The 56,270-nt window shown below is 72.2% G+C and carries 52 protein-coding genes, 1 pseudogene and 1 riboswitch (1 of these 54 only partly in view); of the genes and pseudogenes, 29 read left to right on the top strand and 24 right to left on the bottom strand.

All coding sequences use genetic code 11. The features are described 5' to 3' along the window. The 7 genes from IE247_RS21215 to IE247_RS21185 form a co-directional block, all read left to right on the top strand. A protein-coding gene (locus IE247_RS21215; protein ID WP_190124791.1) for a hypothetical protein crosses the window boundary here: on the top strand, positions 1–129 show its 3' portion. 99 nt of this gene lie to the left of the window's left edge; the window shows 129 of its 228 coding nt (coding positions 100–228); the start codon falls outside the window, past its left edge; its stop codon occupies positions 127–129. A 155-nt stretch (positions 130–284) separates the two neighbouring features. Next, positions 285–420, top strand: a riboswitch (cobalamin riboswitch). A gap of 131 nt (positions 421–551) precedes the next feature. Beyond that, entirely contained in the window at positions 552–1,520 is a 969-nt protein-coding gene (locus IE247_RS21210; protein ID WP_190124790.1) for a cobalamin biosynthesis protein, read from the top strand. Next, positions 1,517–3,097: a cobyric acid synthase gene (locus IE247_RS21205; RefSeq protein ID WP_190124789.1), complete on the top strand. Its 1,581-nt coding sequence runs from the start codon at positions 1,517–1,519 to the stop codon at positions 3,095–3,097. Before IE247_RS21210 ends, IE247_RS21205 begins: the two co-directional genes overlap by 4 nt. Next, positions 3,094–3,237, top strand: a complete 144-nt coding sequence (locus tag IE247_RS21200) for a hypothetical protein (RefSeq protein ID WP_190124788.1) — start codon at positions 3,094–3,096, stop codon at positions 3,235–3,237. The genes IE247_RS21205 and IE247_RS21200 overlap by 4 nt, the downstream gene beginning before the upstream one ends. Continuing rightward, the gene (locus IE247_RS21195) at positions 3,234–5,333 is read left to right on the top strand and encodes a putative cobaltochelatase (protein ID WP_190124787.1); all 2,100 of its coding nucleotides are present in this window, start codon (positions 3,234–3,236) and stop codon (positions 5,331–5,333) included. Before IE247_RS21200 ends, IE247_RS21195 begins: the two co-directional genes overlap by 4 nt. Then, a complete protein-coding gene (cobO, locus tag IE247_RS21190; RefSeq protein ID WP_190124786.1) occupies positions 5,334–5,933 on the top strand; it encodes a cob(I)yrinic acid a,c-diamide adenosyltransferase in 600 nt (199 codons plus the stop codon). It abuts the gene before it with no gap. Continuing rightward, complete coding sequence (locus tag IE247_RS21185) at positions 5,927–7,300, top strand: cobyrinic acid a,c-diamide synthase CobB (protein WP_190124785.1); 1,374 nt, start codon at positions 5,927–5,929, stop codon at positions 7,298–7,300. The genes cobO and IE247_RS21185 overlap by 7 nt, the downstream gene beginning before the upstream one ends. 116 nt (positions 7,301–7,416) lie before the next feature. Here the strand turns inward: IE247_RS21185 and IE247_RS21180 are convergent, their stop codons facing one another. Continuing rightward, positions 7,417–8,139 carry a ZIP family metal transporter gene (locus IE247_RS21180; protein ID WP_190124784.1) on the bottom strand — a complete coding sequence of 241 codons (723 nt, stop codon included), beginning with the start codon at positions 8,137–8,139 and terminating at the stop codon, positions 7,417–7,419. Between the two features lie 283 nt (positions 8,140–8,422). Here IE247_RS21180 and IE247_RS21175 point away from each other — a divergent pair. Together IE247_RS21175 and cobC are read left to right on the top strand one after the other, a co-directional pair. Further along, a pseudogene (locus tag IE247_RS21175) lies at positions 8,423–8,828 on the top strand (cobalamin biosynthesis protein); the annotation flags it as partial. Between the two features lie 935 nt (positions 8,829–9,763). Further along, positions 9,764–10,828 (top strand): Rv2231c family histidinol phosphate aminotransferase CobC, encoded by a 1,065-nt coding sequence (cobC, locus tag IE247_RS21170; RefSeq protein WP_190124783.1) that lies wholly within the window; start codon positions 9,764–9,766, stop codon positions 10,826–10,828. A 126-nt stretch (positions 10,829–10,954) separates the two neighbouring features. Here cobC and IE247_RS21165 read toward each other — a convergent pair whose 3' ends face one another. Together IE247_RS21165 and IE247_RS21160 are read right to left on the bottom strand one after the other, a co-directional pair. Beyond that, positions 10,955–11,914 (bottom strand): SCO1860 family LAETG-anchored protein, encoded by a 960-nt coding sequence (locus IE247_RS21165; protein ID WP_190124782.1) that lies wholly within the window; start codon positions 11,912–11,914, stop codon positions 10,955–10,957. A gap of 387 nt (positions 11,915–12,301) precedes the next feature. After that, complete coding sequence (locus IE247_RS21160) at positions 12,302–13,393, bottom strand: amidohydrolase family protein (protein ID WP_190124781.1); 1,092 nt, start codon at positions 13,391–13,393, stop codon at positions 12,302–12,304. Between the two features lie 186 nt (positions 13,394–13,579). On the opposite strand from IE247_RS21160, the gene IE247_RS21155 reads away from it, so the two are divergent. The 5 genes from IE247_RS21155 to thpD all read left to right on the top strand — a co-directional run bounded on the left by IE247_RS21155 (position 13,580) and on the right by thpD (position 18,300). Beyond that, the gene (locus IE247_RS21155) at positions 13,580–14,680 is read left to right on the top strand and encodes a pyridoxal-phosphate-dependent aminotransferase family protein (RefSeq protein WP_190124780.1); all 1,101 of its coding nucleotides are present in this window, start codon (positions 13,580–13,582) and stop codon (positions 14,678–14,680) included. A gap of 329 nt (positions 14,681–15,009) precedes the next feature. Further along, entirely contained in the window at positions 15,010–15,609 is a 600-nt protein-coding gene (gene ectA, locus IE247_RS21150; protein ID WP_190124779.1) for a diaminobutyrate acetyltransferase, read from the top strand. A gap of 53 nt (positions 15,610–15,662) precedes the next feature. After that, positions 15,663–16,931, top strand: coding sequence for a diaminobutyrate--2-oxoglutarate transaminase (ectB, locus tag IE247_RS21145; RefSeq protein WP_190124778.1), 1,269 nt, complete (start codon positions 15,663–15,665; stop codon positions 16,929–16,931). 74 nt (positions 16,932–17,005) lie between these two features. Continuing rightward, entirely contained in the window at positions 17,006–17,404 is a 399-nt protein-coding gene (locus IE247_RS21140; RefSeq protein ID WP_190124777.1) for an ectoine synthase, read from the top strand. Between the two features lie 2 nt (positions 17,405–17,406). Next, on the top strand, positions 17,407–18,300 hold the full coding sequence (thpD, locus tag IE247_RS21135) for an ectoine hydroxylase (protein WP_190124776.1): 894 nt from the start codon (positions 17,407–17,409) through the stop codon (positions 18,298–18,300). Between the two features lie 65 nt (positions 18,301–18,365). Here thpD and IE247_RS21130 read toward each other — a convergent pair whose 3' ends face one another. Further along, positions 18,366–19,442, bottom strand: coding sequence for an alkene reductase (locus IE247_RS21130; protein ID WP_190124775.1), 1,077 nt, complete (start codon positions 19,440–19,442; stop codon positions 18,366–18,368). 196 nt (positions 19,443–19,638) lie between these two features. Here IE247_RS21130 and IE247_RS21125 point away from each other — a divergent pair, with 196 nt between their 5' ends. After that, complete coding sequence (locus IE247_RS21125; protein WP_190124774.1) at positions 19,639–20,205, top strand: MarR family winged helix-turn-helix transcriptional regulator; 567 nt, start codon at positions 19,639–19,641, stop codon at positions 20,203–20,205. A 26-nt stretch (positions 20,206–20,231) separates the two neighbouring features. Here the strand turns inward: IE247_RS21125 and IE247_RS21120 are convergent, their stop codons facing one another. After that, on the bottom strand, positions 20,232–21,281 hold the full coding sequence (locus tag IE247_RS21120; protein WP_190124773.1) for an aminotransferase class V-fold PLP-dependent enzyme: 1,050 nt from the start codon (positions 21,279–21,281) through the stop codon (positions 20,232–20,234). A 66-nt stretch (positions 21,282–21,347) separates the two neighbouring features. Then, positions 21,348–22,073, bottom strand: coding sequence for a DsbA family oxidoreductase (locus tag IE247_RS21115; RefSeq protein WP_190124772.1), 726 nt, complete (start codon positions 22,071–22,073; stop codon positions 21,348–21,350). 217 nt (positions 22,074–22,290) lie between these two features. Here IE247_RS21115 and IE247_RS21110 point away from each other — a divergent pair, with 217 nt between their 5' ends. The 4 genes from IE247_RS21110 (at position 22,291) to IE247_RS21095 (ending at position 27,060) form a co-directional block, all read left to right on the top strand. Then, positions 22,291–23,547, top strand: coding sequence for a sensor histidine kinase (locus IE247_RS21110; protein ID WP_190124771.1), 1,257 nt, complete (start codon positions 22,291–22,293; stop codon positions 23,545–23,547). Further along, positions 23,544–24,200 carry a response regulator transcription factor gene (locus IE247_RS21105; protein ID WP_190124770.1) on the top strand — a complete coding sequence of 219 codons (657 nt, stop codon included), beginning with the start codon at positions 23,544–23,546 and terminating at the stop codon, positions 24,198–24,200. The genes IE247_RS21110 and IE247_RS21105 overlap by 4 nt, the downstream gene beginning before the upstream one ends. A 109-nt stretch (positions 24,201–24,309) precedes the next feature. After that, entirely contained in the window at positions 24,310–25,749 is a 1,440-nt protein-coding gene (locus tag IE247_RS21100) for a peptidoglycan D,D-transpeptidase FtsI family protein (protein ID WP_190124769.1), read from the top strand. A gap of 111 nt (positions 25,750–25,860) precedes the next feature. Next, positions 25,861–27,060, top strand: a complete 1,200-nt coding sequence (locus IE247_RS21095) for a TerD family protein (protein ID WP_190124850.1) — start codon at positions 25,861–25,863, stop codon at positions 27,058–27,060. 75 nt (positions 27,061–27,135) lie between these two features. On the opposite strand, the gene IE247_RS21090 is transcribed toward IE247_RS21095, so the two are convergent. The 3 genes from IE247_RS21090 to IE247_RS21080 form a co-directional block, all read right to left on the bottom strand. After that, a complete protein-coding gene (locus tag IE247_RS21090; RefSeq protein ID WP_190124768.1) occupies positions 27,136–27,366 on the bottom strand; it encodes a hypothetical protein in 231 nt (76 codons plus the stop codon). A 468-nt stretch (positions 27,367–27,834) separates the two neighbouring features. Then, the gene (locus IE247_RS21085) at positions 27,835–29,280 is read right to left on the bottom strand and encodes an alkaline phosphatase PhoX (protein ID WP_190124767.1); all 1,446 of its coding nucleotides are present in this window, start codon (positions 29,278–29,280) and stop codon (positions 27,835–27,837) included. A 498-nt stretch (positions 29,281–29,778) separates the two neighbouring features. Then, the gene (locus IE247_RS21080) at positions 29,779–31,221 is read right to left on the bottom strand and encodes a hypothetical protein (protein WP_190124766.1); all 1,443 of its coding nucleotides are present in this window, start codon (positions 31,219–31,221) and stop codon (positions 29,779–29,781) included. A 402-nt stretch (positions 31,222–31,623) separates the two neighbouring features. Between IE247_RS21080 and IE247_RS21075 the strand changes: the two genes are divergently transcribed. Beyond that, positions 31,624–33,480: a DUF8508 domain-containing protein gene (locus IE247_RS21075; protein WP_190124765.1), complete on the top strand. Its 1,857-nt coding sequence runs from the start codon at positions 31,624–31,626 to the stop codon at positions 33,478–33,480. A 12-nt stretch (positions 33,481–33,492) separates the two neighbouring features. Here the strand turns inward: IE247_RS21075 and IE247_RS21070 are convergent, their stop codons facing one another. Then, the gene (locus IE247_RS21070) at positions 33,493–34,257 is read right to left on the bottom strand and encodes an antibiotic biosynthesis monooxygenase (RefSeq protein WP_190124764.1); all 765 of its coding nucleotides are present in this window, start codon (positions 34,255–34,257) and stop codon (positions 33,493–33,495) included. Between the two features lie 172 nt (positions 34,258–34,429). Between IE247_RS21070 and dapA the strand changes: the two genes are divergently transcribed. Beyond that, on the top strand, positions 34,430–35,320 hold the full coding sequence (dapA, locus tag IE247_RS21065; RefSeq protein WP_190124763.1) for a 4-hydroxy-tetrahydrodipicolinate synthase: 891 nt from the start codon (positions 34,430–34,432) through the stop codon (positions 35,318–35,320). Here dapA and dapD read toward each other — a convergent pair. The 12 genes from dapD to IE247_RS21005 form a co-directional block, all read right to left on the bottom strand. Then, a complete protein-coding gene (dapD, locus tag IE247_RS21060; protein WP_190124762.1) occupies positions 35,317–36,306 on the bottom strand; it encodes a 2,3,4,5-tetrahydropyridine-2,6-dicarboxylate N-succinyltransferase in 990 nt (329 codons plus the stop codon). The two genes, dapA and dapD, sit on opposite strands and share 4 nt — an antisense overlap. Positions 36,307–36,349: 43 nt before the next feature. Then, positions 36,350–36,913 carry a TetR/AcrR family transcriptional regulator gene (locus IE247_RS21055; protein ID WP_190124761.1) on the bottom strand — a complete coding sequence of 188 codons (564 nt, stop codon included), beginning with the start codon at positions 36,911–36,913 and terminating at the stop codon, positions 36,350–36,352. After that, positions 36,913–37,233: a DMT family transporter gene (locus IE247_RS21050; protein ID WP_190124760.1), complete on the bottom strand. Its 321-nt coding sequence runs from the start codon at positions 37,231–37,233 to the stop codon at positions 36,913–36,915. The genes IE247_RS21055 and IE247_RS21050 overlap by 1 nt, the downstream gene beginning before the upstream one ends. 39 nt (positions 37,234–37,272) lie before the next feature. Beyond that, on the bottom strand, positions 37,273–38,088 hold the full coding sequence (locus IE247_RS21045; RefSeq protein ID WP_190124759.1) for a DUF4184 family protein: 816 nt from the start codon (positions 38,086–38,088) through the stop codon (positions 37,273–37,275). A 141-nt stretch (positions 38,089–38,229) separates the two neighbouring features. Further along, on the bottom strand, positions 38,230–38,568 hold the full coding sequence (locus IE247_RS21040) for a metal-sulfur cluster assembly factor (RefSeq protein ID WP_190124758.1): 339 nt from the start codon (positions 38,566–38,568) through the stop codon (positions 38,230–38,232). Continuing rightward, positions 38,565–39,029 carry a Fe-S cluster assembly sulfur transfer protein SufU gene (gene sufU, locus IE247_RS21035; RefSeq protein ID WP_190124757.1) on the bottom strand — a complete coding sequence of 155 codons (465 nt, stop codon included), beginning with the start codon at positions 39,027–39,029 and terminating at the stop codon, positions 38,565–38,567. Before sufU ends, IE247_RS21040 begins: the two co-directional genes overlap by 4 nt. 12 nt (positions 39,030–39,041) lie before the next feature. Continuing rightward, on the bottom strand, positions 39,042–40,310 hold the full coding sequence (locus IE247_RS21030) for a cysteine desulfurase (protein WP_190124756.1): 1,269 nt from the start codon (positions 40,308–40,310) through the stop codon (positions 39,042–39,044). Next, positions 40,307–41,071 carry a Fe-S cluster assembly ATPase SufC gene (sufC, locus tag IE247_RS21025; RefSeq protein WP_190124755.1) on the bottom strand — a complete coding sequence of 255 codons (765 nt, stop codon included), beginning with the start codon at positions 41,069–41,071 and terminating at the stop codon, positions 40,307–40,309. The genes IE247_RS21030 and sufC overlap by 4 nt, the downstream gene beginning before the upstream one ends. A 7-nt stretch (positions 41,072–41,078) precedes the next feature. Beyond that, on the bottom strand, positions 41,079–41,396 hold the full coding sequence (locus IE247_RS21020) for a non-heme iron oxygenase ferredoxin subunit (RefSeq protein ID WP_190124754.1): 318 nt from the start codon (positions 41,394–41,396) through the stop codon (positions 41,079–41,081). Beyond that, the gene (sufD, locus tag IE247_RS21015) at positions 41,393–42,574 is read right to left on the bottom strand and encodes a Fe-S cluster assembly protein SufD (protein ID WP_190124753.1); all 1,182 of its coding nucleotides are present in this window, start codon (positions 42,572–42,574) and stop codon (positions 41,393–41,395) included. Before sufD ends, IE247_RS21020 begins: the two co-directional genes overlap by 4 nt. A 96-nt stretch (positions 42,575–42,670) precedes the next feature. Next, the gene (gene sufB, locus IE247_RS21010) at positions 42,671–44,092 is read right to left on the bottom strand and encodes a Fe-S cluster assembly protein SufB (RefSeq protein WP_190124752.1); all 1,422 of its coding nucleotides are present in this window, start codon (positions 44,090–44,092) and stop codon (positions 42,671–42,673) included. Then, positions 44,089–44,838, bottom strand: coding sequence for a helix-turn-helix transcriptional regulator (locus IE247_RS21005; protein WP_190124751.1), 750 nt, complete (start codon positions 44,836–44,838; stop codon positions 44,089–44,091). The genes sufB and IE247_RS21005 overlap by 4 nt, the downstream gene beginning before the upstream one ends. A 335-nt stretch (positions 44,839–45,173) precedes the next feature. On the opposite strand from IE247_RS21005, the gene IE247_RS21000 reads away from it, so the two are divergent. The 3 genes from IE247_RS21000 to IE247_RS20990 all read left to right on the top strand — a co-directional run bounded on the left by IE247_RS21000 (position 45,174) and on the right by IE247_RS20990 (position 47,924). Further along, positions 45,174–46,100 carry an ABC transporter ATP-binding protein gene (locus IE247_RS21000; RefSeq protein ID WP_190124750.1) on the top strand — a complete coding sequence of 309 codons (927 nt, stop codon included), beginning with the start codon at positions 45,174–45,176 and terminating at the stop codon, positions 46,098–46,100. Further along, positions 46,097–46,864: an ABC transporter permease gene (locus IE247_RS20995; protein ID WP_190124749.1), complete on the top strand. Its 768-nt coding sequence runs from the start codon at positions 46,097–46,099 to the stop codon at positions 46,862–46,864. Before IE247_RS21000 ends, IE247_RS20995 begins: the two co-directional genes overlap by 4 nt. Before the next feature lie 70 nt (positions 46,865–46,934). Beyond that, entirely contained in the window at positions 46,935–47,924 is a 990-nt protein-coding gene (locus tag IE247_RS20990; RefSeq protein ID WP_190124748.1) for a COX15/CtaA family protein, read from the top strand. 93 nt (positions 47,925–48,017) lie between these two features. Here IE247_RS20990 and IE247_RS20985 read toward each other — a convergent pair whose 3' ends face one another. Together IE247_RS20985 and IE247_RS20980 are read right to left on the bottom strand one after the other, a co-directional pair. After that, positions 48,018–48,338, bottom strand: a complete 321-nt coding sequence (locus tag IE247_RS20985; protein ID WP_190124747.1) for a hypothetical protein — start codon at positions 48,336–48,338, stop codon at positions 48,018–48,020. A 68-nt stretch (positions 48,339–48,406) separates the two neighbouring features. Continuing rightward, complete coding sequence (locus IE247_RS20980) at positions 48,407–49,348, bottom strand: heme o synthase (RefSeq protein WP_190124746.1); 942 nt, start codon at positions 49,346–49,348, stop codon at positions 48,407–48,409. 273 nt (positions 49,349–49,621) lie between these two features. Between IE247_RS20980 and tkt the strand changes: the two genes are divergently transcribed. The 5 genes from tkt to pgl all read left to right on the top strand — a co-directional run. Further along, positions 49,622–51,709, top strand: a complete 2,088-nt coding sequence (gene tkt / locus IE247_RS20975) for a transketolase (protein WP_190124745.1) — start codon at positions 49,622–49,624, stop codon at positions 51,707–51,709. Between the two features lie 37 nt (positions 51,710–51,746). Further along, on the top strand, positions 51,747–52,865 hold the full coding sequence (gene tal, locus IE247_RS20970; protein WP_190124744.1) for a transaldolase: 1,119 nt from the start codon (positions 51,747–51,749) through the stop codon (positions 52,863–52,865). Positions 52,866–52,879: 14 nt separating this feature from the next. Next, positions 52,880–54,403, top strand: a complete 1,524-nt coding sequence (zwf, locus tag IE247_RS20965; protein ID WP_190124849.1) for a glucose-6-phosphate dehydrogenase — start codon at positions 52,880–52,882, stop codon at positions 54,401–54,403. Next, a complete protein-coding gene (opcA, locus tag IE247_RS20960; protein ID WP_190124743.1) occupies positions 54,400–55,503 on the top strand; it encodes a glucose-6-phosphate dehydrogenase assembly protein OpcA in 1,104 nt (367 codons plus the stop codon). Before zwf ends, opcA begins: the two co-directional genes overlap by 4 nt. Beyond that, the coding region (pgl, locus tag IE247_RS20955) for a 6-phosphogluconolactonase (protein WP_190124848.1) at positions 55,500–56,270 on the top strand (771 nt) is incomplete at its 3' end. The genes opcA and pgl, both read left to right, overlap by 4 nt.

The following is a 56,270-nucleotide window of genomic DNA, read 5'->3' as shown; positions in this document are numbered from 1 at the left end:
AGCAAGCAGCCGTCGGCCGCCGGACAGACCGGCGGGGGCTCCGTGGCCCTGTTCCGCGGCGGCGCCTACCTCTGCTTCGCGCTCTGCGCGGCGGCCATCACCTACGGGATCTATCTGATCGTCACCTGACGGCCTCGGTTCCAACGAACCGGGCCGGAACACCCCCCAGGGTGTTCCGGCCCGGTTTCGTCTGTCTCGGAACACCCTACGGAGCCCGGTCCGCGCCCCTCTCCGATGTGGGGCTGAGCACACTGTCCCGCCGCAGGTCAACGGCAGGTTGACGGCTGTTCTCGCAGCGTGGTGGACTGCCGGGGCCATTACGGCGGCAGCAGAGGAAGCCGGTGCGAATCCGGCGCGGTCCCGCCACTGTCACCGGGAGCGATCCCGGAAGCCAGGAACTCTCGCCGCCGATCACGTCGAACCAGGGCGCGGACACCCTGAGTGAGGACATATCGCCATGCCCGGCCACGGTTCAGCCCCCGCCCCGAGTACGCCTCGCACTCCCCCGCCGCCCACCTCGGCCCCCCGGAACGAGACGCCGGCCTGAGCCCATGCGTGCCGACCGAATATTCGCGTACGGCGCCACCGCCGGCCTGATCGGCGACCTGCTGCTCGGCGACCCCCGCCGAGGCCATCCGGTCGCCGCGTTCGGGCGGGCCGCCGGCGCCGTCGAGCGGGTGCTGTGGCGTGACCACCGAGGGTGGGGCGCGCTGCACACCGCCGTGTGCGCCGGAGGCGCCACCGCCGCCGGGGCGCTGCTCAGCCGTGGTGTCCGCGGCCGTCCCGCCCTGTCCGTCGCGCTGACCGCCGCCGCCACCTGGACCGTCGTCGGCGGCACCTCGCTGGGCCGCGAGGCCCGGACCGTCGGCGCGGCCCTCACCGCGCGGGACGTGGCGCGGGCCCGGGAGCGGCTGCCGCATCTGTGCGGCCGTGACCCGCACTCCCTGGACGAACAACAGATCGCCCGCGCCGTCGTGGAGTCCGTCGCCGAGAACACCTCCGACGCGGTCGTCGGAGCCCTGGTCTGGGGAGCGCTCGCGGGCGTGCCCGGGCTGCTCGGTTTCCGGGCCGTCAACACCCTGGACGCGATGGTGGGCCACAAGTCCCCCCGCTACCGGGCCTTCGGCTGGGCCTCGGCCCGGCTGGACGATCTGGCCGGCTGGCCGGGGGCGCGGCTCACGGCCGCGCTCGCCGTGCTGGCGGGCCCCGACCGGCGCGGCGCGGCCCGCGCCTGGCGGGACGACGCGCACCGGCACCCGAGCCCCAACGCCGGCCCGGTGGAGGCCGCGTTCGCCGGAGCGCTCGGGGTGCGGCTCGGCGGCACCCTCGCCTACGGCGGCCGGGTCGAGCACCGGCCGGTGCTCAATGGCGACGGCCGTCCCGTGGATGTCACGGACATCGAGCGCGCGGTGCGGCTCTCGCGCCGGGTGACTCTGCTCGCCCTGGTGGCGAGCGCGGCCGGACGGCTGGCGTTCCGGCGGATCCCGGCGGCTCGCCGCCGGCAGGGAGGAGACCGATGACCGGACCGGGACGCAGGGGAGGCGGACTGCTCGTCGCGGGCACGACGTCCGACGCGGGCAAGAGCGTGGTCACGGCGGGAATCTGCCGCTGGCTGGTGCGCCAGGGGGTGAAGGTCGCCCCCTTCAAGGGACAGAACATGTCCCTCAACTCCTTCGTGACCCGCGACGGCGCGGAGATCGGCCGGGCCCAGGCGATGCAGGCGCAGGCCGCCCGGGTCGAGCCGAGCGCGCTCATGAACCCCGTACTCCTCAAGCCGGGCAGCGACCGCAGCAGCCAGGTCGTGCTGATGGGCAAGCCCGTCGGCGAGCTGAGCGCGCGCGGCTACCACGGCGGCAGGCAGGAGGCGCTGTTCGGGCCCGTGGTGGAGTGTCTGGAAGAGCTGCGGAGCAGCTATGACGCCGTGATCTGCGAGGGCGCGGGCAGCCCGGCGGAGATCAATCTGCGGCGTACGGACATCGTGAACATGGGCATCGCCCGGGCGGCCCGGCTGCCGGTGCTCGTGGTCGGGGACATCGACCGCGGCGGGGTCTTCGCCTCCTTCTTCGGGACGACGGCGCTGCTGAGCGCCGAGGACCAGCGGCTGGTGGCGGGATATCTGGTCAATAAGTTCCGCGGTGACGTCTCGCTGCTGGAACCGGGTCTCGACATGCTCGAAGGGCTCACCGGGCGGCGGACCTACGGGGTGCTGCCGTACACCCACGGCCTCGGCATCGACGAGGAGGACGGGCTGCGGGTCTCGCTGCGCGGGGCCGTGCGCGAGTCGGTGGTGGCCCCGCCGCTCGGCGAGGACGTGCTGCGGGTCGCGGTCTGCGCGGTGCCGCTGATGTCCAACTTCACCGATGTGGACGCGCTCGCCGCCGAGCCGGGCGTGATCGTCCGATTCGTGGACCGGCCCGAGGAGTTGGCCGACGCGGATCTCGTCGTCGTACCGGGAACCCGGGGCACGGTCCGCGCGTTGGAGTGGCTGAGGGAGCGAGGGCTGGCGGGGGAGCTGGCTCGCAGGGCCGCCGAGGGGCGGCCGGTGCTGGGGATCTGTGGCGGCTTTCAGCTGCTGGGCGAGCACATCGAGGACGAGGTCGAGTCACGGGCCGGTTCCGTGGCCGGTCTGGGACTGCTGCCCGTGCGGGTGCGGTTCGCGGCCGAGAAGACCCTTGCCAGGCCGACGGGCACGGCACTGGGCGAGCGGGTGGAGGGGTACGAGATCCACCACGGCGTCGCCGAAGTGCTGGGCGGTGAGGCCTTTCTGAGCGGATGCCGGGTCGGTGAGGTGTGGGGCACCCACTGGCACGGCTCACTGGAGAGCGACGGCTTCCGGCGGCAGTTCCTGAGACGGGTCGCGAGCGCCGCCGGCAGGCGCTTCGTGCCCGCTCCGGACACGTCCTTCGGAGCGCTGCGCGAAGAGCAGCTGGACCGGCTCGGCGATCTCATCGAAGAACACGCGGACACGGACGCGCTCCTGCGGCTGATCGAGCGGGGCGCGCCCTCGGACCTTCCCTTCATCGCGCCCGGAGCGCCCGCCGCACCCCCGGTGCGCGCGACGGCCGGAGCGCCCGGACGACCTGGAGCCCCCGCATGAGCAGTGTGCCGATGTTCCCGACCGCCGAGGCGGATCCGCCGGGGGCCGGTGGCGGCGTGCCGCCCCGGGGCTCCGGAGCCGCCCCGGCCGGTGTGACCGCGTTCCCGTATCCGTCCGTGTCGACCGAGGAGCCCGTATGAGCACGCCCTACCCGTTCACCGCTGTCGTCGGGCAGGACGATCTGAGGCTCGCGCTGCTGCTCAACGCCGTGTCGCCCCGGGTCGGCGGGGTGCTGGTGCGGGGTGAGAAGGGGACCGCCAAGTCGACCGCCGTGCGGGCCCTCTCCGCGCTGCTGCCCGCTGTCGAGGTCGTCGCGGGCTGCCGGTTCTCCTGCGACCCCGCCGCACCGGACCCGGAGTGCCCCGACGGGCCCCATGAGGCGGGCGGGGCGGCGGCGCGGCCCGCGCGCATGGTGGAGCTGCCCATCGGCGCTTCCGAGGACCGGCTGGTGGGAGCGCTGGACATCGAGCGGGCGCTCGCGGAGGGGGTCAAGGCCTTCGAGCCGGGGCTTCTCGCGGACGCGCACCGGGGAATCCTCTATGTGGACGAAGTGAATCTGCTCCACGACCATCTGGTGGACGTGCTGCTGGACGCCGCCGCGATGGGCGCGTCCTATGTGGAGCGCGAGGGTGTGTCGGTGCGGCACGCCGCGCGCTTCCTGCTGGTGGGGACGATGAACCCGGAGGAGGGCGAGCTGCGGCCGCAGCTGCTGGACCGGTTCGGGCTGACGGTGGAGGTCGTGGCCTCCCGGGAGCCCGAGCAGCGGGTCGAGGTCGTCCGCAGGCGGCTGGCGTACGACGACGACCCGGCCGGCTTTGTCGCCCGCTGGGACGGGGACGAGAGCGCGCTGCGGGAGCGGATCATGGCGGCGCGGACGCTGCTGCCCGAGGTGACGCTGGGGGACGCGGCGCTCCGTCAGATAGCGGCGACCTGCGCGGCCTTCGAGGTGGACGGGATGCGGGCCGACATCGTGATGGCCCGTACGGCCTCCGCGCTGGCCGCCTGGGCCGGGCGCGGGGACGTCCTCGCCGAGGATGTGCGGCAGGCCGCGCTGCTGGCGCTCCCCCACCGGCGGCGGCGCAACCCGTTCGACGCGCCCGGGCTGGACGAGGAGAAGCTGGACCGGACGCTGGAGGAGTTCGGCGCGGACGAGCCCGATCCGGAACCCGATCCCGATCCCGACCAGGACCCGGACCCGGACCCCGGCCAGGGGCCGGACGGCGGGCCGGACGGCGGCGGTCCCGGCGGCGGTCGGCCTCCGGAGCAGGGCCCCGAGAGCCCCGAGGCCCCCGCGCAGGAGGACCCCGGGATTCCGCCGCAGGGCGAGGCCCCCGAGCGGGAGGAGTCGCCGGAGGCGGGCGAGGGCGGTGTCCCGGTGGGCGGCGGTCGTGAGCAGCGGCCGGTGGGCGCCGGTGAGCCGTTCCGTACGAAGATGCTGAGCGTGCCGGGGATGGGCGAGGGCGCGGCGGGCCGCCGTTCGCGCTCCCGGGCCGAGCACGGGCGCACCACCGGTGCGCGGCGGCCCCGGGGGGCCCTCACCAAGCTGCATCTCTCGGCGACGGTGGCGGCGGCCGCCCCGCATCAGCGGGCGCGGGGGCGCGGGGGCCCCGGTCTGGTGGTGCGGCGGGACGATCTGCGGCAGGCCGCGCGGGAGGGGCGGGAGTCCAATCTCGTGCTCTTCGTGGTGGACGCCTCGGGGTCGATGGCGGCCCGGCAGCGGATGAGCGCGGTCAAGGGCGCGGTGCTCTCGCTGCTTCTGGACGCCTATCAGCGCAGGGACAAGGTGGGGCTGGTGACCTTCCGGGGCAAGGAGGCCGAGGTGGCCCTGCCGCCGACGTCCTCGGTGGACGCGGCGGCGGCCCGGCTCGATCTGCTGCCGACCGGCGGGCGCACCCCGCTGGCGGCGGGGCTGCTCAAGGCGCACGACGTGCTGCGGGTGGAGCGGATGCGCGATCCCTCGCGCCGGCCGCTGCTCGTCGTGGTGACCGACGGGCGGGCCACCGGCGGCCCCGATCCGGTGGGGCTGGCCTCGCGGGCGGCCCGGCTGCACGCCGCCGGGGGCACGGCCGCCATCGTGGTGGACTGCGAGTCCGGGCCGGTCCGGCTGGGGCTCGCCGGCACCCTCGCGGCCGATCTTCAAGGATCGGCCGTCACACTCGACGAGTTGCGGGCGGACGCGATCGCCGGACTGGTGAAGAGCGCCCGGTCCGCCGGGTCCGACAGAAAGGCCGCGTAAATGCCACAGGGACAGCCGTCCGTCGTTCCGGACGACGGACTCACCACGCGTCAGCGGCGGAACCGTCCGCTGGTCTTCGTGCACACGGGCACCGGCAAGGGGAAGTCGACGGCCGCGTTCGGGCTCGCTCTGCGGGCCTGGAACCAGGGGTGGCCGATCGGGGTGTTCCAGTTCGTCAAATCGGCGAAGTGGAAGGTCGGCGAGGAGAACGCGCTGAAGGTGCTGGGGGCGTCCGGCGAGGGCGGCGCGGTCGACTGGTACAAGATGGGCGAGGGCTGGTCGTGGGTGCAGCGCGACCGGCAGTTCAGCAACGAGGAGGCGGCCCGGGAGGGCTGGGAGCAGGTCAAGCGGGATCTGGCCGCCGAGAGCTACAAGCTCTACGTCCTCGACGAGTTCGCCTATCCCCTGCACTGGGGATGGGTGGACACGGCCGAGGTGATCTCGGTGCTGCGCGACCGGCCGGGGAACCAGCATGTGGTGATCACCGGCCGCAACGCCCCGGCCGAGCTGATCGACTTCGCCGATCTGGTGACCGAGATGACCAAGATCAAGCATCCGATGGACGCGGGGCAGAAGGGGCAGCGGGGCATCGAGTGGTAGCACGTCTTGTGATCGCCGCGCCCTCCTCGGGCAGCGGCAAGACCACCGTGGCGACCGGTCTGATGGCGGCGTTCGCCGCCTCCGGGCTGGCCGTGTCCCCGCACAAGGTGGGACCCGACTACATCGACCCCGGCTACCACTCGCTCGCCACCGGCCGGCCGGGCCGGAATCTGGACGCCTATCTGTGCGGCACGGAGCTGATGGCTCCGCTGTTCGCGCACGGTGCGGCCGGGTGCGACGTGGCCGTGGTCGAGGGGGTGATGGGGATGTACGACGGGGCGTCGGGAGCCGGTGAGCTGGCGTCCACGGCGCAGCTGGCGAAGCTGTTGCGGGCCCCGGTGGTGCTGGTGGTGGACGCCTCCTCGCAGTCGCGTTCGGTGGCGGCGCTGGTGCACGGCTTTGTCTCCTGGGACCCGGAGGTCCGGGTCGGCGGGGTGATCCTCAACAAGGTGGCGTCCGACCGGCACGAGGAGCTGCTGCGGCAGGCGCTGGAGGAGGTCGGGGTCCCGGTGCTGGGGGTGGTGCGGCGGCGGGCCGCCGTGGCGACCCCCTCGCGCCATCTCGGCCTGGTGCCGGTCGCCGAGCGGGCGGCGGAGGCGGTCGCCTCCGTGGCGGCGATGGGCGAGCTGGTGCGGCAGGGGTGCGATCTGGAGGGGCTGCTGGCGCTCGCCCGGTCCGCTCCCCCGCTGGACTCCCCCGCGTGGAGCGCCGGCGGGGAGTCCTGGGGCCCCGGAGCGGGGGCGCTGCCCGGTGGGGCGGAGCGCGGGCGTCCGGTGGTCGCCGTCGCGGGCGGCCCGGCGTTCACCTTCTCCTACGCCGAGCATGTCGAGCTGCTCACCGCGTACGGGGCCGATGTCGTCGCCTTCGATCCCCTGCGGGACGAGCGGCTTCCCGAGGGGACCTCGGGGGTCGTGATAGGCGGCGGGTTCCCCGAGGTGTACGCGCCGGAGCTGTCGGCCAATGAGTCTCTGCGCAAGGTGGTCGAGGCGTTCGCGCGGGACGGCGGGCCGGTGGCGGCCGAGTGCGCGGGGCTGCTGTATCTCGCACGTTCGCTGGACGGCCGGCCGATGTGCGGGGTGCTGGAGGCCGACGCGCGGATGGGCGAGCGGCTGACGCTGGGGTACCGGGAGGCGGTGGCGGTGGCCGACAGCTGTCTCGCGGCGACGGGGACCCGGCTGCGGGGCCACGAGTTCCACCGGACGGTGATCGAGCCCGGCGCGGGCCCGACCCCGGCCTGGGGGATGCACCGGCCGGAGCGCCGGGTGGAGGGGTTCGTCCAGCGGGGTGTGCACGCGAGTTATCTGCATACGCACTGGGCGGCCGACCCCGGGGTGGCCCGCCGGTTCGTGGCTCAGTGCGCGCGGTGAGAGCGGTGGGACCGATGGAACCCGTGGAACCCGTGGGAGGGGTCGGCCGGACGGGGGCCCATCGACCTCGCAGAATCGTTTCCGCATCGCCTCGCGCCCGTACGGCGGTGAGCCCCTCACTCGGCGACGCCGACGACCAGCCAGATGAAGCCCGCGCCCGCCGCCGTGCAGAGCAGGGTGGAGCGGGCCGGGTGGGTGTGGTGCGCCTCGGGCAGGATCTCGGCGGCGGCGAGATAGAGCAGCGCGCCGCCGAAGAATCCGAGGTAGCCGCCGAGCAGCCCCACTGGAATGGTGAACAGCAGGGTGGACGCGGCCCCGACGACGGGCGCGAAGGCGTCGGCGACCAGCATCGCGACGGCCTTGGCCCGGGTGTTCCCGTAGAGGCTGGTGAGTGTGTAGGTGTTGAACCCGTCCGCGAAGTCATGGGCGATGACGGCGAGCGCCACGGTCAGTCCCATGGCCTCGCCCACCTGGAAGGCCGCGCCGATCGCGATGCCGTCCAGCAGGCTGTGGCCGACCATGGCCGCCGCCGCCGTCAGCCCCACCTGCGGCGCCTTCCCCTCCCCCGCGCCATGGGCGGCCTGGCGGGCGGCCAGCAGCCGTTCCACCATGTGCGCGGTGAGGAAGCCGCCCACGAACAGCAGCAGGGCCAGCGGCACGCCGAACACCTCCTGCCCCGCCGCTTCCAGCGCCTCGGGCAGCAGATCGAGTCCGACCACGCCGAGCATCAGCCCGCCGGCCAGCCCCAGCACCAGATGCCGACGGTCGGTGACGCGCTGCGCCGTCCAGCCGCCGAACAGCGTCATCAGGAACGCGCCGAGCGCGACGAACACCGCCATGCGCCCTTGCTAGCGGATTGACCCGGTTCCGCGCACATTCCGCCGGAAGACCCGCCCGATTCACCCGTTTGACGCGAGAGGACCCCTGCTCATGGCCGAGCCCGGCGCCGCCGCCGGCCGTCCGGCCGGCCGCCTCCCCGCGCCGGTGCTCGCCTTTCTCCCGGCGGATCCCTCGCGGTACGCGGTGCTGCTGGGCCCCCCGGCGGGCGGGGGCGCGGCGGCCCCGGCCGAAGGGGTCGCGGTCCATGTCACCGATCTGGTCCTGCCGTTCGGTCCGGGTACGGCGGTGCTGCGGCCGCCCTCGCTGGTGGTGGGGGTGGGCGCTTCGCGCGGTGTTCCCGAGGACGAGGTCCTCGCCCTGGTGGCCGAGGCGCTGCGGGACGCGGGGCTGTCCGGGCTGAGCGTGCGGGAGTTGGCGACGGCCGGGGCGAAGGCGTCCGAGCCGGGCATCGTGGCCGCCGCGAAGACCCTCGGTGTGCCGCTGGTGGCCCACCCGGCGGGGGACCTCGCCCGGGTGCCGGTGCCGAATCCGTCCGGCGCGGCCCTGGCCGCCGTGGGGACCCCGTCGGTCGCGGAGGCCTCGGCGCTCGCGGGCGGCGGGGAACTCCTCGTACCGAAGCGCGTATCGAGCCCCCGGGGCCGGGCCGCGAGGGCGACCTGCGCGGTGGTGAGGCGGAGTTCGCCCGGCGGCCTCCTGGTGTTCACCCCCGGGTCCGGCGTGGCTGGTCCGCTGTCGGCATGGAGTTCCGACGCGGTGCGGTACGACGGCTCCCGGCCGCGCCCGGAGTGGCCCGGCGGGCCGCTCGGCCCGGGGGCGTGGGTGTTCGAGCCCGTCGGGGGCTCCCCCGAGGGCTTTCCCGACGGCTCCCCCGGGGGCTCCCCCGGGAGTCCGCCCGCCGTCGGGCACACGGTCCTTGTGACCGGCCCCGGCCCGTCGGCCCTCCACGGGCTCCCGGCGACGGCGGAGCACCGGCCGGCCGATGCTCCGGCGGCCCTGACCTGGAACGCCACTCGACCATATGAATCAAGCCATGTGGCGACACTGGCCGGAGTGGATCCCCCGACGGTGGACATGATGACCGACGTGACGGCCGGCAACACAGCCACCCGCGTCATCGCGGGCCGTGCGGTGACCCCGTACGGCTATCGGTGGCAGCCATGAATCCGCGCGGCACCCAGCCCGGCGCGGCCGCGAGTGCATGCGCCCGTACGACCGCTTCCGGTCGTACGCGGACGTCAAGGCGCCCGCGCGCCGCTCGGTCCGGCCCGCTTCCCCCGGTGCCGGGCCGCGCACCCGTACGGGAGCACAGCCAGTGCGTTCGTACATTTTCAGCCACGACGGGAAGAGCCCGTGGCCGGCACGGAGACCGCCCGTGCTCCGGACGGGGACCCGTCGTGCGGCGGGCCGCCGTCGCACACTCCGCCGTACCACCCCCACACCGAGGAGAACGCGTGACCACCCCGCCCCCACCGCCGACCGCCGGCGGACTCTTCCCGCCGCCACCGCTCCCGCCGCCGCGCGGCCCCGTGGCCGGGCCCGGCCGCAGGAGACATCGCGCGACCGCGCCGGGGAAGAGCTCTCTTCCGCTCGGCCGACGTCACACCGGACACCAGCACGGCAGCCATGCTCATGCACACTGACGGCCCACACGACCTGCGCCACCACGGCGACGCGGAGATACGCGACACCGGTGCCCTGCTGATCGACCTCGCGGTCAACGTCCGGGCGAACACTCCGCCGCAGTGGCTGCGGGAGTGCGTCGGCGGCTCGCTGGCCTCGCTCGCCGCCTATCCGGACGGCCGTGCCGCGCGGTCCGCCGTCGCCGCGCGGCACGGGCTGCCGCCGGAGCGGGTCCTGCTGACGGCGGGGTCCGCCGAGGCGTTCGTACTGCTGGCGCGTGCGCTGCCGGTCCGCCATCCCCTGGTGGTGCATCCGCAGTTCACCGAGCCGGAGGCGGCGCTGCGGGACGCGGGCCACGAGGTGGACCGGGTGCTGCTGCGCGAGGAGAACGGCTTCCGGCTGGATCCCGCCGCCGTGCCCGAGTCGGCGGATCTGGTGGTGATCGGGAATCCGACCAACCCCACCTCCGTACTGCACTCGGCGGAGGAGATCGCCTCGCTGGCCCGTCCCGGCCGGCTGCTGGTGGTCGACGAGGCGTTCATGGACGCGGTGCCCGAGGAGACCGAGGCGCTGGCGGGCCGTACGGATGTCCCGGGGCTGGTGGTGCTGCGCAGCCTCACCAAGACCTGGGGGCTCGCGGGCCTGCGGATCGGCTATGTCATGGCCGATCCGGAGACGATCGCGGCGCTGGAGCGGGCTCAGCCGCTCTGGCCGGTCTCCACTCCGGCGCTGGCGGCGGCTGAGGCCTGTATGGGTCCGGCCGCGTTGAAGGAGGCGGACCAGGCGGCCAGGCTGATCGCGGTGGAGCGCGCGCATCTGCTGGCCGGGCTGGCGGAGTTCGACGAGGTACGGGTCGTGGCCGAGGCCGAGGCTCCTTTTGTGCTGATCCAGGTGCGAAGGGGAGCGGAGGTCCGTGAGCAGTTGCGCTGTCTCGGTTTCGCGGTGCGGCGCGGTGACACCTTCCCCGGGCTCGGCCCGGGGTGGCTGCGGATCGCGGTGCGCGACCGGGTCACGACCAACCGCTTCCTCCAGGCCCTGGACCAGGCGCTGGCGGTGGTCGGCGGCTGACTGGGGCCTGTCTGACGGTGACTGATCAGGCCGTGTCGCGGCGGGCGGGGCCGGGGACTGGTTCCCGCCCGCCGCGTGCCCGGGGGTCCGGGCCGGGGATCCGGGCCGAGGTGGTTCAGACCCGGTTCAGACCCGGCCGCGGGCCTTGGCGCGGCCGCGGGCGAGGGCGATCGCGCCGCCGCCGAGGGCGAGCAGCAGCGCCGCGCCGATCGCGAGGTACTTGGTGCCGGAGTCGCCGCCGGTCTCGGCGAGGTTCTCGGTGGGCCGCTCGCCGGCGCTCTGGGCGGCGAGGCCCGGCGCGGACTCGCTCTCGGACTCGCTCGGCTGCGCCTTCGCGGGCTCCTGCGGGGTGCGCGGGGCCACTGCCCTGGGCGATTCGCAGGTCGCCTCGACCAGGGTGACGGCGCCGTTCACCTCGGCGACATTGAGGCTGAGCGGGTTGACCGCGACCTTCAGCTTCAGGGCGGTGGCGGCGGCGGTCCGGGAGGTGGTGTGCGTGTGGGAGAGGTCGAGGGTCACCTCGCCGACGCCGGGCACCTGGAGCCGGGTCGGGCCGCCGGTGGTGAGGGCGACCCTCTTGCCGAGCACCTTCACCGTGCCCAGGAGGTTCGACTCGGCGACGGGCCGGCTGCCGGTCTCGCAGACCGCCTTGGAGGTGGCCTTCTCCACCTCGATGAGCGAGAGCAGCGGCAGTCCGGGCAGCCGCACCCGGGCGTGCGCCAGATTGGCGTACCCCTCGGCCCGCTTCTTGTCGGCGGTCGCCCGGGTGGAGGCGACGTCCGCGCGCAGCATCGAGAAGGGCCTGCCCCCGTCGACGCCGTCCAGCTGGACGCTCAGCGTGGTCCGCTCGGCGGTGGCGGGGGCCCGCACCGCGTTGAGGGAGGCGGCGAGCGGTACCCGCACGGTCTTGTCGAGCAGGGACACTTCGAGTCCGGCGCGCAGGATGACCGCGCCCGCCCTTCCCTCGGCGCCGCCCCCGGTGGCCTGCGCCGGGCCTGCCATCGCCACGGGCGACGCGGCCAGCGCGGCGGCGGCGGTGACGGCGGCGCAGCGGCGCGTGGGCATGCGGAAGGTGTTGCTGTTCACGGTGGTGGAACCCCCACGGGAGACATGGCGTCGCCCTGCCGTCCGCAGGGGACCGCGGCCGGTGGCGACTGAGACACCGGAATCTTTACGCACCGAGAGTGAACTGACAGATACCTGGGGTTAGTTCACCCCAAAGGGGGGTTTCCGGGTCTGTATTCGATTCCTGGGGTACGGGTGTTCCCCGGCGGCTCCGTCGGCGCGGCGTGGCGGGGGCGCGCCGGGCCGCTTCGGGGGCGTACGCGGGGAGCTTCGGCGAGCGGCGGGGCGTACGCGGAAGAGCTTCAACGAGGGGCCGGACCCGGAGGTCACGGCCGGTCAACAGAACGGTGGCCGACCGGCCGGGCCTGGCGCGACCGGCCGACCCGGTCGACCCGGTCGGCCCGGCTCTCAGCCCACGATCCGCCCGTTCAGGACGATCCGGCGCGGCGCGGCCAGCGCGCGGACGTCGGCCCGGGGGTCGGTGTCGTACACCACCAGGTCCGCCGGCGCGCCCTCCTCCAGCGCGGGGCGGCCCAGCCAGGCCCTGGCTCCCCAGGTGGCGGCGGAGAGCGCCTCGACGGGCGGGATCCCGGACTTGACCAGCTCGGCGACCTCGGCCGCGACCAGGCCGTGGGCGAGCGAGCCGCCCGCGTCCGTGCCGACGAAGACGGGGATGCCCGCGTCGTGGGCCGCGCCGACGGTGTCGTAGCGGCGCTCGTGGAGCCGTCGCATATGCGCCGACCAACGGGGGAACTTCGCCTCGCCGCCGTCGGCCAGCGCCGGGAAGGTGGCGATGTTGACCAGGGTCGGCACGATGGCGACCCCGCGTTCGGCGAAGAGCGGGATGGTCTCGTCGGTGAGTCCGGTGGCGTGCTCGACGCAGTCGATGCCCGCCTCCACCAGATCTCTGAGCGAATCCTCGGCGAAGCAGTGCGCGGTCACCCGCGCGCCCAGCCGGTGCGCCTCGGCGATCGCCGCCTCGACCGCGCCGCGCGGCCAGCAGGCGGTCAGATCGCCCGCCTCGCGGTCGATCCAGTCGCCGACGAGCTTGACCCAGCCGTCGCCGCGCCGGGCCTCGCGGGCGACGTACGCCACCAGGTCGTCCGGCTCGATCTCATGGGCGTAGTCACGGATGTAGCGGCGGGTGCGGGCGATGTGGCGACCGGCCCTGATGATCTTCGGGAGGTCCTCGCGGTCGTCGATCCAGCGGGTGTCGGCGGCCGATCCCGCGTCGCGGATCAGCAGGGTGCCCGCGTCCCGGTCGGTGAGCGCCTGCCGCTCGCTGGTGGCGTCGTCCACCGCGCCGTGCGCGTCGAGGCCGACATGGCAGTGGGCGTCGACCAGTCCGGGCAGCGCCCAGCCGCGCACGGTGATCCCGTCGGCGGCCCCGGGCGGCCTGCGGTAGGTGATCCGCCCGCCGACGACCCACAGTTCGTCCCGTACGTCCGCCGGGCCCGCGAGCACCCGCCCCTTCACATGCACCACCGTGTGATCGCTCATACCGGCACTGTACGAGGGGGTCCGGCGGCGACGGCGGGCGCGGGCCCGGGGCCGTCGGCGGGTGCGGGCCGGGGCTGTCGGGAGGGAGGTCGTGGGCAGGGGCCCGCCGGGAGGGAGGGCGTGGGTAGGCTCGCCGGAGGCCGGACAGGCCCGGCCGAGACCACCCATTCCGAAGAAGGCTCCACCGTGACTCATCCGCTTCTGGATCTGCCCCCGCTGACCGCCGCGCACTTCGCGGGCATCGAACAGCGGGTCGCCGCCCTGCTGGACACCGAGCGGGATGTGGTGATCACCCAGGGGGAGGCGCTGCTTCCGCTGGAAGGCTGCATCCGCTCCGGGGCTCGGCCGGGTTCGACCGCGCTGAACGTCGTCACCGGGCCGTACGGGCAGACCTTCGGGAACTGGCTGCGCGACTGCGGCGCGCGGGTGGTGGACCTGGCGGTGCCGTTCGACACCGCGGTGACCGCCGAGCAGGTGGAGCGGGCGCTCGCCGAGCACCCGGAGATCGACTTCGTCTCGCTGGTGCACGCGGAGGCGGCGACGGGCAACACCAACCCGGTCGCCGAGATCGGCGAGGTGGTGCGGCGGCACGGCGCGCTCTTCATGCTGGACGCGGTGGCCTCGGTGGCCGCCGAGCCGCTGCTGCCGGACGCGTGGGGCGTCGATCTGTGCGTGATCGGCGCGCAGAAGGCGATGGGCGGCCCGGCGGGGGTGTCGGCGGTGTCGGTCAGCGAGCGCGCCTGGGAGCGGTTCGCGGCGAACCCGGCCGCGCCCCGGCGGTCGTATCTCTCGCTGCTGGACTGGAAGGAGCGGTGGATCGACACCGGCCGCAAGGCGCTGCCGCACGCGCCCGCGCAGCTGGAGATGCTGGCGCTCCAGGCCTGCGTGGAGCGGATCGAGGCGGAGGGCCTGGCGGCGACGCTGGCCCGGCACGCGTCGGCGGCGGCCGCGACCCGGGCGGGTGTCACCGCGCTGGGCGGCGGTCTGGAGCCGTATGTGCGCGACGCCCGGGACGCGGCCCCGGTGGCGACGACGCTGCGCACGCCCGCCGGGGTGGACGCCTCCGAGCTGGTGGCGCGGGCGCTGGCGGCGGATCCCTCGCTGCCGCTGATCGCGGGCGGCGGGGCGCTGTCCGGGGAGATGATCCGGGTCAATCACTACGGGGTGGACGCGACCCGGGGCGCGGTGCGCTCCTCGCTGTCGGCGCTCGGCGGGGCCCTCGCGGAGACGGGCGCGAAGGTCGATCTGGCGGCGGCCGGGCTCGCGGTCTCCGCGGCCTGGGCGTAGCCCGGCATCATTGAAGGAAATTGACGCCCACTGAATTCATCAATACGGGAAGCTGTCTTTTCTGGCAGCTTCCCGTATGCATATACCCCTTCGTCTGCCCCGGTTCTCCGGGCGCAAACGCTAAAGCCCCAACAAGGCGAAGAGGCGCTTCACGCATATGTGATCGACCCCACACAGTGACCGTTTAGTGGCTTATATGCGTCACAAAGCACCCTAAAACGCTGCACGCTTGAAGGCTCCCTCCTGCCCGCGCGATAACACAGGGAGGCGATTCACCCAACCCTCCCGGGCCATGCATTTTCCGAATTTGCTGGGTAAATTGCTCAAGCATGACCGCCGCACAAGAAGACCTTGTACGAGCCGACCGCCCGAGCGAATTCACGACCATCGAAGCGCCACGAGTGGAGGACGGAGCCGCGATCTGGCGCATAGCCCGCGACTCCGAGGTCCTGGACCTCAACTCCTCGTACAGCTATCTGCTGTGGTGCCGTGACTTCGCGGCCACCTCGCTGGTGGCACGGGACCCGGACGGCGAGCCGGTCGCCTTCGTCACCGGATACATCCGGCCCGACCGCCCGAGGGCCCTCGTCGTCTGGCAGATCGCCGTCGACCGCGCGCACCGGGGCCGGGGCCTGGCCGGGACGCTGCTCGACGCGCTGACCGCCCGGGTCGCCGGCGAGCGCGGCGTACGGGAGGTGGAGACCACCGTGACACCGGACAACACCGCCTCCGACCGGCTCTTCGTCGCCTATGCCGAGCGCCATGGCCTGCCGCTGGAGCGAGAGGTCCTCTTCGACGGCGCGCTGTTCCCGAAGGAATCCGAAGGCTCCGAGGGCTCCGAGGGCTCCGAGGGCTCCGCCGACGGCGGTCCGCCGGCCGTGCCGCACCAGCCGGAGGTCCTGTACCGGATCGGCCCCCTCTCCATCTGACGGATCCGCACGGCCGATCCGTCTCACCGACCGACTCGCATCTGGAGACCGCAGTGACCATCACCCCGCCCGCCCTGAGCGTCTTCGAGACCCTGGAGTCCGAGGTGCGCAGCTACTGCCGCGGCTGGCCCGCCGTCTTCGACCGCGCGCAGGGCAGCCGTCTGCACGACGAGGACGGCCACAGCTACCTGGACTTCTTCGCCGGGGCCGGTTCGCTCAACTACGGCCACAACAACCCGGTGCTGAAGCGCGCGCTGATCGACTACATCGAGCGCGACGGCATCACCCACGGCCTGGACATGGCCACCAGCGCCAAGCGCGCCTTCCTTGAGGCGTTCCAGAACATCGTGCTGCGCCCCCGCGATCTGCCGTACAAGGTCATGTTCCCCGGCCCGACCGGCACCAACGCGGTCGAGGCCGCGCTCAAACTGGCCCGCAAGGTGAAGGGCCGCGAGTCGGTGGTCTCCTTCACCAACGCCTTCCACGGGATGTCGCTGGGCTCGCTCGCCGTCACCGGCAACGCCTTCAAGCGCGCCGGGGCCGGGATCCCGCTGGTGCACGGCACCCCGATGCCGTTCGACAACTACTTCGACGGCCGGGTGCCGGACTTCCTCTGGTTCGAACGGCTGCTGGAGGACCAGGGCTCCGGGCTCAACAAGCCGGCCGCCGTGATCGTGGAGACCGTCCAGGGCGAGGGCGGCATCAATGTCGCCAGGGCCGAGTGGCTGCGGGCGCTCCAGTCGCTGTGCGAGCGCCAGGACATGCTGCTGATCGTGGACGACATCCAGATGGGGTGCGGTCGCACCGGCGGCTTCTTCTCCTTCGAGGAGGCCGGGATCACCCCGGACATCGTCACCCTGTCGAAGTCGATCAGCGGCTACGGGCTGCCCATGTCGCTCTGTCTCTTCAAGCCCGAGCTGGACATCTGGGAGCCGGGCGAGCACAACGGGACCTTCCGGGGGAACAACCCCGCCTTCGTGACCGCCGCCGCGGCGCTGAACGCCTACTGGGCCGACGGCCAGATGGAGAAGCAGACCCTCGCCCGGGGCGAGCAGGTCGAGCGGGCGCTGCTGGAGATCGTCGCCGAGGACACCGGTTCCGGCGCGCGCTTCCGGGGCCGGGGCCTGGTGTGGGGGCTGGAGTTCACCGACCGGACGCGGGCGTCGGCGATCTGCGCCCGGGCCTTCGAGCTGGGGCTGCTGCTGGAGACCTCGGGCCCGGAGAGCCAGGTGGTGAAGCTGCTCCCGGCGCTCACCGTCTCGCCCGAGGAGCTGGACGAGGGGCTGCGGATCCTGGCCCGCTGCGTCCGGGAAACGGCCTGAGCGGCCACACCGGCAGACAGACACACACAGACACAGACAGACAGAAACCCACGGGAGAAAGGCGGCATCGCACCGTGATCGTCCGTTCATTGCGGGACATCGAGAACACCGAACGCCATGTGAGGTCCGCCTCCGGCACCTGGGAGAGCAAGCGTCTGGTGCTCGCCCGGGAGAAGGTCGGCTTCTCGTTCCACGAGACCGTGCTGTACGCGGGCACCGAGACGTCGATGTGGTACGCCAACCACATCGAGGCGGTGCTCTGCGTGTCGGGCGAGGCCGAACTCACCGACGACGAGACCGGCGAGATCCATGTGATCTCCCCCGGCACGATGTATCTGCTGGACGGCCATGAGCGCCACACTCTCCGGCCCCGTACCGACTTCCGCTGTGTCTGTGTCTTCAATCCCCCCGTCACCGGGCGGGAGGACCATGACGAGAACGGCGTATATCCCCTGATCACCGAGGAGGGCTGAGCATGACCACCGCAGCGCGCACCGATCTCTACCCGACCCGAGGCACGAGCGAGGCGGTGACCCCCCGGCTGGACCCGGTCGTCTGGTCGGCCCCGGGCGCGCCGGGGCCGATCCTCCGGTCCGAGCTGCTGGAGTACGAGCGGGACGGCTTTCTCGCCGTCGAGGAGCTGATCTCCGACGAGGAGGTCGCGCTCTACCGGGCGGAGATGGACCGGCTGATCGCCGACCCCGCCGTACGCGCCGGGGAGCGCGCGATCGTGGAGCCCGCCTCCCAGGAGGTGCGCTCGGTCTTCGATGTGCACCGGCTGAGCGAGGTCTTCGCCGCCCTGGTGCGCGACGAGCGGGTGGTGGGCCGGGCACGGCAGATCCTCGGTTCGGACGTGTACGTCCATCAGTCCCGCATCAATGTGAAGCCGGGTTTCGGGGCCTCGGGCTTCTCCTGGCACTCGGACTTCGAGACCTGGCACGCCGAGGACGGGCTGCCGAACATGCGGACCGTCTCGGTCTCCATCGCGCTGACCGAGAACCGGGACACCAACGGCGGGCTGATGATCATGCCTGGTTCGCACCGGACGTTCCTGGGGTGCGCGGGCGGGACGCCGAAGGACAACTACAAGAAGTCGCTCCGGATGCAGGACGCGGGGACCCCGTCGCACGCGGCGCTGACGCGGTTCGCCGACGAGCACGGCATCCGGCTCTTCACCGGCCGGGCGGGCTCGGCGACCTGGTTCGACTGCAACTGCATGCACGGCTCGGGGGACAACATCACCCCGTACGCCCGCAGCAATGTCTTCATCGTCTTCAACAGCGTGGAGAACGCGGCGGTACGGCCCTTCGCCGCACCGGTGCCCCGGCCGGAGTTCATCGGGGCGCGCGACTTCACCCCCGTACGCTGAAGGCGCCGAGGGGCGGGTCCGGTCCACCCCCGTCGGACCGGACCCGCCCCTCGGCGTACTCGGACTCAGGCCTCGTTCAGTACGGGGTAGTCGAGGTATCCCTCGTCACCGCCGCCGAAGAAGGAGGCCGGGTCGGGGGTGTTGTACGGGCCGGCGGCGCGCAGTCGCTCCGGGAGGTCCGGGTTGGCGAGGAAGAGCGCGCCAAAGGCGAGTACGTCGGCGATGCCGTCCTCGACGAGGGGCAGCGCCCGGTGGTCGGTGGGGCCCTCGGTCGCCGGGTTGAGCACGATGACGCCCCGGTACCGCTCGCGGACCGCGATGGTCACTTCCCGGGCGGTCTCATTGGTCTCGGTGATGTGCAGATAGGCCAGGTCCAGCGGCTGGAGCTCGCGGACGAGCGCCGGGTAGACCTCGTGGGCGTCGGTCTCGGCGATGTCGTTGTAGGTGTTGTTGGGCGAGATCCTGATGGCGGTGCGCTCGCCGCCGATGGCCTCGGCCACGGCCTTGACCGTCTCGACCGCGAAGCGGATGCGGTTCTCGACGGAGCCGCCCCACTCGTCGGTGCGGAGGTTGGTGTTGGTGGACAGGAACTGCTGGATGAGATAGCCGTTCGCGCCGTGCAGCTCCACACCGTCGAATCCGGCGGCGATGGCGTTGCGGGCGCTGTGGACGTACTCCCCGATGACGGAGGGGATCTCCTCGGCCGGCAGGGCGCGCGGCTCGACGAAGTCCAGCATTCCCTTGCCGGTGTAGAGCTGGCCCGCGGGGGTGACGGCGGAGGGGGCGACGCTCGCCCGGCCGTCGGGGAAGATCACCGGATGGCCGATGCGCCCGGAGTGCATCAGCTGGGCGAAGATCGTGCCGCCCTTGGCGTGCACCGCGTCGGTGACCTCGCGCCAGGCCGCGACCTGCTCGTCGCTGTGCAGCCCCGGGGTGTCGGGGTAGCCCTGACCGGTGACGGAGGGCTGGATGCCCTCGGTGATGATCAGTCCGGCTCCCGCCCGCTGCGCGTAGTACTCCACCGTCGACTCCGTGGGGGACAGCCCCGGACCGAAGGCGCGGCTGCGGGTCATCGGAGCCATCGCGACGCGGTTGGAGAGCCGTGCGCCTCGGAGCACAAGGGGGTCGAAGACGGTGGTCATACGGTACTCCCGAAATATATGTGGTCGACCAATCAATGGCCGGGACATCACTGTAACGCATTTACTTGGTCGGCCAAGGTAAAATTTTGGGAGAGAGATCCAGTCACGGGGAGAGACGCGGGAGCGAGACTGTCCCCCAGACTGTTCACCAGACAGTTCCCTTCCGACCCCTTCCGATCTCTTCCGAGGAGGCCCGATGAAGTCCGAGATCACGGTCGATCCGGTGGGCAGCGAGCCGCCGCCGTTCGCCGTCTGCGGCGAGCCGATACGCACCGCCTCCTCCGGCCCCGGCGCGCCGTCGGCGGAGTCCTGTCTGGGCGGCCCGGTGAGCCACGCCGTCTCCCGTGTCGCCCGGCTGCACCGGGTGGCAGCCGCCAAGGTGCTCAGAGGGCTCGGGCTCTACCCGGGGCAGGAGTTCTTGATGATGCATCTGTGGGACGCGGGCCCGGTGCGTCAGTCCGATCTGATCAGGATGCTGGAGCTGGACCCGTCCACCGTGACCAAGATGCTCCAGCGGCTGGAGCAGTCGGGCCATGTCCGCCGCGCCCCCGACCCCGCCGACCGGCGCGCGGTCCTGGTGGAGGCGACGGACAAGAGCTGCGCGCTGCGGTCGGCGGTGGAGCGGGCCTGGTCCCAGCTGGAGGTGCAGACGCTCACCGGGCTGGAGCCGGGCGAGTGCGAGGAGCTGACCCGGCTGCTCGGGAAGGTCGAGTCGAATCTCTGCGCGCAGACGGCGGACTGTCCGGGACCGGAAGGCGCGTAGACCCAGTAGGCCCACAGACCCGGCGGTCAGCCGGTCAGAAGATCCAGCAGCCGGTCCGCCTCCGCCGCCGTGTTGTAGAGGTGGAACGCCACCCGCAGATTCCCCGCCCGGTCCGAGACGATGACGCCCTCCCGGGCCAGCCCCTCGGCCCGGCCGCCCAGCCCCGGCACCGCGACGACCGCGGACTCCCCGGGCACCGGCTCGTGCCCCAGCGCCCCGAGCCCCTCCCGGAACCGCCTCGCCAGCCCGGTCGCATGGGCGTGGATCGCCGCCACGCCGATCTCCTCCACCAGCTCCAGCGACCGCTCGGCCCCGCTGTACGACAGATACGACGGCGCCTCGTCGAAGCGCCGCGCCGAAGCGGCGAGCCGCTCCACCGGGCCGTACAGCACCTCCGCGCCCTCCTCCGCCGCGAAGAACGCCGCCTGGAGGGGCGGCACCGTCCCCTGCGCCTCCTCGGTGACCGTGAGGAAGGAGACCCCGCGCGGGCAGAGAAGGAATTTGAACGCCCCGGTGACGGTGAAGTCCCACTCCCCCGCGTTCAGCGGCAGCCACCCCGCCGCCTGGCTCGCGTCGAGCAGCGTACGGGCCCCGTGCGCGGCCGCCGCCGCCCGTACCGCCGGCAGATCGGCGATCCGGCCGTCCGAGGACCGCACCGCGGAGAACGCCACCAGCGCGGTCCCCGGGCGCACCGCGTCCGCGAGGCCCGCCGGCGGCGCGTACCGGAGCTTGAGATCGCCCCGGACCGTGAACGGGGTGACGACCGAGGTGTACTCCCCCTCAGGGAGGAGGATCTCGGCCCCCGGCGGCAGCGAGTTCGCGACCAGCGCGACATGCCCCGCGACCGAGCCGCCCGCGGCGACACGGTCCGCCCCCACCCCGGCGATCCGGGCGAAGGACCGCCGGGCTCCGGCGACCCGGGCGTCGTCGTACGCGACACCGGACGGCCGGCCGGCCACGAGATCCCGGATGACGGCCGTCATGGCGGTGACGGCCCGGGCCGGCAGCAGTCCGGTGGAGGAGGTGTTCAGATACGTCGTGTCCGGCGCGAACTCGGTACCGCCCAAGGTCTCCATGCGTCCCACCCTGGGCCGGACCCGGCCGCCGGTCAACCGTGCCGGAACGGCTGCCCGCCCGGCGGCTCAGTGCCCGGGCACCTCGCACGCACCGTCGGCGTCACAGGCCGGGGCGTCCGCGCCGACGGCCGCCGGGGCGCTCGCCGGGGCGGGCTCGCGGCCCTGCCAGGCCTGCTCCAGCGCCTTGGTGAACAGCTCGGCGGGCTGACCGCCGGAGAGGCCGTACCGGCGGTCGAAGACGAAGAAGGGGACGCCGTTCGCGCCCAGCTCGGCGGCCTCGCGCTCGTCCGCGCGCACCTCCTCGGCGTACACGCTCTCGTCGGCGAGGACGGCGCGCGCCTCGGCCTCGTCGAGGCCGGACTCGACCGCGAGGGCGAGCAGGACGGCGGGGTCGAAGACCGAGCGCTCCTCGGCGAAGTTCGCCCGGTAGGCGCGGTCCAGCAGCTCGTTCTGGACCCCGCGGGCGGCGGCGAGGTGGAGCAGACGGTGTATGTCGAAGGTGTTGCCGTGGTCGCGGCCCTCGGCGCGGTAGGCGAGGCCCTCGGAGTGCGCGTTGGAGGCGACGTTCTCCTCCATGGCCACCGCCTCCTCGCGGGTACGGCCGTACTTCAGCGCCAGCATGTCCACGACGGAGCCGACATCGCCCTTGGCGTGGCCCGGGTCCAGTTCGAAGGAGCGGTGGACCACCTCGACCTCGTCGCGGTGGGCGAAGTCCGCGAGTCCCTTCTCGAAGCGGGCCTTCCCGATGTAGCACCAGGGACAGGCGATGTCGCTCCAGATCTCGACGCGCATGCTGTTTCTCTCCAAGGGGTGTCGCGAATGATCACGGGGATGGGCGGGGCCCGCCCATCCCCGCTCAACGCGTCCGGGGCCCGCCGGATTCCTCCTCCGGCCCCGGGAGCCCCCGGGAAAGCCCGCCCGCTCCGTGCGCGCTCGCCTACGCCGGCGAAATGATCATCGGACTGACGCCGGTCGCCCGCGTCGTCCCACTGCCGCGGGGACAGGGCGCATGAGGGGACGGCCGTACGCGGTCCTCGGCCCCCTGTTCGGGCGGCGGGCCAGGCGGCGCTGGGCGCATCTGATCCTGGGCGGCGCGCTGATGATGCCGTACTGGCTCGTCGGCGGGGTGCTGGTCAGCTCGGCCACGGGCGGTTCGCGGCTGCTCTCGGGTTCGCTGGGGCCCCAGCTGTGGGCGTACGCGGCGGGCCTGCCCCTCGCGGCGGTGACCGGGCTCTTCCCGCCGGCCGGACCGCTGTCGGCGGCGGCCTCGCGGGCGCTCTGCTCGGTGCCCGCCGAGTCGCTCGCGGAGGGGCCGGCCCGGTCGTGGCCGGGGCGGCTGCGGGTGGCGGTCTGGTTCGCCCTGCACACCGGGGCGGGGGCGCTGGTCAGCGGGGCGACGCTCGCCCTGCCGCCGTTCGCGCTGGGCGTGGCGGCGGCGGCGTTCGTGCCGTCGACGCGGGAGTGGATGGGGGTGTCCGGCGCGCCGGGGTGGCAGCTCGGACTCCTCCCGCTCGCCGGGGCCGCCATGCTGCTGGCGCTGGCCGGGTGCGCGGCGGCGGTGGGCGGGGCGCTCGCCCGGCTGGCCCCGGTGCTGCTGGGGCCGACGCCCGCGGACCGGCTGGCGGTCGCCGAGCGGCGGGCCGCCGAGCTGGCCGAGCGGAACCGGCTCGCGCGGGAGCTGCACGACTCGGTGGGCCACGCGCTGAGCGCCGTCACCCTCCAGGCGGGGGCGGCCCGCCGGGTGCTGGAGACGGATCCCGCTTTCGTCCTGGAGGCGCTGACCGCGATCGAGGAGACCACCCGCCGCACGGTCGGCGAACTCGACTCGGTGCTCGGCCTGCTCCGGGAGGAGTCCCCGGGGACGGCCGCCGGGCCCGCCCTGGACGCGGTGGCGGGGCTGATCTCCCGCAGCGGGGTCCCGGTGACGCTCACCGCCGACGGGGAGCTGTCGGCGGTGCCCGCGCCCGTCTCCCGCGAGGCGTACCGCATCGTCCAGGAGGGGCTGAGCAACGCCCTGCGCCATGCCGGGGCGTCCCCGGTGTCCCTGTCGATCGCCCTGCGGGGCGGGGAATTGGAGATCGTCATGGAGAATCCGCTGTCCGGCGGGGCCCCGGTGGTACGCCCGGGAGGCGGCCGGGGGCTGCGCGGCGTCGCCGAGCGGGCCGCCCTGCTCGGCGGGGAGTCCTCGGCCGGGCCGGTGGGCGGGGTCTGGCGGCTGCGCGCCGGACTGCCGCTGGGCGCCCCCCGGGGCGGCGACGGCCGATGAACGACGCCGCCGTACGGATCGTGCTCGCCGACGACGAGCGCATGGTGCGCACCGCGCTCCGGGTGATCCTGGAGGCGGAGCCCGGACTGACGGTGGTGGGCGAGGCGACGACGGGCGCGGAGGCGGTCTCCGTCGTACGGGAGCTGCGGCCCGACGTGGTGCTGATGGATGTGCGGATGCCGGAGATCGACGGCATCCGCGCCACCGAGCGGATCCTCGCCTCCCTGCCCGATCCGCCCCGGATCGTGGTGGTGACGACCTTCGAGAACGACTCCTATGTGTACGAGGCGCTCCGCGCGGGCGCGGCGGGCTTTCTGCTGAAGCGCGCGGCCCCGGAGGAGCTGGTCCAGGCGGTGCGGCTGGTCGCCCGGAGCGACTCGCTGCTCTTCCCTTCGGCGGTGCGCGCGCTGGCCTCCGAGTACGGCGCGCGGCGCGCGGCCCCGCCGCCCTGGGTGGCGCGGCTGACCGGGCGGGAGGCCGATGTGCTGCGGCTGATGGCGACGGGGCTGACGAACGCGGAGATGGCGGGGCGGATGAGGGTGGGGGCCGCGACGGTGAAGTCGCATGTCGCGGCGGTGCTGGCGAAGACGGGGGCGCGGGACCGCACCCAGGCGGTGATCGCGGCGTACGAGTCGGGTTTCCTCGGCCGATAGCCGCTGCCACTGCCACTGCCGGGCCAGTGGGGCCTGTGCGACATGAGGAAGTCCTGAGAATCACGTGAGAGAGGAACGGCCCGCCGTCGGCCGTTCGTCTTCCGGTGGGATGAACAAGACGATCAGACACTCCGCAGTCTTCAGCCTGCTGCTGGTGCTCGCCCTGCTGGTGCGGGCCACCTGGCTCCAGGCCTACGACGCCAAGGCCCTCGCCGACCACGACCGCAACCCGCGCACGAAGATCGCCCAGTACGCGCAGCCACAGGGCGACATCGTCGTCGCAGGCTCGCCCGTCACCGGCTCGGCGCGGACCGGCGGCGCGGACTACGCGTACAAGCGCACCTACCCCGACGGGGGGCTGTACGCGCCGGTGACCGGCTACAGCTCGCAGGCGTACGGCTCGACCCAGCTGGAGGGCATCTACCGCGAGGTGCTGGACGGCACCGACAGCCGGTTCCGGAATCCGCTGGACGAGCTGACCAACAAGCAGCAGAAGCCGGGCGACGTTCTGACCACCATCGACCCCGCCGTGCAGAAGGCCGGCTACCGCGCCCTCGGCGACACCAAGGGCGCGGCCGTCGCCCTCGACCCCGCGAGCGGGGAGATCCTCGCCATGGTCAGCACCCCCTCGTACGACCCGTCCGAGATCGCCGGCACCTCGGACTCCGCCGCGTGGGAGAAGCTTCTCGACGACCCGGACAAACCGCTGGTCAACCGGGCGCTGCGGCAGCCGCTGGCACCCGGCTCGACCTTCAAGCTGGTGGTCGCGGCGGCGGCGCTGGAGGAGGGTCTGTACGGCTCGGTGGACGAGCCGACCGAGAGCCCGGTGCCGTACATCCTGCCCGGCACCGTCCGGAAGCTGCCCAACGACATCGCGTCCGCCCCCTGCGAGAACGCCTCGATCCGCACCGCCCTGCGCTACTCCTGCAACAGCGTCTTCGGCAAGCTGGCCGTCGACCTCGGCCAGGACAAGGTGCGGGAGACGGCCGAGCGGTTCGGCTTCAACGACAAGGAGCTGGACGTTCCGGTGCGGGCGTACGAGAGCGTCTTCCCGACCGGCCTCGACAAGGCGCAGACGGCGATGACGGGCATCGGCCAGTTCGATGTGACCGCGACCCCGCTCCAGATCGCGATGGTCTCCGCCGTGATCGCCAACGACGGGGTGCTGGAGTCCCCGCACCTGGTCTCCGAGGTGGTGGACTCCGCCGGGGAGACGCTGGAGTCCCCCGGGGGCGACTCCCGGCGGGTGATCTCGAAGTCCACCGCCGAGCAGCTCCGCAGCGCCATGGTCACCGTCGTGGAGGACGGCACCGGCACCAACGCCAGGGTCCCGGGCGCCGAGGTCGGCGGCAAGACGGGCACGGCCCAGCGCGGCGAGAACAACAGCGAGACGCCGTACGCCTGGTTCACCTCCTACGCCGAGGCGGGCGACCGCCAGGTCGCGGTCGCGGTGCTGATCGAGGACGCGGGCGGTCCCCGCTCCGAGGTCAGCGGCAATGGGCTGGCCGCGCCCGTGGCCCAGAAGATGATGGCCGCCGCGCTGAAGTGAGGCCGCGGGGGGCCTCGGCGGGCGTTGGGCCGAAAGGCGGTTCGCGGGAGTGGAGGGAGAACGGTGAGGGAACGGCGGAGCGGCTTCGCTCGTTACCCCGGCATGACCGCAATGACCCCCGGCTCGAACATCCCTCTCTCCGTCGCGCGTGTCGCGGTGGACGTCGCCGCCCCGGTGCGGCTCGACGTATCGGGCCTGCTGCTCACCGCCGACGGCAAGGTGCGCTCCGACGACGACTTCATCTTCTACAACCAGCCCACCGGCCCCGGCGTCACCCACCGCTCCGGCGGGGGCTCGGCCCCGGACGCGATCGTGGTGGACACCTCCGCCGTCCCGGCCGGCATCGAGAAGATCGTCGTCACGGCCAGTCCGGACGCCGCGGGGCAGACCTTCCAGGGCATCGAGCCGACCGCGACCATCCGCGACGCCGGCACCGGAGGCGTGCTCGCCACCTTCACCCCGCCCCGGCTCGGCGGTGAGACGGCTCTCGTCGTCGTGGAGATCTATCTGCGCAATGGCGTCTGGAAGGCCCGTGCGGTCGGCCAGGGCTATGCCAACGGACTGGCGGGCATCGCCACCGACTTCGGCGTCTCGGTCGACGAGGAGCCCGCCGCGGCCCCCGCGCCCGCCCCTGTCGCGCCGCCCGCTCCCCCCGCGCCCGCCCGGGCGGTGGCGTCCACCCCGGCCGCCGCTCCCCCGCCGCCGGCCGCGGCTGCCCCCGTACCCGGCGCCGGGAAGATCAATCTGGACAAGGGCCGGGTCAGCCTCCAGAAGAACCAGACGGTCTCGCTGGTCAAGGGCGGCAAGCCGCTGCTCTCCAAGGTCAAGATGGGCCTCGGCTGGGAGCCCGCCTACCGGGGCAAGGACATCGACCTCGACGCGTCCGTGATCGCCTACGGCCCCAACCGGAATCACCTGGACAGCTGCTACTTCGGCAAGCTGGCGATCCTCAACGGCTCGATCAAGCACTCCGGCGACAATCTGACGGGTGAGGGCGCGGGCGACGACGAGGTGATCACCGTGGATCTCGGCCGGCTCCCGGCGGAGGCCACCGGGCTGGTCTTCACCGTGAACTCCTTCACGGGCCAGAAGTTCACCGAGGTCGCCAAGGCCTACTGCCGGCTGATGGACGCGGCGACCGGCGAGGAGCTGGTCCGCTTCGACCTCACCTCGGCCGAGGCGCAGACCGGGGTCATGATGGCCAAGCTCATCCGGCAGTTCTCCGGCGAGTGGGAGATGACCGCCATGGGCGACTTCGTGAAGTCACGCACCGTGCGCGGCATGGTGAAGCCCGCCGCCCAGGCGCTCTGACCGGACGCCCCGACAGAGCGCCGGGGCCCGCTGCCCTGTGGATCTCGGCAGCGGGCCCCGGCGGGGGATTGGTCCTCAGAGCTTGGCCAGCTTGGCGAAAGGGCTGAGGATTCTGCCCTTCCGCCCGGAGAAGTCGACGAGCACCGCGGCGTTGTCGTTCTCGACCGCGATGACCCTTCCCAGGCCGAATTGATCGTGTGATACCCGGTCGCCCACCGCCCACTGTTCGATCGGCGGGGCTGCCGGGGCATTGCGGTTGAAGGGACTGGACGGCAGGTGGCGCCGGGATCCGGCTGACTTCGTCATTACTGGAAGTATGGTCTCTCCGGGCGCAAAGCGACAACGCCCGGGTGAGACCGTGGTCAGATCGCAACCGGAAACAGGGCCGTACGGGCCTGTCCCCGCAAGGCGAACGGCAACTGAACACCAGTTCAGAATAGGTGCGGCTCAGAGCCGCACGGGGTGCGCGCCGGGCCCGGAAGACCCTCTCGAAGGGGTGCGGAGCACCGCCCCGCCCGACGCGATCCCGCCATGGGTGACCAGGCCGGTCATCCCGGCCGCCCGCCTTTCTCGTACACCGGATCCATGGCCGTTCCCTCCGTTCGGACCGCCGGGCCGCGCGCGCTCCGGGCCGTTCGTGTCCGGTGGCCGCACGGCACTCGGGCGCGGGAGCGCCCGCCCGGTCCGGGGCCGCCGGGTCGCTCCCGCGTGCCACCCCATCGGGCGACGCGGCGTTCCGGGCGAAGAGGTCCCGGCCGGAACGCCGGGCGGGGGTCAGTCGCGGTGGGAGTGCCGCCGCCACGGTCCGGTGATCGCCAGCATGATGCCCGGGCTCTGCATGTTCGCGTACAGCGTCCCGCCGTCGGGCGAGAAGACCACCCCGGCGAACTCGCTGTACTTCGGCTGCTGCTCGGTGCCTGTGTTCCGCTCGTTGCGGGCTATCGGGTAGGTGCGCCCCCGGTCGGTCGCGCCGAAGAGGTGCTGCGCGCCCTCGCCGTCCTCGGCGATGATCAGCCCGCCGTACGGGGAGACGGTGATGTTGTCGGGGCCGTCGTAGTCGCCGCCCCTCGTGGCGTCGTCCCCGGCTCCGAGCAGGACCTTCAGGGTGAGGGTGCGCCGCCTCGGGTGGTAGAACCAGACCTGGCCGGAGTGCGGGCCGGGGCTGTCGGAGCGGGCGTACGAGGAGACGAAGTAGGCCCCGCCGTCGCCCCACCACATGCCTTCGAGCTTGCGGCCCCGGGTGACGGCCCCGTCGGCGAACTGCTTCCGCACGGGGGTGGTGCGGGCGTCGCGGTCGGGTACGTCGGTCCAGTCCACGCCGTAGACCGTGCCGATCCTGGTGGCGCGGGAGAGGTCGTCGACGAAGCGGCCCCCGGAGTCGAAACAGCGGGGCGCCTGGAGCGTACCGGCGTCGTCGGCCAGCCCGCGCAGCCTGCCGCGGCCGTGCCGGAAGCCCTCCGGGGGCACCCAGCGGTAGAAGAGGCCGTGCGGAGCGCCCGCGTCCTCGGTGAGGTAGGCGTGGCCGCTCCTGGGGTCGATGACGACGGCCTCGTGGGCGAAGCGGCCGAAGGCCTTCACCGGGCGGGGGTCCCGGTTGGCCCGGCGGTCGTAGGGGTCGACCTCGAAGACATAGCCGTGGTCCTTGGTCATCCCGTTCTGGCCGGCGAGTTCCTCGGTCTCCTCGCAGGTGAGCCAGGTGTCCCAGGGGGTGCCGCCACCGGCGCAGTTGGTGGACGTCCCGGCCACGCCGACCCACTGGGCGGCCTCGCCGCCCGGGCGCACCTCGACCACCGTGCAGCCGCCGGACGCGGCGGGGTCGTAGACATGCCCCTCGGCCGGCGGCACCGGGTACTGCCAGCGGTCGCGGGTGCCGCGCAGCTCATGGTTGACGACGAGGAGGGTGACGCCCCGGGGGCCGGGGAAGGCGGCGGTGCCGTCGTGGCGCGAGGGGGTGAACTCGCCGGACTCCAGCCGGGTCACCCCGCTGTGCGTGACGACCCGGTACGAGAAGCCCGCGGGCAGCGCGAGCAGGCCCTCGGGATCGGGGAGCAGCGGGCCGTACCCGGGCTCGCGCCCGTCGCCGTCGCCACCGCGCCCGGTGACATCCTCGGCGGCGAGCGCCCCTGGCGCGGTGGCGAGCGCCGCGACGGCGCCGGTGAGGGCGACGCCCGCACCGGTGAGCGCGGACTGCCTGCTGAATTCTCTGCGGGTGAGCGGCATCGAGTCTCTCCTGAGGTACCTGGTGATCCTGAGGGGCACGAATGGCTCGGGGCCGGCGGGTGACCGGTGCCCTGGTTACCGTCGGGGAACGGTGAGCAAACGATTCCTCCCTCGTGAGCGAGGGTTTTGAACACCAAAGGAGTGAAACTGGCCAGAGCGTGGCTTGAGTTATGCGCTCGGGCGCGCGAAAGCGCGCCGGAGTGGGGGGTGATCGCCGGGCGGCCGGGGCCTGGGCGGTTTTCGCGGTGCGCGGTCGGGGGCGCGGGTGGGCGGTCACCCGCGCGCGCGATGCGAGCCGGCGGACGGGGCCGGGAGGCCCGGCCCCGGCCGCCGGGCCGGAATCGTTCTCGCCGGGGCCGACCGCCCGGAGCGGAGTCATGAGGGTCAAGCTCATCCGGCAGTTCCCAGGCGAGTGGCCCCCGGCCGCCCGCAGGGCTGAATGCCGTGGCTGCCGAGGGCCCCGACCGGCCAGCCGGGCGGGGGCCCTCGGTCCCCGTCTCAGGCGGGGCGGTGGGAGCGGGCCTTGAAGGCGGCCTTGCGGGCCTCCTTGGCGGCGCGTTTGTCGGGGTGGAGGCGGCCCATGGCCTCCAGGACGTCGGCGGTGGCCGGGTGGTCGACTCGCCAGGCGGCTTCGAAGAAGCCGGTGTGCTGCCCGGTGAGGCCCTCGACCAGGGCGCGGAGTTCGTCGGACTCGCCGTCCGCGTCGAGCTGGGCGGCGAGGGTGTCGACGGAGAGCCAGAAGATCATGGCCTCCGGCGGCGGGGGCACATCGGCGGCACCGTGCTCGGCGAGCCAGACCCGGGCGAGACCGCCGAGTTCGAGATCGTCGAGCACCGCGCGGACCTCCGCCTCGGCCTGGGGGCCCACCAGCGCCAGCGCCTGCTGGCAGAGCAGCCGCCGCAGCGGGCCGCCGGGGTCCGCGCCGCGCGCCGCCGCGAGGAGTTCGTGTGCGGCCGGGGCGGGTTCGCGGCGGGCCAGCCACTGTTCCGTCTCGGCGCGGGCGGCCTGCTCGGGGTAGTGGGCGAGCCCGTCGAGGAGGGCGTCGGCGCCCTTGTCGGCCAGCTCTCCCACGGCGGGCGCGTCGATGCCCGCGTCCAGCATCCGCGCCCTGATCCCGTAGAGCCCCAGGGGGGTGAGCCGGACCAGTCCGTAGCGGGAGACGTCCTCGTCGTCGTCGACCGGGCCGCCCTCGTCGTCCTCGGCCATCAGGGCGTCGTCCACCGGCTGGTACTCGACCAGTCCGATCGGCTCCAGCAGCCGGAACTGGTCGTCCAGCCGCATCATCGCGTCCGAGACCTGCTCCAGTACGTCGTCGGTGGGCTCGCCCATGTCGTCGGGGACGATCATCGAGGCGGCGAGCGCGGGGAGCGGCACCGGCTGCTCGACCGGGCCGCCGTCGGTGACGGTGAGCAGATACAGATTGCCGAGGACCCCGTCGAGGAACTCCGCCTCCGCCTCGGGGTCCCACTCCAGCATCCCGAGGTCGATCTCGCCGTCCTCGCCGATCGCGTCGGTCAGATCGTCGAGCAGCGGGGCGACGGCGTCCGCGTGGACGGCCTCCAGCGCCTCCAGCCAGACGGCGAGGACGTCCCGCGGGCCGCCGGAGATCAGCAGTGCGAGATTCTCGCCGGGGCCGGCCGTGCCGTGCCCGGTGTCCCCCTCCGGGTCCCGGACCTCGATCAGTCCGGCGTCGACGGCGGTGCGCCAGGCCTCGCTCGCGAACGCCGGGCCGTCCTCGTCGGCCCCCAGGCCCAGCTCCTCGGCCGCGGCGGCCAGTTGCTCCTCGGCCAGTTCGCCGCCCGCGTCCACCAGCGTCCCGGGGCCCGCCCAGCGGGCGAGCCTCACGGCCCTGGTCAGCAGGGGGGCGGCGAGCGCGTCCCGCGCCAGCTCCGCGTCCGAGCGCAGCCGTACGGGCGGCAGGGAGGGACCGTCTTGGGGCATCTGGCTGTTTCTCCTCGGGGCGTACATCGGGACGTACAGGGGGGTGGGCATGGCCTCTGAGCGCTCTCCAGCGTAGACGCATTTCACCGGGTTTCGCCGCCCGGTCGCGCTTCCCCGGCGCCCTGCCGACGTTCTCGGACACCCGGTCGGACGCTTACCGGACACCCCCGGGGCGGGCCCGGCCGGACGCCCGGCGCGACCGCCCGCACCGCGGCGGCCGGCCGCCGAAGGCCGGGCGCGCACGGCTCTTCGGCCGCCCGCCTTCCGCCGTACATCCGGCCGCTCTTGACAAGTCCACCGCCCAGCCAAGAGATTGACGCGCGTAGAGCCGTCTTCGCGCCACACCGCGCGGAGCGCGCACCACCCACCCCGTGGCCCACCACCTCGATCCCGGAGAACCCGATGCCTTCCTCCGCCGTACCGAGAACCGCCGCCCTCGCGGCCCTCGTCGCCTCCGCGCTCGCCGCCGGACTGCTCACCGGCTCCGCCGCGTCGGCCGAGCCGGCGGGCGACGCCGCGGCCGGTGTCCGGATCCATGACATCCAGGGCGCCACCCGGATCTCCCCGCTGGCCGGTCAGCCGGTCGCCGACGTCCCCGGCATCGTCACCGGTGTGCGGGGCTACGGCTCCTCGCGCGGATTCTGGTTCCAGGACAGCGCCCCCGACGCCGACCCGGCGACCAGCGAGGGCGTCTTCGTCTTCACCGGCCCCGGCTCCACCCCGCCGGTGAAGACCGGCGACGAGGTGCTGGTCTCCGGCACGGTCACCGAGTTCGTCCCCGGCGGCACGGCCTCCGGCAATCAGTCGCTGACCCAGATCACCCGGCCGACGGTCACCGTGGTCTCCGCGGGCAACGAACTGCCCGCCCCGGTCACCGTCTCCGCCCGCTCGGTGCCCTCCGCCTACGCCCCGCCCGGCGACCCCGCGGCGGGCGGCAGCGTCAACGCGCTCCCGCTGAAGCCGAAGACGTACGCCCTCGATCACTACGAGTCCCTGGAGGGCGTCAACGTCCGCGTCGACACCTCCCGGATCGTCGGCGCGACCGACTCCTTCTCCGCGCTCTGGGTGACGGTCAAGCCGTACGAGAACCCCACGGTGCGCGGGGGCGCGCGGTACGGCTCGTACGCCTCCCAGAACTCCGGCAGGCTCCAGATCCAGTCGCTGATCCCGACCGCCGAGCAGCCCTTCCCGAAGGCGAACGTCGGCGATGTGCTGACCGGCCGCACCGAGGGCCCCCTCGACTTCAGTCAGTACGGCGGTTACACGCTGGTCGCGCGGACCCTCGGCACGGTCGCCGACCGGGGTCTTCAGGCCGAGAAGACCCGCCCGCAGCGGCGTGGCGAGCTGGCGGTGGCCACATACAACGTGGAGAACCTGGACCCGTCCGACCCCCAGGAGAAGTTCGACGCCCTGGGCAGGGCCGTGGTGGAGAATCTGGCCTCGCCGGACATCCTGGCCCTGGAGGAGATCCAGGACGACAGCGGATCGAAGAACGACGGCACGGTCGCCGCCGACAAGACGGTCAAGAAGTTCACGGACGCGATCGTCGCGGCGGGCGGCCCGGCGTACGACTGGCGCTCGATCTCCCCGGAGAACAACAAGGACGGCGGCCAGCCCGGCGGCAACATCCGCCAGGTCTTCCTCTTCAACCCGGAGCGGGTGTCGTTCACCGACCGCGCGGGCGGCGACGCCACCACGGCGACCGGTGTCGTACGGGAGCGGGGCCGGGCGGCCCTGACGCTCTCCCCGGGCCGGATCGACCCGGGGAACAGCGCCTGGGAGTCCAGCCGCAAGCCGCTCGCGGGCGAGTTCACCTTCCGGGGCCGCCCGGTCGTCGTGATCGCCAACCACTTCGGCTCCAAGGGCGGCGACGAGGCCCTCACCTCCCACCGCCAGCCGCCGAACCGTTCCTCCGAGGTCCAGCGGGTGGCGCAGGCCCGGTCGGTGAACACCTTCGTCAAGGAGGTGCTCAAGGCCGACCGGCGCGCGGACGTGCTGGTCGTCGGCGACATCAACGACTTTGAGTTCTCGGCGACGACGAAGGAGCTGACCGCGGGCGGCGCGCTGTACGCGGCGGTGAAGTCGCTGCCCAGGGCGGATCGTTACTCCTATGTCTACCAGGGCAACAGCCAGGTGCTGGACCAGATACTGACCAGCCCCTCGATCGACGACTTCAGCTACGACAGCGTCCACATCAACGCGGAGTTCACGGACCAGAACAGCGACCACGACCCGCAGGTGCTGCGCTTCCGCCCGTGATCCGTATCCGTGTCACACGCCCGGACCGAGACTCAGTCCGGGCGTGTACCGGTTCACCCGGCCCTCGCGCACCCCGGGGTAGCCCGCCACGCGCTCCCACTCCTCGGTGGCCGCGCCGATCCCGAAGCCCGGGGACGCGAGGGCGGCGCGGTGGAGTTCGGCGCTCTCCCACTCGGCGTAGTTGAGCACCCGCCGGCCGTCGGCGCCGAGGTGGAAGGAGCCGGAGATCCCGGCCGTACGGGGGTCGCGCTCGCCGCCGCCGTCCGGCGCACCACCGCCGGGCGCGGTCGCCGGGTCCGAGGCCAGCGCGCTCAGAACGGTGTCCACCCAGCCCCGCTGCCGCTCCGGGTCCGGGCCCTCGAACTCGACCTCCACGATCACGACGCAGCCGGGCACCCGGGGGTCGTCCTCGCGGGAGGTGTGGCTGCGGTACAGCTCGTACGAGTCGAGCGCGAGCCGCCTGATCCCGGGGACGGCGGCGTCGATCTCGGCGTTCCTCCGATCCCGGGGGCCGTCGAAGAACCGCCGGTAGGCGTCCTCGTCGGCCCACTGCGAGTAGTGCAGCAGGGTCCGGCCGTCCTCGCCGAGGTGAACGGTGTACGAGAGCAGTCCGCCGTCCGGCCAGTCGCGGCCGAGCCAGGCCCGCCCGATCGCGTCCAGGGCGGCGCGCTGCCGCCCGGGGTCGCCCACATCCCAGGTGGAGACCTTGATGACGCCCGCGTCGGGGCGGCTCAGCTCGGGGCGGGCGCCGGGACGGACGATCACTGGCTCGGGCATGGCGGGGTCCCTCCGGTCGGGCGCGCCCCTGCGGCGCGCCACCGGCCACCAGCGTCAGACATCAAGTTCACTTGAGGTCAAGGGAGTCGATCCACCCTTCAGCATCGCTTGACCATGAGGGGAAGCAGAACTAAGTGGACCTTCACGGTTGGCAGGGCCGAGACTTCCGGTCATGACCACACCACGCCCCTTCGGCCGGGCGCTCTGCGCCATGATCACCCCCTTCGCCGCCGACGGCGGGCCGGACCTCGGGGCGGCGGCCCGGCACGCGGCCGGCCTGGTCGCCCGGGGCTGCGAGGGCCTGGTGCTCAACGGGACCACCGGCGAGTCCCCCACCACCTCCGACGCCGAGAAGTCCGCGCTGATCAGGGCGGTACGGGAGGCGGTCGGCCCGGGGGCGCCCCTGGTGGCGGGCGTGGGCAGCGCGGACACCCGCCACACGGTGGAGCTGGCCCGCGCGGCCGAACGCGCCGGGGCCGACGGGCTGCTGGTGGTCACCCCGTACTACAGCCGCCCGCCGCAGGCGGCGGTGGAGGCGCACTTCCGCACGGTGGCGGACGCGACCGGGCTGCCGCTGATGCTGTACGACATCCCGGGCCGCACCGGCACCCGGATCGAGGTGGAGACCGTGCTGCGGCTCGCGGACCACCCGCGCGTGGTGGCCGTCAAGGACTGCGCGTACGACCTGCTCGGCTCGGCCAAGGTGATCGGGCGCACCTCGCTGGCGTACTACTCCGGCTGCGAGGAACTGAATCTGCCGCTGTACGCGGTGGGCGGCGCGGGCTTCGTCAGTACGGTAGCCAATGTCGCCCCGGAGCCGCTGCGGGCGGTGCTCGACGCCTTCGACGCGGGCGACACGGCACGGGCGGCGGAGCTGAACCGGCTGGTGCTGCCGCTGACGGAGCTGATGATGGCGGCGGGGCTGCCGGGCGCGGTGACCGCGAAGGCGCTGCTGCGCGCGGGGCCGGTGCGGGCCCCGCTCCAGTCCGCCGGCCGGGAGGCGGCCGACGGACTGCTTCGGGCGTACGAGGAGCTGACGGCCCGGACAGGAGCCGACGGCTAGTTGTGGCTGTGGAGGACGTCGTTCAGTCCGCCCCAGACCGCGTTGTTCGGCCGCGCCTCGACCGCGCCCGTGACCGAGTTGCGGCGGAAGAGGATGTTGTTCGCGCCGGACAGCTCCCGCGCCTTGACGATCTCCCCGTCCGGCAGGGTGATCCGGGTGCCCGCGGTGACATAGAGACCGGCCTCGACCACGCACTCGTCGCCGAGCGCGATGCCGACTCCGGCCTCCGCGCCGATCAGGCAGCGCTCGCCGATCGAGATGATCACATTGCCGCCGCCGGAGAGGGTGCCCATCGTGGACGCGCCGCCGCCGATGTCGGAGCCGTCGCCGACGACCACACCGGCGGAGATCCGGCCCTCGACCATGGAGGTGCCGAGCGTGCCCGCGTTGAAGTTGACGAAGCCCTCGTGCATCACGGTGGTGCCCTCGGCCAGGTGCGCGCCGAGGCGGACCCGGTCGGCATCGGCGATGCGCACGCCCTTGGGCGCGACGTAGTCCGTCATCCGGGGGAACTTGTCGATGCTGGTCACGGCGAGGTGCAGACCCTCGGCGCGGGCGTTCAGCCGGACCGTCTCGATGTCGTCGACGGCCACCGGGCCGAGCGAGGTCCAGGCGACATTGGCGAGCAGCCCGAAGACGCCCTCCAGGCTCTGGCCGTGCGGGCGGACCAGCCGGTGCGAGAGCAGGTGGAGACGGAGGTAGGCGTCGTGCGCGTCGAGCGGCTTGTCGTCGAGCGAGGAGATGACCGTGCGCACGGCGACGACCTCGACGCCCCGGCGGGCGTCCGGGCCGATCGCCCGGGCCGCGCCCGCGCCCAGGAGTTCCGCGGCCCGCTCGGGAGTGAGCCGCTCGGTTCCGGCGGGACCCGGCTCGGCGGCGAGCTGGGGGGCGGGGAACCAGGTGTCGAGAACAGTGCCGTCGGCGGTGAGTGTCGCGAGGCCGGCGGCGACGGCGCCGTTGGTGCGGGGAGCGGTGGTATCGGTCATGGGGAGAACCTAACGCGGCGTCCGCCCCGGGAGCCAACCGGTCTCACGGCCGCCCGTCCCGGGCGGTCCCAGGCCCCAGGATCCGGGCCAGCATCTCCCTGGCGTACTCCTCGTCGTACGGGGTGTCCGTCAGCAGGACCTGGAGAGAGATCCCGTCGACCATCGCCACCAGCGCCCTCGCGGTGGCCGCGTCGGCGTGGGCGGCGAGGGCGTCCACGATGCCCTGGGTCCACTCGGCGGCGACGGGCCGCAGGGCGGGGCGGCGGAGGGCGGCGAGATACAGCTCGTACTCCAGCTCCACCCTGGCCCGGTCCCCCGCCAGCCACCGGCCCATCACCCGGGCCAGCTCGGCGGCGACATCGGCCCCCGGGGCGATGAGCGCCTCGCTGTCGACCACCGCCGCCGCGAAGTTCTCGTTGACCTGGCGCAGCGTGGCGTCCAGGAGTTCGTCCAGGGAGGCGAAGTGGTACGTGGTGGAGCCCAGCGGCACATCGGCCTCGGCGGCGGCGGTGCGATGGCTGAGCGCGTCGATCCCGCCGCGTCCGACGACCCGGACCGCGGCGTCGATGATGCGCTGTCGCCGGTCCGGGTCGTAGCGGCGGGTCATCAGTGCGCGCCTCCCATGTTCAGGACCACGACTCCGGCGATCACCAGGGCGATGCCGGCGAATTTGGCCGGGCTCGCCCCCTCGCCGAGGAAGAGCATGCCGATCGCGGCGACGGCGGCGGTGCCGACCCCCGCCCAGATGGCGTAGGCGGTGCCGACCGAGAGTGTCTTGAGTGTCTGCGCCAGCAGCGTGAAGGCGATCAGATAACCGGCGACGGTCAGCAGTGAGGGCCAGAGCCTGGTGAATCCCTCGCTGTACTTCATGGCCGTGGTTCCGGCTACCTCTGCCGCTATCGCCGCGGCGAGCAGTCCGTATCCCATGCGTACAAGTGCACACATGGTTGTGTACGGGCGTACGCATCAGTGCCGGGCGATCCGCCCGCGGCCGGTCAGCCACCAGAGGGCGGCGTAGCAGACGAGGGCCGCGGCGAAGGCCGCGCCGCCGCCGGTGGCGAGGACCGCGAGGGTGTTCTCCAGCGGGAGGCCGTGGGGGTTCTCGGCCGTGTGCCGGGACCAGCGCGCCAGCGCGCCGGCGAGGGTCGCGGCGGCAAGGGCCGCCGGTATCGAGCGGCGGGCCCAGCGGGGCAGACCGCCGCCGCCACCACCGTCACCGTCGGCGGGCGGGGCGGTGAGGGCGCTCCGGCGGCGCCAGAGCCAGAGCGTGATCAGGGCCGCGCCGACGGCGGTGCTGAGGTGCTGCGCCAGCCGGGCCACCGTCAGCCCGTCGGTCACCTCGGCGCGGAGGAGGGCGATCCGGACGACGGCCTCGCCGTCCCAGTGGGTGAAGGAGTCCCACACCAGATGGGTGGCCACGCCGATCAGCGCCGACAGCAGGAGCCAGGCCGCGCGGCGGGCCCAGGAGAGCGGATCACGGCCCCGGACCGGTGCTGCGGCGGCCCGGCGGTTCAGCAGGGCGGCCACGGGCCTCCGTACCAGCCAGTACAGCGCGAGCAGCGCGGCGGTCAGGGGAAGGTCCAGCCGGAGCGCTCCGGCGAGTTCATGGGTCTCGGTGGCGTTGGCGAACGGCGCGTACCAGGACTGGGCGGTCACCGGCACCGCCCCGCTCAGAAAGTACGGGACATCGGGGGCGAGGGATCCGGCGACCAGGGCGGCGGGCACGAACGGCGGCCTGAGCAGCGGCAGTACGGCGGCGGGGTGGCACAGCGTGAAGGGCATGGGCGGGTCGGACCTCGGAGTCGGGACGGGGAGCGGAAACGGCGGAACGGCCGCATCCACCAGGAGGTCCTGGCAGGTGCGGCCGTTCCACTCCGGCGCGGCCGGATCGCTCGAACGCCGATCGCTTCCGACGCCGATCGCTCAGACGTTGAAGCCCAGCGCCCTCAGCTGCTCGCGCCCATCGTCAGTGATCTTGTCCGGGCCCCACGGGGGCATCCAGACCCAGTTGATCTTCAGCTCATTGACGATGCCGTCCGTCGCCGACTTCGCCTGGTCCTCGATGACGTCCGTGAGCGGGCACGCCGCCGAGGTCAGGGTCATGTCCAGCGTCGCGACATTGGAGTCGTCGATGTGGATGCCGTAGATCAGCCCGAGGTTGACCACGTCGATCCCCAGCTCGGGGTCGACCACGTCGTAGAGGGCCTCGCGGACCTCTTCCTCCGAGGCCGGCTTCAGCGCCGCTCCCGTGTTCTCCGTCATGCCGTCTTCCTCTCAGCGCCGTCTCCCAGAGCCTGGGCGGTCGCGTCCTTCCACGCCATCCAGCTCAGCAGCGCGCACTTCACTCGCGCCGGGTACTTGGAGACGCCGGCGAACGCGACCGCGTCCTCCAGCACCTCCTCCATCGCGTCGTCGGGCTCGATCTGGCCCCGGGACTGCATCAGCTCCAGGAAGGTCGCCTGGATCTTCTGCGCCTCGGCCAGCTCCTTGCCGACCAGCAGCTCATTCAGCACGGACGCGCTGGCCTGGCTGATGGAACAGCCCTGGCCGTCGTAGGACACGTCCGCGACGCGCGAGCCGTCGTACTTCACACGCAGGGTGATCTCGTCGCCGCACGTGGGATTCACATGGTGCACCTCGGCGTCGCCGTCCCGCAGACCGCGCCCGTGAGGGTGCTTGTAGTGGTCGAGGATGACGTCCTGGTACATCGAATCAAGCTTCACAGTGGCTCCGCTCTACCCGAAGAATTGACGGACGTGCTCCAGCCCGTCGACCAGTGCGTCAACCTCACCGGGCGTGGAGTACAGATAGAACGACGCCCGTGTGGTCGCAGGAATTCCGTACCGCAGACAGACCGGCCGCGCGCAGTGGTGGCCGACCCGGACCGCGATGCCCTGTTCGTCCAGCACCTGGCCCACGTCGTGCGGGTGGATGTCGCCGAGCGTGAAGGAGACCGTGGCGCCCCGGTCCTCGGCCGAGACCGGGCCGATGATCCGCAGGTCGGGCACCTCCAGGAGGCGCTTGACCGCGTACTCGGTGATCGCGTGCTCATGAGCGGCGATCTTCTCCATGCCGATGGCGTTCAGATAGTCCACCGCCGCGCCGAGGCCCACGGCCTGGGCGATCGGCGGCGTACCGGCCTCGAACTTGTGCGGCGCGGGCGCGTAGGTGGAGGAGTTCATCGAAACGGTCTCGATCATCTCGCCGCCGCCGAGGAACGGCGGGAGGTCCTCCAGCAGCTCCTGGCGGCCCCACAGCACGCCGATGCCGGTCGGACCGCACATCTTGTGGCCGGTGAAGGCCACGAAGTCCGCCTGGAGGGCCTGCACGTCCAGCGGGGCGTGCGGGGCCGCCTGGGAGGCGTCGATCAGGACCAGCGCGCCGACCTGCTGAGCGCGGCGCACTATCGCCTCGACCGGGTTGACCGTGCCGAGGATGTTGGAGACCAGCACAAAGGAGACGATCTTCGTCTTCTCGGTGATGATCTCCTCGATGTTGGAGAGGTCGAGACGGCCGTCGTCGGTCAGGCCGAACCACTTCAGCTTCGCGCCGGTGCGCTGCGCGAGCAGCTGCCACGGAACGATGTTGGAGTGGTGCTCCATCTCGGTGATGACGATCTCGGTGTCGCGGTCCACCCGGTAGGGCTCATCGGCCCAGCCCAGCATGTTCGCGACGAGGTTCAGCGACTCCGAGGCGTTCTTGGTGAAGATCACCTCGTCGCGGCTGGGCGCGTTGATGAAGGCCGCGACCTTGTCCCGGGCGCCCTCGTACAGCGCGGTCGCCTCGTCGGCGAGGACATGGATGCCCCGGTGGACGTTGGCGTGGTGCTGCTCGTAGTAACCGCTGAGCGCGTCGATCACCTGGCGCGGCTTCTGCGAGCTGGCCGCGCTGTCCAGGTAGACGAGCTTCTTGTCACCGTGGATGACCCGGTCGAGGATCGGGAAGTCCTTGCGGATCGCCTCGGTGTCGAGGAGGCCGGTGAGCCCCTTCCGGGCATCGCTCACTGGGATACGCCACCCTTCACATAGGACTCGTAGCCCTCCGCCTCCAGCTTGTCCGCCAGCTCGGGGCCGCCGGACTCGGCGATGCGGCCGCCCGCGAAGACGTGCACGTGGTCGGGCTTGATGTAGCGGAGGATGCGCGTGTAGTGGGTGATCAGCAGGGTGCCGACCTCCCCGGACTCACGGACCCGGTTGACGCCCTCGGAGACGATCCGCAGCGCGTCGACGTCGAGGCCGGAGTCGGTCTCGTCCAGGATCGCGACCTTCGGCTTGAGCAGCTCCAGCTGAAGGATCTCGTGGCGCTTCTTCTCACCGCCGGAGAAGCCCTCGTTGACATTGCGCTCGGCGAAGGCCGGGTCCATGTTGAGGCGCTCCATGGCCTCGCGGACCTCCTTCACCCAGGTGCGCAGCTTGGGGGCCTCGCCGCGGATGGCGGTGGCGGAGGTGCGCAGGAAGTTGGAGACCGAGACACCCGGGACCTCGACCGGGTACTGCATGGCGAGGAAGAGGCCGGCGCGGGCGCGCTCGTCCACGCTCATCTCCAGGACGTCCTCGCCGTCCAGGGTCACCTGGCCACCGGTGATCGTGTACTTGGGGTGGCCGGCGAGCGAGTACGCCAGGGTCGACTTGCCGGAGCCGTTGGGGCCCATGATGGCGTGGGTCTCGCCCTGCTTCACGGTCAGGTCGACGCCCTTGAGGATCTCCCGGGGGCCGTTCTCGGCCTCGACGGAGACGTGCAGGTCGCGGATTTCAAGCGTTGCCATGGGTGACTCAGGACTCCTGGGTGACGGAGACGAGCACATCGTCCCCTTGGATCTGTACGGGGTATACGGGGACGGGGCGCGTCGCGGGCAGTCCGGACGGCTTGCCGGTGCGGAGGTCGAAGGCGGAGCCGTGCAGCCAGCACTCGATCTGGCAGTCCTCCACCTCGCCCTCCGACAGCGAGACATTGGCGTGCGAGCAGATGTCGTGGATCGCGAAGACTTCGCCCTCGGTGCGGACGACCGAGACGGGAACGCCGTCGAGTTCCACCCGCTTGGGGGTGTCCTCGTCCAGCTCGCTCAGGCCACAGGCACGGACGAAACTCATGCGACCGACGCCTCCAGCTCTTCCTCGATCTTGGCGAGGAGGCGCTCCTCGACGTCCGGCAGGCCGATCTGCTGGACCAGCTCGGCGAAGAAGCCGCGGACGACGAGGCGGCGGGCCTCCTGCTCCGGGATGCCGCGGGCCATCAGATAGAAGAGCTGCTCGTCGTCGAAGCGGCCGGTCGCGGAGGCGTGGCCGGCGCCGACGATCTCGCCGGTCTCGATCTCCAGGTTCGGCACCGAGTCGACCCGCGCGCCGTCGGTGAGGACGAGGTTGCGGTTCATCTCGTAGGTGTCGGTGCCCTCGGCGGTGACCCGGATGAGGACGTCGCCGATCCACACCGCGTGCGCGCCCTCGCCCTGGAGTGCGCCCTTGTACACGGCGTTCGACTTGTTGTGCGGGTTGTTGTGGTCGACCAGGAGGCGGTGCTCCTGGTGCTGGCCCTTGTCCGTGAAGTACAGACCGAACAGCTCGGCCTCGCCGCCGGTGGCCGCGTAGGCGACCCGGGGGTGCAGCCGGACCAGATCGCCGCCGAAGGTGACGACGACGGACTTGAAGGAGGCGTCCCGGCCGATCAGCGCGTTGTGCTGGGCGACGTGGACGGCCTTGTCGTCCCAGTCCTGGACGGAGACCACGGTGAGCTTCGCGCCGTCGCCGAGGAGGTAGTCGACATTGCCCGCGAGCACGGCGTCGCCGGTGTGGTCGATGACCACGACGGCTTCGGCGAACGCGCCCAGCTCGATCACCTGGTGGGCGAAGGCGACGCCGCCCTCGCCGTGCACCGCGATGCGGATCGGCTCGGTGAGGACGGTCTCCTTGGGCACGGTGACGACCGACGCCTGCTCGAAGGAGGTGTACGCCTGGGCCGCGACCCGGTCCACGGGGGTGCCGGCCCTGCCGAGGCGGGCGTCGTCGCGGCCGACGGTCTCGACGGTGACGCCCTCGGGCGCGTCGACGGCGACCTTGACGGTGCCGGTGGCGACGGCGGAGCCGTCGTGCAGACCGGCGAGGCGCTCCAGCGGGGTGAAGCGCCATTCCTCCTCACGGCCGTGCGGTACCGGGAAGTCGGCCACGTCGAAGGACGGGGGCGCACTCATACGGGTGGCGACGGTCGATTCGGCGGCCACCGCGATCGCGCCGGCGGTGGTGGATCCCGCCGGGATGTTCTGAGCCTCAGCCATGGCTGTCGTCGTGCTCTCTCTCTGCCTTCTGGGTCAAGAAATCAGTCGCTCGCGGGGCAGGCGTCGTCTCGCCCGCCCCGCCGGGGTACGGCCGGGTCAGCCGACCGAGCCCTCCATCTGGAGTTCGATCAGCCGGTTGAGCTCCAGCGCGTACTCCATCGGCAGTTCCTTGGCGATCGGCTCGACGAAGCCCCGGACGATCATCGCCATGGCCTCGAACTCGGTCAGGCCCCGGCTCATCAGATAGAAGAGCTGGTCCTCGGAGACCTTGGAGACGGTCGCCTCGTGGCCCATGGAGACATCGTCCTCGCGGACGTCGACATAGGGGTAGGTGTCCGAGCGGGAGATGGTGTCCACCAGCAGGGCGTCACAGAGCACATTGGACTTGGAGCCGGGCGCGCCCTCGCCGATCTCGATGAGACCGCGGTAGGAGGTCCGGCCGCCGCCTCGGGCCACCGACTTGGAGACGATGTTCGAGGAGGTGTTGGGGGCCATGTGGACCATCTTGGCGCCGGCGTCCTGGTGCTGGCCCTCGCCCGCGAAGGCGATGGACAGGGTCTCGCCGCGGGCGTGCTCGCCCATCAGGTAGACGGCCGGGTACTTCATGGTCACCTTGGAGCCGATGTTGCCGTCGACCCACTCCATGGTCGCGCCCTCGTAGGCGACGGCGCGCTTGGTGACCAGGTTGTAGACGTTGTTCGACCAGTTCTGGATCGTCGTGTAGCGGCAGCGGCCGCCCTTCTTGACGATGATCTCCACGACCGCGCTGTGCAGCGAGTCGGAGGAGTAGATCGGGGCGGTGCAGCCCTCGACGTAGTGGACGTAGGCGTCCTCGTCGACGATGATCAGCGTCCGCTCGAACTGGCCCATGTTCTCCGTGTTGATACGGAAGTAGGCCTGGAGCGGGATGTCCACCTGGACGCCCTTGGGCACGTAGATGAACGAGCCGCCGGACCAGACCGCGGTGTTCAGCGAGGCGAACTTGTTGTCGCCGACCGGGATGACCGTGCCGAAGTACTCCTGGAAGAGCTCGGGGTGCTCCTTCAGCGCGGTGTCGGTGTCGAGGAAGATGACGCCCTGCTCCTCCAGGTCCTCACGGATCTGGTGGTAGACGACCTCGGACTCGTACTGCGCGGCGACACCGGCGACCAGGCGCTGCTTCTCGGCCTCGGGGATGCCGAGCTTGTCGTAGGTGTTCTTGATGTCCTCGGGCAGGTCCTCCCAGGAGGCCGCCTGCTTCTCCGTGGAGCGGACGAAGTACTTGATGTTGTCGAAGTCGATGCCCGACAGGTCCGAGCCCCAGCTGGGCATGGGCTTCTTGTCGAACAGACGCAGGCCCTTGAGACGCAGCTTCAGCATCCACTCCGGCTCGTTCTTCTTCCCCGAGATGTCGCGGACGACTTCCTCGGAGAGACCGCGCTTGGCAGCGGCGCCTGCCGCGTCGGAGTCGGCCCAGCCGAATTCATACGTGCCCAGCCCCTCCAGTTCGGGGTGGGCGGTCTCCGTGGGGAGAGTCATGCGGGGTTCCTCCCGGCCGTGCTTGCAGATGCTGATGGTGTGGTGGTGCTGCGCGGAATGAACGTCGTGCACACTCCGTCGCCGTGGGCGATGGTGGCCAGACGCTGCACATGGGTCCCGAGCAGGCGGGAGAAGATCTCCGTCTCCGCCTCGCACAGCTGGGGGTACTGCTCGGCGACATGGGCGACCGGGCAGTGGTGCTGGCAGAGCTGCTCGCCCTGCTGGGGGGTGGGGGCGCTGCGCGCCGTAGCAGCGTACCCGTCCGCGCTCAGGGCCTTCGCCAGCGCTTCGGTGCGGTCCTCGGGGGCCGCCGCCTCCACCGCTTCGCGGTAGGGCCCGGCCTGGGTCTCGGCCCGATGCCGTGCAAAAGCGGCGACGGCTTCCTCGCCGGCCGCTCCCCCGCCCGCGGCGCGCTCGATCCAGCGGAGCGCGTCGACGGCGAGGGAGTCGTACGACTGGTCGAAGGCGTCCCGGCCGCAGGCGGTCAGGACGAAGACCTTGGCGGGCCTGCCTCGGGTGCGGGCTCCGTAGATCCGCTGCTCACGGGGTTCGACGATGTTCTCGGCGACGAGTGCGTCGAGGTGGCGGCGGACGGCCGCCTGGGTGAGCCCGAGACGGGCGGCGAGATCGGCCACGGTGGACGGGCCGTGGTCCAGTACGGACCGCGCGACTCGGTCGCGCGTCGAATGATCGGCGCGCGATCCGGTCGCGAGTTCCTCGTGAGAACCCTCGCCGACGTTTTTCACAACACCATTGTTGCGTAATTCATTGAGCAGTGACAACCGCCGCGCACCCCCTGGCGCGGTGCGCTTCGTCACTTAGGGTTACCTAAGGAGGGGTTCGGCTCAATGGCCCTCAGACCGGCTCTGAGCAGGTATTTTACCCGGATTTTCGACCCCGGGAGCCCAGCGGCGGCCCGCGCCCGGGGGTCGGGGATCACAGCGGAAAAGTCATCCGGACGATCCGTCGACTATCGGCCGTACGGCCCGTTTACACCCCTGCGGGGTCCAATAAAAGCCGCGCTCGGGGTCACCGGGGGCCGCGCTCCGAGCGCCCCGCGCGCCCGCCTAGACTTCCGGGCATGCGCAGCGAGCCCGTCGTACGGATCCGGGGCCTGGTCAAGCGGTACGGATCGAAGACCGCGGTCGACGGCCTCGATCTCGACATCGCCCAGGGCGAGGTCACCGCGGTCCTCGGCCCCAACGGAGCCGGCAAGACCACCACCGTCGAGATCTGCGAGGGCTACCGCCGCGCGGACGCCGGCACCGTGCGGGTCCTCGGACTCGACCCGGTCGCCGACGCGCCCCGGCTGCGCTCCCGGGTCGGGGTGATGCTCCAGTCCGGCGGCGTCTACTCCGGCGCGCGCGCCGAGGAGATGCTCCGCCACATGGCGAAGCTGCACGCCCACCCGCTGGATGTGGACGAGCTGATCGAGCGGCTCGGCCTGGAGAGCTGCGGCCGCACCGCCTACCGCAGGCTCTCCGGCGGACAGCAGCAGCGGCTCGCGCTGGCGATGGCCGTCGTCGGCCGCCCCGAGCTGGTCTTCCTGGACGAGCCGACCGCGGGACTCGACCCCCAGGCCCGCCGCGCCACCTGGGAGCTGGTGCGCGAACTGCGCGCCGACGGGGTCTCCACGATCCTGACCACCCACTTCATGGACGAGGCCGAGCAGCTCGCCGACGATGTCGCCATCCTCGACGCGGGCAAGGTGATCGCCCGGGGCACCCCGGAGGAGCTGTGCCGGGGCGGGGCGGAGAACACCCTGCGCTTCACCGGCCGGCCGGGGCTCGATGTGAACTCCCTGCTCAAGGCCCTCCCCGACGGCACCGAAGCGGCCGAGCCCACCCCCGGCACCTATCGGATAGCGGGCCGGGTGGACCCGCTGCTGCTCGCCACCGTCACCTCCTGGTGCGCGCAGCACGGAGTGATGCCGGAGGGCATCTCGGTCGAGCGCCACACCCTGGAAGACGTCTTCCTCGAACTGACCGGCAAGGAGCTGCGCCGATGAGCGCCGGTACGTACACCCCGAAGCCCGGGGCGGCTCCGCTGGGCCGCATGATCGCGGCGCAGACCGCGTTCGAGACGAGGATGCTGCTGCGCAACGGCGAACAGCTGCTGCTCACCGTCGTCATCCCGTCCCTGATCCTGGTGCTGTTCTCGACCGTCGACATCATCGACACCGGGGCCGGGGAGCCGGTCGACTTCCTCGCGCCGGGGGTGCTCGCTCTCGCCGTGATGTCCACCGCCTTCACCGGCCAGGCCATCGCGACCGGCTTCGAGCGGCGGTACGGGGTCCTCAAGCGGCTCGGCGCCTCGCCGCTGCCGCGCTGGGCGCTGATGTCCGCCAAGACACTGTCCGTGCTGGTCACCGAGTTGATCCAGATCGCCCTGCTGACGGCGATCGCCCTGTCGCTCGGCTGGTCGCCGAAGGGCGACCCCTTCTCGGTGCTGCTGCTGCTCGCCCTCGGCACCGCCGCCTTCAGCGGTCTGGGGCTGCTGATGGCCGGGACCCTGCGGGCCGAGGCGACGCTCGCCGCCGCCAATCTGGTCTTTCTGCTGCTGCTGGTGGGCGGCGGGGTGATGGTGCCGCTGGAGAAGTTCCCGGACGGGGTGGAGTCGGCCCTCGCGCTGCTGCCGATCTCCGCGCTCTCGGAAGGACTGCGCGAGGTGCTGAGCGAGGGCGCGGCGCTGCCCTGGCGCGAGCTGGGCATCCTCGCCGTCTGGGCGGTCCTCGGACTCGGCGCGGCGGGCCGCTTCTTCCGCTGGGAGTAACGGCCGCAGCCGCAGGGCGGCGCGCCGGGCCACGGCACGCCACCAGGGGAATCGCACCCCTAGTGAAAACATGCACAAGGCCCCGCCTACGATTGTTCCCGTGCTGACCCCCCTCGCTCTCATCGCCCGGCGCTGGACGCCCCGACCCGAGACGGTCCGGCGTGCCGCGCTCTCCGCCGTCCTGATGAGCGTGCTCATCATCGTCACCGGCGGGGCCGTCCGGCTGACCGGTTCGGGCCTCGGCTGCGACACCTGGCCCAAGTGCACGGACGACAGTCTCTTCGCCACGGCCGAGCAGGGGTGGCACGGCGCGATCGAGTTCGGCAACCGGATGCTGACCTATGTGCTGTCGGCGGCGGTCGGCTGGGCCATCATCGCGGCCCGCTCCACCAAGCCGCTGCGGCGCGGGCTGACCCGGCTCGGCTGGCTCCAGTTCTGGATCGTGGCGTCCAACGCGGTCCTGGGCGGCATCACCGTGTGGGCGGGGCTCAACCCCTGGACGGTGGCCGGGCACTTCCTGCTCGCCAATGGGCTGCTGACGGTCGCGGTGATCACCTGGCACCGGGCGGGCGAGGGCGACACGGAACCGCGTCCCCGGGTGCCGCGCCCGGTCCGCAGGCTCTCCTGGGCGATCGTGGCCGCCTCGGTGGCGCTGATCGCCCTGGGCACGGCGGTGACGGGCTCGGGCAAGCACGCGGGCGACAGCAGCGATGTGGAGCGCATGCCCTGGGACTGGGCCGCCGCCGCTCAGCTGCACGCCGCCGCCGCCTGGCTGGTCTGCGCGCTGGCGCTGGCGATGTGGCTGGTGCTGCGGGTGGTGGACGCGCCGGACGACATCCGGGCGCGCGCCCGTGAGCTGCTGATCGTGCTGCTGGCGCAGGGCGGGATCGGCTATCTCCAGTACTTCACCGGGGTCCCCGAGATCCTCGTCGGGGCCCATATGCTCGGCTCCGCGCTGATGTGGATCGCCGTGGTGCGCCTGGCCCTGAGTCTGCGGGAGCGCCCGCTGGCCGCGGTCACGGTGCCAGCCCCGGCCGGTCCCGTACTCTCCAACGTCTGAGGCTCGAAGCCCCGAAGAAGCGGATTCCGCGCCGGTGACGGCGCGGAATCCGCTTCTTTTATTACTTCTGTGTGGCGATTTCCCGGGGTGCGCTCAGCCGTTCGAGGGGCCGCCGAGCTGGATCCCGGCCATCCGGGACCACTCGTACGGCCCGGTGCGGACCTTGGCGGCGAACTCTCCGTCGAAGGACTCGTGGACGGTGACACCGGCCTTCTCCACCGCCGAGGCGGCGACGGCGTGGTCCGGGGCGACGAGGTCGCCCCAGGCGCCGTCCTCGCCGACGAGGACGATACGGGTGCCGGCCTGGCCGAGGTACGTGAGCTGGGCCTCGGCTCCGCCGTGGGCACGGGAGAAGGAGGCGATCTCCTTGGCGAGCCTGGCGGCCTTGCGCTCGGCATGCGGGGTAATGGGCATGAACCGGATGCTACTCATGAGTAAGCCCCCCGGCCAGAGGGCCGGGGGGCTTACTCGCGCGAGGTGGGCTACCGCAGGAAGGGATCCACGGCGACGGCCACGAAGAGCAGCGACACATAGGTGATGGACCAGTGGAACAGCCGCATCTCCTTGAGCTTGCCGCCGGTCACCCCGGACTTGGCACGGGCCTGGAGCGCGTGCGCCTCCCACAGCCACCAGCCGCCCGTCGCCAGGGCCACCGCGGTGTAGAACCAGCCGGTGTAGCCGAGGGGGGTGAGCAGCAGGGAGACGGCGACCATGACCCAGCTGTAGAGCACGATCTGGCGGGCCACCACCTTGTTGGAGGCGACCACCGGCAGCATGGGCACGCCCGCCCGGGCGTAGTCCTCCTTCACCTTCATCGACAGCGGCCAGTAGTGCGGCGGCGTCCAGAAGAAGATGACGAGGAAGAGGATGACCGCGGCCCAGGAGACCGAGTTGGTCACGGCCGACCAGCCGATGAGGACCGGCATACAGCCCGCGATACCGCCCCACACGATGTTCTGCGAGGTGCGCCGCTTCAGGATCATCGTATAGATCACGACGTAGAAGAGCAGCGCGCCGAGCGAGAGCCAGGCGGAGAGCCAGTTGACGAGCAGACCGAACCAGAGGGTGGAGACGACCGCGAGGGTGAGGCCGAAGACCAGGCCCTCCCGCGGCGAGACCATCCCGGTGACCAGCGGACGCTGCGACGTGCGGTCCATCAGCGCGTCGATGTCGCGGTCGATGTACATATTGAGCGCGTTGGCGCCGCCGGCCGAGAGATATCCGCCGAAGCAGGTGACCAGCACCAGCACCAGATCGGGCACCCCTTGGGCGGCGAGGAACATCACCGGCACCGTGGTGATCAGCAGCAGTTCGATGATCCGCGGCTTGGTCAGCGCCACGAATGCCTTGACGCGGGCCCCGAACGGCCGGTTGCCCGGGCTCGTCCCAAGCCCCCCCGCTGGACGGGATTCGACGGCCGTCACGTACACCCCTGACAGAGACTCCAGCAAGCCCCGGGGCGCATGAGGAGATGCCTGAAGGCCCGGATACGACTTGCGCGTACGACGACACTTTAGAGGCTGGGCATGCGTCGCCCCGCACGGGGGTGGGGTCGTGTTGAGCCGCCCGTCCGCCTACCCGCCCGCCGCAGCTTGGACAGGCCATAGCTCATGGCGCGGGTAGGCTCGACAGCGCCCGGTGCTTCCGTGTCACCGGGGCGTTACATGGAGACATGTGGAGAGGAGCCCTGACCCAGGGTGAGCACCAAGCCGACCACCACAGACCTCGACTGGACCGATCTGGACCAGCGGGCCGTCGATACCGCCCGAGTCCTGGCCATGGATTCCGTACAGAAGGTCGGCAACGGCCACCCCGGTACGGCCATGAGCCTCGCGCCCGCCGCCTATGTGCTGTTCCAGAAAGTGATGCGACACGACCCCGCGGACGCGGACTGGACCGGGCGCGACCGGTTCGTCCTCTCCGCCGGCCACTCGTCGCTCACCCTCTACATCCAGCTGTACCTGGCTGGGTTCGGGCTGGAGCTGGACGACCTCAAGGCGTTCCGGACCTGGGGCTCGAAGACTCCGGGGCACCCGGAGTACGGGCACACCGTGGGTGTCGAGACGACGACCGGGCCGCTGGGCCAGGGTGTCGCCAATGCCGTGGGCATGGCGATGGCCGCCCGCTACGAGCGCGGTCTGTTCGACCCGGACGCCGCGCCCGGCACCTCGCCGTTCGACCACACCATCTGGGCCATCGCCGGTGACGGCTGCCTCCAGGAGGGCATCTCCGCCGAGGCGTCCTCGCTGGCCGGGCACCAGAAGCTGGGCAACCTGGTGCTGCTGTGGGACGACAACCACATCTCGATCGAGGGCGACACGGAGACCGCGGTCTCCGAGGACACCCTGAAGCGTTACGAGGCGTACGGCTGGCACGTCCAGCGTGTCGAGCAGCAGGCCAACGGCGATCTGGACCCGGCGGGTCTGTACCGCGCGCTGAAGGCCGCGCAGGCCGAGACCGAGCGCCCCTCCTTCATCGCGGCGCGGTCGATCATCGCCTGGCCGGCCCCGCACGCGCAGAACACCGAGGCCGCGCACGGCTCGGCGCTGGGCGACGAGGAGGTCGCGGCCACCAAGCGGGTGCTGGGCTTCGACCCCGAGCAGTCCTTCGAGGTCTCCGCCGAGGTCATCGCGCACACGCGGGCCGCGCTTGACCGGGGCCGTGAGGCCAAGGGCGAGTGGGAGAAGACCTTCGCCGCCTGGCGCACCGCCAACCCGGAGCGCGCCGCCGAGTTCGACCGGATCCGCGCGGCCGAGCTGCCGGCCGGCTGGGAGGAGAAGCTCCCGGAGTTCGAGACCGGCAAGGGCGTCGCCACCCGCGCCGCCTCCGGCAAGGTCCTCCAGGCGCTGGGCGCGGTCGTGCCCGAGCTGTGGGGCGGCTCCGCCGACCTCGCGGGCTCGAACAACACGACGATCGACAAGACGTCCTCGTTCCTGCCGAAGGGCAACCCGCTGCCCGAGGCCGACCCGTACGGCCGCACGATCCACTACGGCATCCGCGAGCACTCGATGGCCGCCGTGATCAACGGCATCGCGCTGCACGGCAACACCCGTATCTACGGCGGCACCTTCCTGGTCTTCTCCGACTACATGCGCAACGCGGTGCGGCTCTCCGCGCTGATGCACCTGCCGGTGACCTATGTCTGGACGCACGACTCGATCGGTCTGGGCGAGGACGGTCCGACCCACCAGCCGGTGGAGCACCTGGCCTCGCTGCGCGCCATCCCGGGGCTGAACATCGTCCGTCCGGCCGATGCCAACGAGACCGCGATCGCCTGGCGCGAGATCCTGAAGCGGTACACGAAGGAATTCGGTGTGGGCGCTCCGCACGGTCTGGCGCTGACCCGTCAGGGCGTGCCGACGTACGAGCGCAACGAGGACGCCGCCCGCGGCGGTTATGTGCTGTTCGAGGCCGAGGGCGGCGCGCCCGAGGTGGTGCTGATCGGCACCGGCTCCGAGGTGCAGCTGGCCGTGGAGGCGCGCGAGCAGCTCCAGGCCGCCGGGGTGCCCACCCGGGTGGTCTCGATGCCTTCGGTGGAGTGGTTCGACGAGCAGGACCAGGAGTACCGGGACTCGGTGCTGCCCCCGGCCGTGCGTGCGCGGGTGGCGGTGGAGGCCGGTATCGGTCTGACCTGGCACCGTTTCGTGGGCGACGCCGGACGCATCGTCTCCCTGGAGCACTTCGGCGCTTCGGCGGACGGCAAGGTGCTGTTCCGTGAGTTCGGATTCACCGCGGACGCGGTAGCCGCCGCGGCACGGGAATCTCTGGAAGCCTCCGCGCGCTGACGCCGGTATACCGTTCTAAGCAGGAGTTGCCATTCTTATGACTGATGCACTGAAGCGCCTCTCCGACGAAGGCGTCGCGATCTGGCTGGACGACCTCTCGCGCAAGCGGATCACGTCCGGCAATCTGGCCGAGCTGATCGACCAGCAGCATGTGGTGGGTGTGACCACCAACCCGTCGATCTTCCAGAAGGCCATCAGCAGCGGTGACGGCTATGAGCAGCAGCTCACCGAGCTGGCCGCGCGCAAGGTGACCGTCGAGGAAGCCATTCGCATGATCACGACGGCGGACGTCCGCGACGCCGCCGACATTCTGCGGCCGGTCTTCGACGCCACGGAGGGCCAGGACGGCCGGGTCTCCATCGAGGTCGACCCGCGCCTGGCCCACAACACGGCGGCGACGGTGGCCGAGGCCAAGCAGCTGGCCTGGCTGGTGGACCGCCCCAATACCCTCATCAAGATCCCCGCCACCAAGGCGGGTCTGCCGGCGATCACCGAGGTCATCGGCCTCGGCATCAGCGTCAATGTGACGCTGATCTTCTCGCTGGAGCGCTACCGCGCGGTGATGGACGCCTATGTGGCGGGTCTGGAGAAGGCCAAGGACCGCGGTCTGGATCTCTCGAAGATCCATTCGGTGGCCTCCTTCTTCGTCTCCCGGGTGGACACCGAGATCGACGCGCGCATCGACGCGCTGGGCACGCCGGAGGCCAAGGCCGCGCGCGGCAAGGCCGGTCTGGCCAACGCCCGGCTGGCGTACGAGGCGTTCGAAGAGGTATTCGGATCCGAGCGCTGGGCGGAGCTGGACCGGGCGCGCGCCAACAAGCAGCGTCCGCTGTGGGCCTCGACCGGTGTGAAGGACAAGGCCTACAAGGACACTCTGTACGTGGACGACCTGGTCGCGCCCGGCACGGTGAACACCATGCCGGAGGCGACCCTGGAGGCCACCGCCGATCACGGGCAGATCATCGGCGACACGGTGCGCGGCACCTACGACGCCTCGCGCGCCGAGCTCGCGGCCGTGGAGGCCCTCGGCATCTCCTACGACCAGGTCGTCCAGCAGCTGGAGGACGAGGGCGTGGAGAAGTTCGAGTCCGCCTGGAACGACCTGCTCAAGTCGACCGAGGCGGAGCTGAAGCGCCTCGCCCCTTCGGAGGGCTGACCACCGTGTCCGGTATTGGCGACGCCAATCCACTCCGTGACGCCGCAGACCGACGGCTCCCGCGTATCGCGGGGCCGTCGGGCCTGGTCATCTTCGGTGTCACCGGCGATCTGTCGCGCAAGAAGCTGATGCCCGCCGTGTACGACCTGGCCAACCGCGGACTGCTGCCGCCGGGTTTCTCCCTGGTCGGGTTCGCCCGCCGGGAGTGGCAGGACGAGGACTTCGCGCAGGAGGTCCACGACGCCGTCAAGGCTCATGCCCGTACCCCCTTCCGTGAGGAGGTCTGGCAGCAGCTCAACCAGGGGATGCGTTTCGTCCAGGGCGACTTCGACGACGACGAGGCCTTCGAGACCCTGAAGAAGACCATCGCCGAGCTGGACCAGGCGCAGGGGACGGGGGGCAATTTCGCCTTCTACCTCTCCGTGCCGCCGAAGTTCTTCCCGCAGGTCGTCCAGCAGCTGAAGAAGCACGGGCTGGCCGATCAGCAGGAGAACTCCTGGCGACGGGCGGTCATCGAGAAGCCCTTCGGGCACGACCTGGCCTCCGCGGTGGAGCTCAATAAGGTGGTGCACGAGGTCTTTCCCTCGAACGAGGTCTTCCGGATCGACCACTATCTGGGCAAGGAGACCGTCCAGAACATTCTGGCGCTGCGGTTCGCCAACACCCTCTTCGAGCCGATCTGGAACCGGTCGTATGTCGACCACATCCAGATCACCATGGCCGAGGACATCGGCATCGGCGGCCGGGCCGGGTACTACGACGGCATCGGCGCGGCGCGTGATGTCATCCAGAACCACCTTCTCCAGCTGCTCGCGCTGACCGCGATGGAGGAGCCCGCCTCCTTCGACGCGGACGCGCTCGCGGCGGAGAAGACCAAGGTGCTGGGTGCCGTACGGCTGCCGAAGGACCTGGGCGAGAACACCGTGCGCGGGCAGTACGCGGCGGGGTGGCAGGGCGGCGAGAAGGCCGTCGGCTATCTCCAGGAGGACGGCATCGACCCCGCGTCGAAGACCGACACCTACGCGGCCGTGAAGCTGGAGATCGACAACCGGCGCTGGGCCGGGGTGCCGTTCTATCTCCGTACCGGCAAGCGGCTGGGCCGGCGGGTCACCGAGATCGCGGTGGTCTTCAAGCGCGCCCCGCACTCCCCCTTCGACCACACCGCCACCGAGGAGCTGGGGCAGAACGCCCTGGTCATCCGGGTCCAGCCGGACGAGGGCGTGACCCTGCGCTTCGGTTCCAAGGTCCCGGGCACCTCGATGGAGGTGCGCGACGTGTCGATGGACTTCGCCTACGGCGAGTCCTTCACCGAGTCCAGCCCGGAGGCGTACGAGCGGCTCATCCTCGATGTGCTGCTCGGCGACTCCAACCTCTTCCCCCGGGTCGAGGAGGTCGAGCTGTCCTGGAAGATCCTCGACCCGATCGAGCAGTTCTGGGAGAAGAACGGCAAGCCCGCGCAGTACGCGTCGGGGACGTGGGGTCCGGTCGAGGCGGACGAAATGCTCGCACGAGACGGACGGAGCTGGCGCCGGCCATGAAGATCGACCTTACGGACACCACATCCAGCAAGATCAACAAGGCGCTGGTGCAGGGGCGCAGGGCGATCGGCACCCCGGCCGTCGGCATGGTGCTGACCCTGGTCATCGTCACCGACGAGGAGAACGCGTACGACGCGCTCCGCGCCGCCAACGAGGCCTCCCGCGAGCACCCCTCGCGGACCCTCGTCGTCATCAAGCGCGTCTCGCGCACCCCCCGGGCCCGGGCGCAGGCGCGCCTGGACGCCGAGGTGCGCGTGGGCGCGGAGGCGGGCACCGGCGAAACGGTCATCCTGCGGCTGTACGGGGAGGTCACCGAGCACGCCCAGTCGGTGGTCCTGCCGCTGCTGCTGCCGGACGCCCCGGTCGTCGTCTGGTGGCCGGTGGCCGCCCCGCTCGACCCGGCCAAGGATCCGCTGGGCGCGCTGGCGCAGCGCAGGGTGACCGACACCTACGCCTCCGAGCAGCCGATCCAGGAGCTGTCCGCGCGCGCCGAGGCGTACACCCCCGGTGACACGGATCTCTCGTGGACCCGGATCACGCCCTGGCGTTCGATGCTCGCCGCCGCGCTCGACCAGGTGGTCTGCGAGGTCACCTCGGTGGAGGTGGAGGGCGAGGAGTTCAACCCGAGCGTGGAGCTGCTGGCCATGTGGCTGGCGGACCGGCTGGGGGTGCCGGTCGGCCGGGCGCTGTCCTCGGGTCCCGGGCTCACCGCCGTACGGATGGAGACCAGCGCCGGTCCGGTCGTGCTGGACCGGGCGGACGGTTCGCTGGCGAACCTCTCCATCCAGGGGCAGCCGGACCGGGCCGTCGCGCTGAAGCGGCGGGAGACCTCCGAGCTGATCGCGGAGGAGCTGCGCCGGCTGGACCCGGACGACACCTATGCCTCGGCCCTGCGGTACGGGGTCGACCGGCTGGGTGACGACGGGCCCTCGCAGTGGGTGGCCACCCCGGCCCCGGCGGCGAAGACTCCGGCCGCTCCGGCGGCGGCCGCGGCCGTGGCCGTGACCGCTCCGGAGGCTTCGAAGGCTTCGGAGGCTTCTGCCGAGAAGGCCCCGGCGGCGGCGAAGAAGGCACCCGCCAAGAAGGCGGCGGCCAAGTGAGCACTCCTCAGCTGGTCGTCCACCACGACAAGGAGCTGATGGCGCAGGCCGCCGCGGCCCGTCTGATCACCAGGATCGTCGACGCCCAGGCCGCGCGCGGCACGGCGTCGGTGGTGCTGACGGGCGGTCGCAACGGCAATGCCCTGCTGGCCGCGCTCGGGGCCGCACCGGCCCGGGACGCGATCGACTGGCAGCGCCTGGACCTGTGGTGGGGCGACGAGCGGTTCCTCCCCGAGGGGGACCCGGAGCGCAATGCGACCCAGGCCCGCGCGGCCCTGCTCGACAGCGTCCCGGTCGATCCGGCGCGGGTGCACGCGATGGCCCCGTCGGACGGCGTGTACGGCGCGGACGTGGAGGCGGCGGCCGCCGGGTACGCCGCCGAACTCGCCGCGGCGGCCGGCCCGGAGGGCCACGGTCCGGTGCCGACCTTCGATGTGCTGATGCTGGGCGTCGGCCCGGACACCCATGTCGCCTCGCTCTTCCCGGAGCTTCCGGCGGTACGGGAGACCGAGCGCACGGTGGTCGGCGTCCACGGGGCCCCGAAGCCCCCGCCGACGCGTATCTCGCTCACCCTCCCGGCCATCCGGGTGGCGCGTGAGGTGTGGCTGCTGGCGGCCGGCGAGGACAAGGCCGACGCCGTGGCGATGGCCCTCTCCGGCGCGGGCGAGATCCAGGCCCCGGCGGCGGGAGCGCGAGGCCGCGCCCGCACGCTGTGGCTGCTCGACTCCGCCGCCGCGGGCGGGCTGCCGCGCGCGCTGGGTCCCCCG

The sequence above is a fragment of the Streptomyces inusitatus genome (assembly GCF_014651115.1).
Classification (GTDB): Bacteria; Actinomycetota; Actinomycetes; order Streptomycetales; family Streptomycetaceae; genus Streptomyces; species Streptomyces amakusaensis.
Note: the sequence above shows the minus strand (reverse complement) of the source record. Positions and strands in the feature narration are given on the sequence as shown.

Excerpts from the sequence above, each read along its gene's own strand:
- IE247_RS20995 (WP_190124749.1), top strand. The coding sequence starts at position 46,097 with ATGAGCGCCGGTACGTACACCCCGAAGCCCGGGGCGGCTCCGCTGGGC.
- IE247_RS20985 (WP_190124747.1), bottom strand. The coding sequence starts at position 48,338 with ATGCCCATTACCCCGCATGCCGAGCGCAAGGCCGCCAGGCTCGCCAAG.
- IE247_RS21130 (WP_190124775.1), bottom strand. The coding sequence starts at position 19,442 with ATGACCACCGTCTTCGACCCCCTTGTGCTCCGAGGCGCACGGCTCTCC.
- sufC (WP_190124755.1), bottom strand. The coding sequence starts at position 41,071 with ATGGCAACGCTTGAAATCCGCGACCTGCACGTCTCCGTCGAGGCCGAG.
- IE247_RS21075 (WP_190124765.1), top strand. The coding sequence starts at position 31,624 with ATGCCTTCCTCCGCCGTACCGAGAACCGCCGCCCTCGCGGCCCTCGTC.
- ectA (WP_190124779.1), top strand. The coding sequence starts at position 15,010 with ATGACCGCCGCACAAGAAGACCTTGTACGAGCCGACCGCCCGAGCGAA.
- IE247_RS21095 (WP_190124850.1), top strand. The coding sequence starts at position 25,861 with ATGACCCCCGGCTCGAACATCCCTCTCTCCGTCGCGCGTGTCGCGGTG.
- cobC (WP_190124783.1), top strand. The coding sequence starts at position 9,764 with ATGCTCATGCACACTGACGGCCCACACGACCTGCGCCACCACGGCGAC.
- IE247_RS21085 (WP_190124767.1), bottom strand. The coding sequence starts at position 29,280 with ATGCCGCTCACCCGCAGAGAATTCAGCAGGCAGTCCGCGCTCACCGGT.
- IE247_RS21125 (WP_190124774.1), top strand. The coding sequence starts at position 19,639 with ATGAAGTCCGAGATCACGGTCGATCCGGTGGGCAGCGAGCCGCCGCCG.
- IE247_RS21115 (WP_190124772.1), bottom strand. The coding sequence starts at position 22,073 with ATGCGCGTCGAGATCTGGAGCGACATCGCCTGTCCCTGGTGCTACATC.
- thpD (WP_190124776.1), top strand. The coding sequence starts at position 17,407 with ATGACCACCGCAGCGCGCACCGATCTCTACCCGACCCGAGGCACGAGC.
- sufB (WP_190124752.1), bottom strand. The coding sequence starts at position 44,092 with ATGACTCTCCCCACGGAGACCGCCCACCCCGAACTGGAGGGGCTGGGC.
- tal (WP_190124744.1), top strand. The coding sequence starts at position 51,747 with ATGACTGATGCACTGAAGCGCCTCTCCGACGAAGGCGTCGCGATCTGG.
- IE247_RS21040 (WP_190124758.1), bottom strand. The coding sequence starts at position 38,568 with ATGACGGAGAACACGGGAGCGGCGCTGAAGCCGGCCTCGGAGGAAGAG.
- IE247_RS21090 (WP_190124768.1), bottom strand. The coding sequence starts at position 27,366 with ATGACGAAGTCAGCCGGATCCCGGCGCCACCTGCCGTCCAGTCCCTTC.
- IE247_RS21200 (WP_190124788.1), top strand. The coding sequence starts at position 3,094 with ATGAGCAGTGTGCCGATGTTCCCGACCGCCGAGGCGGATCCGCCGGGG.
- IE247_RS21180 (WP_190124784.1), bottom strand. The coding sequence starts at position 8,139 with ATGGCGGTGTTCGTCGCGCTCGGCGCGTTCCTGATGACGCTGTTCGGC.
- IE247_RS21195 (WP_190124787.1), top strand. The coding sequence starts at position 3,234 with ATGAGCACGCCCTACCCGTTCACCGCTGTCGTCGGGCAGGACGATCTG.
- IE247_RS21210 (WP_190124790.1), top strand. The coding sequence starts at position 552 with ATGCGTGCCGACCGAATATTCGCGTACGGCGCCACCGCCGGCCTGATC.
- cobO (WP_190124786.1), top strand. The coding sequence starts at position 5,334 with ATGCCACAGGGACAGCCGTCCGTCGTTCCGGACGACGGACTCACCACG.
- IE247_RS21070 (WP_190124764.1), bottom strand. The coding sequence starts at position 34,257 with ATGCCCGAGCCAGTGATCGTCCGTCCCGGCGCCCGCCCCGAGCTGAGC.
- IE247_RS21205 (WP_190124789.1), top strand. The coding sequence starts at position 1,517 with ATGACCGGACCGGGACGCAGGGGAGGCGGACTGCTCGTCGCGGGCACG.
- IE247_RS21050 (WP_190124760.1), bottom strand. The coding sequence starts at position 37,233 with ATGGGATACGGACTGCTCGCCGCGGCGATAGCGGCAGAGGTAGCCGGA.
- IE247_RS21100 (WP_190124769.1), top strand. The coding sequence starts at position 24,310 with ATGAACAAGACGATCAGACACTCCGCAGTCTTCAGCCTGCTGCTGGTG.
- IE247_RS21160 (WP_190124781.1), bottom strand. The coding sequence starts at position 13,393 with ATGAGCGATCACACGGTGGTGCATGTGAAGGGGCGGGTGCTCGCGGGC.
- dapD (WP_190124762.1), bottom strand. The coding sequence starts at position 36,306 with ATGACCGATACCACCGCTCCCCGCACCAACGGCGCCGTCGCCGCCGGC.
- IE247_RS21020 (WP_190124754.1), bottom strand. The coding sequence starts at position 41,396 with ATGAGTTTCGTCCGTGCCTGTGGCCTGAGCGAGCTGGACGAGGACACC.
- sufD (WP_190124753.1), bottom strand. The coding sequence starts at position 42,574 with ATGGCTGAGGCTCAGAACATCCCGGCGGGATCCACCACCGCCGGCGCG.
- IE247_RS21105 (WP_190124770.1), top strand. The coding sequence starts at position 23,544 with ATGAACGACGCCGCCGTACGGATCGTGCTCGCCGACGACGAGCGCATG.
- IE247_RS21120 (WP_190124773.1), bottom strand. The coding sequence starts at position 21,281 with ATGGAGACCTTGGGCGGTACCGAGTTCGCGCCGGACACGACGTATCTG.
- IE247_RS21080 (WP_190124766.1), bottom strand. The coding sequence starts at position 31,221 with ATGCCCCAAGACGGTCCCTCCCTGCCGCCCGTACGGCTGCGCTCGGAC.
- IE247_RS21000 (WP_190124750.1), top strand. The coding sequence starts at position 45,174 with ATGCGCAGCGAGCCCGTCGTACGGATCCGGGGCCTGGTCAAGCGGTAC.
- IE247_RS21055 (WP_190124761.1), bottom strand. The coding sequence starts at position 36,913 with ATGACCCGCCGCTACGACCCGGACCGGCGACAGCGCATCATCGACGCC.
- opcA (WP_190124743.1), top strand. The coding sequence starts at position 54,400 with ATGAAGATCGACCTTACGGACACCACATCCAGCAAGATCAACAAGGCG.
- dapA (WP_190124763.1), top strand. The coding sequence starts at position 34,430 with ATGACCACACCACGCCCCTTCGGCCGGGCGCTCTGCGCCATGATCACC.
- IE247_RS21110 (WP_190124771.1), top strand. The coding sequence starts at position 22,291 with ATGAGGGGACGGCCGTACGCGGTCCTCGGCCCCCTGTTCGGGCGGCGG.
- IE247_RS20990 (WP_190124748.1), top strand. The coding sequence starts at position 46,935 with ATGCACAAGGCCCCGCCTACGATTGTTCCCGTGCTGACCCCCCTCGCT.
- IE247_RS21045 (WP_190124759.1), bottom strand. The coding sequence starts at position 38,088 with ATGCCCTTCACGCTGTGCCACCCCGCCGCCGTACTGCCGCTGCTCAGG.